Here is a 57671-nt window from a genome sequence, read left to right as displayed (position 1 = left end):
TAGTCCTTTATGGTATCTGCCTGCAGATAAATCACACAAAAGAAAGGTATCAGTAAAATTCGGAAATATCCCATACAGTTTGGTATAGACCACAGTTCTTGTTTTTTGATTTTCATTTTCTCTCCCCTTTCATTCTTTTTCATATTCTAATTATGCAACGTTCCCTAAAAATGTCAATCTGTTTTTCCTGTATTTCTCAGAATTTCCCTTTTTATCAGGAAAAGGCTCTCGTCTGCGGGATTTGCCACCTGGATTTAGTCACATCAACAATAGGACGCATTTTTCTATGGAAATAAAGAAAAAAGACCGCCCATCTGGTGAACTGTTTGACAGAAAGCAGTTCGCCAGATGCAACAGTCCCTTGTATAAAATATTTTTAAGTTCTTATTGCGCATTTATTTTTTTCCAGATACCATACATCTTTTGTCTGTATGTATTTCTGAAATTGTATACTTATCGTTCATATGCTCCTAAAAATCCTCTGCCCGCACATCAATTTCTCTGTCCCGGTAATAATATTTCTCGTCCTTTTCTCCAATCTCTCTCAGCACTCTGCAGGGATTTCCCACAGCCACTACGTTTGCCGGAATATCCTTTGTCACAATGCTGCCTGCTCCGATAACAGAATTATCCCCAATAGTAACCCCTGGCAAAAGAATCGCCCCTGCACCAATCCACACATTGTTTCCAATATGCACCGGAAGGTTGAACTGAATACCCTTTTTCCGCAAATCCGGCTGTACCGGGTGACCGGCCGTGGCAATGGTTACATTTGGCCCAATCATAACATAATCGCCAATATAAACCTCTCCGTCATCAACCACAGTAAAATTAAAGTTGACATATACATTTTTTCCCATGTGAATATGATGTCCGCTCCAGTTTGCATAAAAAGGCGGCTGAATATAACAGTTCTCTCCGCACTCTGCAAACAACTCCTTCATCAGTGCTTCTCTTCCTTTCACATCACTGGAGCTGCAGTTGTTAAACTCTCCCAATCTGTCCAGATATGGAAACTGTTCGTTCATAATCTCATCTGCTCCCGGATTATACAGCATGCCCTTATCCATACGTTCTCTCTGTGTCATAACACTCCTCCTTTTTTATTTCTCCTTTATAGATTTCACGGTTTCCACTGCTTTCTGAAGCTGATTATCCTCTTGACGGGTCAGCTCTGCCTTCTGTTCCAGCCCTTTTGTCAGTTCGACCTCTACGTCCGGGGTAATTCCTGTACCATGAATACATCTTCCTTTTGGCGTATAGTATTTTGCAGTGGTAGTTTTTACTGCACTTCCATCAGAAAGAGGCAGGACGCTCTGTACAATTCCCTTTCCAAAGGTAGTGGTTCCCACAATAGTTCCTTTCTCATAATCCTGGATTGCACCTGCAAAGATTTCTGATGCACTGGCGCTGTTTCCGTTTACCAGAACTGCCAGAGGGATATCCAGTTCATTTTTGCCGTCGCTGTCTATTTCCTCTCTTGTGCCTTCCTTATCTTCTGTATACACAATCAGTCCTTCCGGCAAAATATCATTTAAGATTCCGCATACAGAGGTGAGCAATCCTCCGGGATTGTTACGCACGTCAATAATCAAACGCTCCATACCCTGATTCTTTAAATCCTCAAAAGCCTCCAGATACTGTGGCTCTGTCTGCTCTGTAAACTCGTAAAGAGAAATATATCCAATATTATCTTCCAGCATTTCATGAGCCACCACCGGAATATTTACTTCTTCCAGAGGCACATCAAATTCCAGATAATCCTCTTCACCCTCTCTTACCACAGTCAGATGGGCTACCTCATCTTTAGACCCCTTCACCCGGTCCACCACTTCAGAGAGTTCCAGACCGCTGATATCCTCTCCATTGACCTGCACCAGTATATCCTCCGGCAAAAGACCTGCCTTGGCTCCCGGCGCTCCTTCATAACAGCGAACCACCTTCACCATACCTGTGTCCATCTGCATCTGCATAACTACTCCGATTCCCTTATATGCCCCTGTGGTTTCTGTATTTAATTCTTCATATTCTTCTGCTGTATAGTAGGCAGAATAAGGATCTCCAAGGCTAATCATCATACCCTTGTACATATCTGCTTCCATAAGCTCTTTGTCTACTTCCCCGGTATATCTCTCGTCAATGATTTCCTCAATGAGCTTTGCCTTCTCCATGGAAACATCATTCACTGCATTTTTGCTTTCTTTTTTGTCTTCTGCCACATCATAAACCTTTAATCCAACACCCCCTGCTGCAAGGGTCACTGCCATTCCCAGGATAAATCCTTTTGCAAATTTTTTCTGTCCCATATTTTACTCCTGACTTCCCATTTTCTAAATTCTATGCCTGATTTTCTCTGCAATCCTTTGTATTGTAAAAAGGCTGCCGCATCTTCTGCGACAGCCTTCCCTGAACTTTTATATTCTCTACACTCTCAGATGTTTTCTCAGTGAGAACATACTTCCTAAAAAGCCGATTCCCACACCAAGGCCAATGCCGATTGGCAGAAGATAGCGGAATACGTCCCATACATTCAAAAACTGCAGTAAGTTTCCAAGAACACCGAATCTGCCGATAATATAAGCCACTGCTTTTTCATATACCACATAAAGAATGCCCAGGGGAACTGCTGCACCTATGGTACCCAGCAGTATACCTTCGATTACAAAAGGCACTCTTACAAAAAAGTCTGTAGCACCTATGAGCTTCATAATTCCAATTTCTTCCTGACGTATGGAAATACCCATGGTAATGGTATTGCTGATCAGGAAAAATGCAACAGCCAGAAGAATCAGAATAATGACAATAGACACATAACCAATCAGTTTGTTTATATTTGTCAGCATATCTGCTGCTTCCTTGGATTCATCTACCTTGCGGACACCATCCAGACTCTCTGCAAATGCCACAAAATCGCCTTGGCTCTCCACATCAGTTAAATACACATCATAACGCGCGGAATTGGCAAGAGGATTGTCCTGCTGCTCCTTAAAGCCATCTGCCATTTCCTCGTTTTCTTCCCCCAGATATACCTTACTGAAATCCTCCCAGGCTTCATCTGCGGAAATATATTCTACCTCAGACACCTCCGGACGGTTTCTGATTTCCTCGCCAATCTGGTCAATCTGTTCCTGCTTGGCTCCCTTATCAAAGTACACCAGAACTGCAACACCCTCTTCTGCAGTGTCCACAATGTAATTAAAGTTCATGACAATGGACAAAAACAGTCCGAACAGAAAAATACATGCGGACATGGTTGCCACTGATGCCAGGGAAAAACGCAGATTACGCCAGATATTTTTAAATCCCTGTTTCAATACATATGCGATTGTACTAATTCTCATTCAGATATTCACCTTCTTGTTCGTCGCTTACAATGACGCCTTTCTTCATCGTAACCACACGCTTTTTAAATGCATTTACGATTTCTCTGTTATGAGTAACGACAAGAACTGTTGTGCCGCGCTCATTAATCTCTTCCAAAAGCCTCATAATTTCAAAAGAATTTTTCGGGTCAAGATTACCGGTAGGCTCGTCAGCCAGAAGAATACTTGGTCTGTTGACCAGCGCCCTGGCAAGCGCAACTCTCTGCTGTTCACCACCGGAAAGCTGGTCTGGTTTTGATTTATATTTTTCTGCCAGACCTACCAGGGTCAGCATTTCGGGAACTCTCTTTTTAATAATGCGGGTAGGCCGCTGTATCACACGCTGGGCAAACGCTACATTTTCATATACATTTCTGTCCTTTAACAAACGGAAATCCTGGAACACAACACCTACTCCCCTGCGGTATTTTGCTACCTTTCTCCGTCTCAATTTATTGAGTACCTGTCCGTTTACCGTAATGGTTCCACTGGTTGGATCCAGCTCCTTTAAAAGCAGTTTAATCAGTGTTGACTTTCCTGAACCGCTGTTTCCTACGATAAACACAAATTCACCCTTCTCCACGTGAAGATTCATATGGTCAATAGCCGGCTGGCCCTTGCTGTATGACTTGCTCACGTCCTTCAAATCAATCATAATAACCTCCTGTTTTCCTATCAAATACAGCCTGGCTGTACTCTTTAGTAATCAAGTGTTTCCATGTATTTCATATATTTTACTACCATCAGGGCAATCTTAAAGGTAATGGCGTCCTCAAAGACACGCAGATCCAGCCCTGTACTTTTCTGCAGCTTATCCAGTCTGTAAACCAGTGTATTTCTGTGAATATAAAGCTGTCTGGAGGTTTCAGACACATTCAGGCTGTTTTCAAAGAATTTGTTAATAGTAGTAAGCGTTTCCTCATCAAAATCGTCCGGTGAATGATTGTCAAAAATCTCCCGGATAAACATTTTACAAAGAGGAATGGGAAGCTGATAGATCAGTCGCCCGATACCAAGAGAACTGTATGCAATCACATCTTTTTCTCCAAAGAAAATCTTTCCTACGTCCAGAGCCATTCTTGCCTCCTTGTAGGAACGGGAAACCTCCTTCAGTTCCTTTACAATGGTTCCATATGCGATATGGGTTCTTCCATCTCTTTCTACACCTAAAGCTGATAAAATACCATTTGCAGTTTTTTCAAGCTGTGCATAATCATCAGAAGGACTTAATTCCTTTACAATAATAATGCTCTTTTCATCTACTGCAGTCACAAAATCCCCGGCTTTTCCGCCTACAACATTTTTAATATTTTCCAGCGATCCGTAATCTCTGTCCGCACTGTTTTCCAGTATGTATACCACTCTGCGGACATCCACCTCAATGTGAAGTTTTTTCGCACGGTTGTGAATGTCTACCAGAAGCAGGTTGTCCAGCAAAAGATTCTTAATAAAGTTATCCTTGTTAAATCTTTCCTTATATGCAATCAGGAGTCCCTGTATCTGGAATACCACCAGTTTTCCCAATGTATAGGCATCGTCCCCTGCACTGTCCACAATCAGTATATACTCCAGCTGATGGTCATCATAAATTTTAAAATACTGATTTCCTTTTACTACCTGGCTGTCTGCCTGAGAATTTGCAAATTCACAGACCTCCTCTTCCCCGCATATGTTTCCGGAAAATGTACTTGCCAGAACCTTTCCGTCCATATCTGTTACACAAAAATCTGTCCTGGAGATTCCCTTTAAACCGTCCAGGGTATTTTGTAATATCTGGTTTGATATCATGCTTTCTCCTTCTTTCATCATATAGTCTGTTGATACGTTACCAATCCCATAAAATAAAAACCCTACCATATATACTAATACAAAATGGAAAAAAAATAAAGAGAAAACGTAAAATATTACATACTTTTTTCAAAATGTAACAATTTATTCACATTTTCTCCATTTCTTCCTGGTACCTGGATACCAGCTTTTTAAAATTGTTTTTTTCCATAAGGCGGTTGAGCCAGTTTGACTTTATCCCTGTTTCCTGAAAGACCGGAAGGGAACTTCCCAGGCTGAACCACACCTTTGTATTAATCATCTTCCGGTAGCGCTTTACAAATCGTTCTGCATTGTACTCTCTGGAACAGCTCAAAACCGCCTGGGGATTCTGATTGTTAATCTCATTAATCACCCGGTCCGTCTGGTCTGCTTCCATGCCAGTCAGACTGTCTTTTCCCAGAATCATAATGTCCGGATACTGCTCCTTCAGATAAGTACAGAATTTCTCCGTATCCTCTTCTCTTTCACCCAGAATAAAAATACGATTCTTGTAAAGATTCAGAAGCCAGAAGAGAGTTCCGAAAAATCCATGCTCGGAAATTTCCTTTTCCCATGCCTCGTCCTGCAATCCGGCTGCCTCTACAATTTCAGGTTCATCTGCTACCGCCTTATCCAGAGTTTCAATATACTCCTTCAGTTCTTCATCTTTCTGCGCTGCAATCAGCAGTTTCATTGTAATTACCCCGTAGGTTGCCAGCGTATCTTCATACCAATGCTGGTTAATGCTCTCCATAAATGTCTTCTGCGTAGCACTTCTCTACGGAAATCCCCATAATTTCTATCTTTTCACTCATATACATTCTCCGCTCCACACATATTCTATCAATATAGCAGAAAATCCCCCTAATATCAAGTATCTTTTTCCAATTGTTTCATAAGATACCGTCCTACAACAGGAGAAAACCCTGAAATATCCCGAATATATGCAAAATCCTTGCCGAAAATTTTCTTTTCTGCTGCCAGATCTCTCTCCTCCCCGGCAAAGACCCCCAGCACACAAATCCCCTGACTTCTTAACTTCCGCACCTCAAATCCTGTATCTTTTATGGCATATTCCCCGTAATATGGCTGGGGATTTCTGGCATTTGGACGGTTTAAAATCACATCATAAGGGCGCCCATCGCTTAACACAATCAGGATCTTATGCTCCTCTTCTCTTGCCAAAAGCCCGTATCCCGCTGCCTTAATGGCAAGTCCGTCCCTATTATTCGAGGAGGTCACATACTCAAAAATATTGCTGTTCTCGGTTCTCGGCGCATCATAATCCCGAAACTCATGAAGAATGGTATAATCCCAAAAAGTACAAAAGCTCATCACCCGATGGGCAATTCCCACATTACTCAGCGCCTCGCTTAAAATATAGGCCTGAATTGCCACCTGCCCCTGCCTGCTCCGCTGAGAGCCACTGGCATCAATCAGCACATCAACTACAAAGCTGCCCTTATCCTGCCAGAGCCTTCTCTCAAACACTCTGGCCTCCCCGGAGCGCCCGATTCTCCAGAGCCTTTTGGGCAGGATCCGACCTCTGTCTGACAGAATCTCTTCATCCTCTGCCCGCATCGCCAGGGTCTTTTTCAGCATATCTGTTAAAATGCGGATATTGTTTTTCACAATTCTGTGATTGTCATAATATTCATAAAGGTTCTTATCCTTTTGCTTTCTGGCATATTCGTACTGATAATTCCGCATTACAGAGCTTTTCAGGATACCTTTTGTAAAATACAGGCTGCAGTCCCCGTGGATTCCTCTGCACAACAGACGATTTCTGCGCTTTTCTTCTGTTTCTGATAAAAAGGTCTTTCCATAATTTCGCTCCACATAGGAATACATACGGGCAAGGGCTTTTTCGTCCACCACTAAAACCTGCTTTTTCTCCTGTGTCTGCTCTGGCTTTTCCTCTTTTTTTACTGTTTCCAGCATGTCCAGATTTGTCATGTTCTGCACTACCTGGTTTAAATAGGTTTCCAGAGTTTCCTCCAGTTCTTCCTCGTTTAAATAATCCTTCCAGGAAAACTCGGCAAGTTCTTCCAGCGTGACCGCCAACACCTGCTCCAGGGTTCCATGTTTCTGCTCAAAATACGGATCTGCAATCTCGTTATACAACTCGTCCGTTGCCCGGATAAGCTCCATGGTACTTTCTGCATGTTCCAGTCCCTCCACCCGGTCAATCCAGGCCCTCATCTGTGTTGTTGCCGGCTGTCTGCCCCTTAGCACTTCCTGAAGCAGGGCAAGTTTTAATCTGCCGGGAAGGTTTTCCTGCAAACGGGCAAAATCCAATTCCAGAATATCCTCGCAGGCTCTTCTACGGATATTGGAAACTCCTTCCCTCTCCTTTATAATCTTACCGGAAACAGCAAATTCAATACAAAGCTGCGCAAGAGTCATCAAAGGCGCTTCCATGCCATGCAGGTAAATTTTCTTCACCAGATACAGGGAAAATGCTTCTCTGTCAAAATATTTTGCAAAAGCCCCCTGCTTGATCCCATCATACAGAGCCACAAAACCAGAGCGGTCAAAGGCTGCCAAATCCGGCTTAAAATCCAGGGCATAATCTCCGCTGACGGTCCACATAAGATTTTTTATTCTGTTTTCCCGTTCCAGTTCTAATTCGTCCATAGCGCTCCTCTTCAAAATACATCTTCCGGTGTCCAGGTATCCGGAATCCTTGTCATAACCACGTCCTGTACAATTTCCTTTTCAAATACGTCAAAGCACTTGTTTACCACGCCCATCTTCACCGCGAGCGCCGGAGAAAGTCCCTGACGTATGGTTTTTAATGCCCCCAGCATACCTCTTAAATCCAGAGCTTTAGTGGTAATTTCCCCGTTCTGCGCCTTTAGCTGAAGATCCATAAACAGCCCAATCCACTGCTTCATGGCAGATTCCTTTAACTCTGGAAAACGGGATTTAAAAATAAATTCCAGTGTTTCCTGGTCCTGATTTGGCATATCAATCACCAGAAATCTGGACACCAGCGCTTCATTTAGTTCCTTTGTTCCTGCATAGCCGTAATTCATGGTTCCGATAAATCTGGAGGCAGGGTGGATATCCAGCTTGTCATAACCCGGCACATCAATGCAACGACGATAATCCAACGTCGCATGAAGCACAGAAACCGCATCGTTTTTTGCCATATTCACTTCGTCTAAAATCCCGAACCCCCCGTACTGGGCGCAACGGTAAATACTGCCCTTTCTAAGCTTTACCTCATTGTCTACAAAGGTGTCCGTCCCAATTAAATCTCCACTGTCTGTATTCACATGAAAAGACACATTATACACCGGACGTCCAAAAATCCATGCCAGATTCTCTGCCAGCACATTTTTTCCTGTTGCCTTTGCCCCTGTAAGCAAAAGGTTTTCGCCCTCCAAAAGAGCTGCAATGGACATTTCCAGCACCTCTTTTCCATAAAAAGGCATATCGGGCTTTACAATCCTTCCCTTTTCCTCTTCCGGCACGGTATATTTCCTCCGAAATTCCCGGATTCCCTTTATAAGACTTTTCTCTATGTTCTGTTCTTCCAGAAACTGTAATGTCTGCTCCATATTTTCCCTTTCTCTGCTCTTCCAAAAACCAGAGGGCTGTTGCACAAAACTCCTATTCCTGTGAAACAGCCCTCTCTTCATCTGTGCCTATACCTCAAACAGCAGGTCGCCATAAGATGGCATTGGCCAGATTTCCTTATCTACAATCATTTCCAGTTCATCGACTGGTTTTCTTAAATTTTCCATAGCCGGAATGACCTGACGGCGGTAATAGAACGCCTTGTCCTTTCCGTCCTCCATTGCCCAGGCTTCCTCTGTCACCTTGTGAAGCGCGTCTAAAGCCTCTTTTGTTTCCTTTAAAAGCGCTGAGGTTTCCCGCAGAAGTCCGGTCTGGACGTCCACATCTAAAACTCCGGCAGCTACAATGGCATTAATGGAATCTGCCAGCTGCTTTGCATAGCGGATAACCGCCGGAATAATCTGTTTGCCTGCCACATCCAGCATGGTTCTGGCTTCGATATTAATTGCCTTTGCATAGGCCTCATACTTGATTTCTCTTCTGGATTCCAGTTCTGCTCTTGTAAAAACCCCAAACTCCTCAAACAGTTTTACCGCTTTTTCTGTAGTCAGGGTATCTATGGTTTCCACCATACAGGTCAGGTTCGGAAGACCCCTTCTCTCTGCTTCCTTTACCCATTCCTTAGAATATCCGTTTCCGTTAAACACGATTCTCTGATGCTCTGTAAAATTCTTTTTCATCAGATCATGTACTGCTCTGTCAAAATCCTCTGCCTGCTCCAGAAAATCGCAGGCCTCCTTAAATGCCTGTGCCACAATGGTATTTAACACCACATTGGCAGGGGCAATAGAATCTCTGGATCCTACCATACGAAATTCAAACTTATTTCCTGTAAAGGCAAAAGGTGAGGTGCGGTTTCGATCTGTGGTATCGCGCATAAACTCCGGAATTGCCTTAACACCTGTTTCCAGCTTTTCACTCTCAATGCTGTGGTCTGCCATACCGGTGGTAATAAGCTGATTCATGACATCGGTCAACTGGTCGCCTAAAAATACGGAAATAATAGCTGGCGGCGCTTCATTTGCCCCCAGGCGGTGGTCATTTCCCACATCTGCCGCAGATTCTCTCAGCAGGTCTGCATGAGTATCCACAGCCTTCAAAACACAGCTTAACACCAGAAGAAACTGAATATTCTCATGAGGGGTCACACCAGGCTCTAAAAGATTGTGTCCTGTATCAGTTGTCAGGGACCAGTTGTTGTGCTTACCGGAACCATTTACTCCTGCAAAAGGCTTTTCATGAAGCAGACATTTCATACCGTGCTGAGAAGCCACACGCTTTAAAGTCTGCATCACAATCTGATTGTGGTCTACCTCCACATTTGCCTCTGCATAAATAGGCGCAAGCTCATGCTGTGCTGGCGCTGCTTCATTGTGCTGTGTTTTAGAGGTTACTCCCAGCTTCCAAAGTTCTTCGTTTACCTGCTTCATATAAGCAGAAACCTTCTGACGAATGGTTCCCAGATAATGGTCATCTAACTCCTGTCCCTTTGGAGGCATAGCGCCAAAAAGGGTTCTTCCGGTAAATACCAGGTCTTTTCTCTTTCTAAATTTTTCATTGCTTACCAGGAAATATTCCTGCTCTGCACCTACAGACGGAATGACCTTCTTTGCCGTAGTATCGCCGAACAGACGAAGCAGACGAAGCGCCTGGGTATTAATTGCCTGCATGGAACGCAGAAGCGGCGTTTTCTGATCAAGAGCCTCTCCTGTGTAAGAACAGAATGCAGTAGGAATACATAAGGTTGCGCCTGCTGCATCGTGGCGGACAAAGGCCGGTGATGTGCAGTCCCATGCCGTATAGCCTCTTGCCTCAAAGGTTGCGCGAAGACCTCCGGAAGGGAAGGAAGACGCATCTGGCTCTCCCTTAATCAGTTCTTTTCCGGAAAAGCTCATGAGAACCTTTCCATTGGGAAGAGGTGCCGTAATAAAAGAATCATGCTTTTCTGCCGTCACTCCGGTAAGGGGCTGGAACCAGTGTGTATAATGAGTCGCACCTTTCTCAATTGCCCACTCCTTCATCTCATGAGCAATGACATCCGCCATCTCCAAAGACAGTTCCTTTCCCTCTAATATGGTCTGCTTTAAATCCCTGTAGACTTTTTTCGGAAGACGCTGCTGCATAACCTCGTCATCAAAAACATCTTCACCAAAAATATCAGATACATTGATATATTCACTCATCTTTGTGTTCCTTCCTCTCATACGGTATAGAATCTTCCCAAACATTTTATAGCCTGAAACTGTTTCTAAGATACCGCAAAATTTTCCAGAATGCAAGTATTTTTTCTATGCCCTGCAAAAAATGCCAAGTGCCAGCAGCAAAAGGCACACGCCGCTTATCCAGGAAAAATCCCTTTTTGCTGTTTTTTGAATCCGGCTTCCCAAAAACCAGCCCGCCTTCATCATGGCAATCCCAGCGAAAAATGCCCCCACTGCAAGCAAAAGCTCGCCGGACTGCAAAAGTCCAGTTCCAATTCCTGCTGCAAGACTGTCAGCAGACAGGACAAAAGCAAGAATAAAGCCCTCTCCCGGCGTAAGGAGTTTTATGCTGCCCGTATTTTTCTCCTTTTTCAAAAAAAATCCCAAAATCCGGTACATGCCCAAAAGAGTCAGCAGCAAAATTCCAAGCCACTGGGGCAGGCTTTTGGGCAGAACCGTATACAAAAAGTTCCCTGCCAGAACAGCCATACCCAGAAGCGCACTCATAATCAGATTCATTCCCGCTACAATCCAAAAAGGCATCTTTGTCCTTGTCATGCCATATGCAAAACTGACCACAAACGAATCTGTGGTCAGTGCAAGAAGCAATAAAAGCTCATCAATGATTTTTATTTCACCCATTGCATAACCCAATTTTTCTGTTTCTCTATATCATATGAAGAAACAGGTAAATCCGGTTCCTGCTATTCTTCCTCCGGTGGGTTAATCAGAGGAATTTCCTGGTTGCGCGGCAGCATAATCTGTACCGCATGCTTTATATTTTCAATTTCCACAACACTGTGCTCTCCCCCAAATTCTCCGTCCAAAGTCCATGAAATTTCTTCTTCACAGCTTATGCGAAGTGTTGTGGTCTTAAAAATCTCTATCATCTTGGAATCACCGGGACCTACCAGGGACGCAATAATTTCGTTTAATTCCAGAATATTTTTAGGCTTGCGAATAAGCATAACCTCAAATACCCCATCGTCCAGCATAACGTCCGGTCCTGTCAGACGCTTAAATCCACCGACAGAGGTGGCATTGCTCACCATTCCAAAAATAAACTCTCCGGAAAATTCTCCTTCATCACTTTTTACGTTCAGATTATAGGATTTTATGTTAAACAGCCTCTGTGTTCCTTCCAATATATAGGCTGCATGTCCTAAAATGTTTTTCATGTCCTGATTCGTTTCATAGGATACGTCCGTAAACAGACCAAAGGCTGCAATATATACGAAATAATCATCATTAAAACGTCCCACATCAAAGGCGTGAGGCAGACCCTCCACAATATCTGTGGCTGCCTGGAGCATATTTTTCGATATATGAAAGCTGTTGGCAAAATCATTGGTACTTCCTGACGGAATATATCCAATGGGATTTTTATACCCTTCCATCAGAATCCCTGTTACAATTTCGTCCAAGGTGCCGTCCCCGCCGCTTGCCACCACAATATCATATTCTGCGGCCTTGCGTCTTGTTACCTTTAAGCCATCCATATAAGCTTGTGTAGGATGAACCGTTACCTCGTACCCGCCTTTTACAAAAATATCCAAAATGTCCATAAGACGGTTTTTAATACTGCCTTTCCCGGACCGGGGATTAAATATAAAAAGCATTTTTTTACTCATTTCAGAACCTCCCGAAAAAAAGAAGGTGTTCCAAAAGCAGCACCGCAATGGTTTTACTTTTGGCTCACCTTCTCTCCTCTATCTCTGCATTCTCAAATTATACTAATTCAAGAACTACTTCCATAGCTGCATCACCTTTACGAGGTCCGATTTTGATGATTCTTGTATAACCACCATTACGGTCAGCGTATTTTGGTGCGATTTCTGTGAATAATTTATCTACTAAATCAACTTCTTTAGTGCTTTTCTTCTTTCCAGCAGCAGCTGTCGGAACTTCTTTCACTGGGTAAAGAACTTTTAACATCTGTCTTCTGGCATGTAATCTGGAAGGAGCGTCCTTCTTGATTTCTTTCTGTACTTCATCGTATACAGTAACTTTCTTTCCGTCAACAACTTCTTTTACTCTCTTGCCATTTTCGTCTTTGCGAGCAACTTTAGCTGTAACAGTTACTGTTTCGAAGTTGTCTTTTTCACGAACAGCCATAGCGATCAGACCGTCAGCAATTTTACGAACTTCTTTTGCTTTTGTTTCAGTTGTAACAATTTTTCCGTGGTATAACAGATTTGTTACCTGGTTTCTAAGTAAAGCTTTTCTCTGGTCAGCAGTTCTGCCCAATTTTCTATATTTTGCCATTTTAGATTTCCTCCATTTGTGGAACAATGCGCCATGCTCTCTTCGGTCTTACTGACGCATTGCTTTTTTCCATAAATTTGTCCTAAAGGCTTACTCCTCGCTAGGATTCAACTGTAAGCCTAATTCTTTTAATTTTGCCAAAACTTCTTCTAATGACTTACGGCCCAGATTACGAACCTTCATCATGTCTTCGGAAGTACGGTTGCAAAGCTCTTCCACGGTATTAATACCAGCACGTTTTAAGCAGTTGTAGGAACGAACAGACAATTCCAGTTCATCAATGTTCATTTCCAGAACTTTTTCTTTCTCATTGTCTTCCTTCTCAATCATGACTTCTGCAGTCTTTGCACTTTCAGAAAGGTCAATGAAGAGGCTTAAATGCTCGCTTAATACCTTAGCAGCAAGGCTGACAGCCTCATCTGCGTCCAGTGTTCCGTTTGTGTAAATATCCAGTGTCAGTTTGTCAAAGTCTGTAACCTGACCCACACGGGTATTCTCAACGGACATATTTACACGCTCAACCGGAGTATAAATTGCATCAACTGCAATCATGCCGATTGGCATGTCATCTGATTTTCCTTTATCTGCGCTTACATATCCGCGGCCTTTGGTAATGGTCAGTTCTGCATTGAATTTGCATCCTGTACCGCCATTTAAGGTAGCAATTACCTGCTCCGGATTTAAGATTTCCAAATCCTGGTCAACCTGGATATCTGCACCTGTCACAACGCCTTCGCCTTCAAACTCGATATATGCGGTTTTCGGCTCATTGCTGTCGCTTACGTTCTTGATTGCCAGATTTTTAAGGTTCATGATGATTTCTGTCACATCTTCCTTAACTCCCGGCATAGAACTGAATTCATGGAGAACACCGTCAATTTTCACCTGGCTTACAGCGGCACCCGGTAAAGAAGAAAGCATAATTCTTCTAAGAGAGTTACCCAGTGTAATACCATATCCTCTTTCCAGTGGTTCTACCACGAATTTCCCATATCTCTTATCATCAGACATTTCTGTGATTTGAATTTTGGGTTTGTTAAAATCGAACATGCAAAGCCCTCCTTGCTACGCGCACAATTCACTTCTTTAATTATTTAGAATACAACTCGACAATTAACACTTCGTTAACCGGTACGTCGATTTCTTCTCTTGTAGGAAGTGCTTTTACTTCGCCCTTTAATGCTTCCTGGTCTACATCTAACCAAGCCGGAACCAGACGTCCGCCAGTTACTTCAAGGATATCTTTATATCTCTGAGAACCTTTGCATTTTTCTTTAATTTCAATAATATCGCCAGCTTTTACTAAGTAAGATGGGATATTAACCTGTTTTCCATTTACAAGTACATGCTTGTGGTCAACAATCTGTCTTGCTTCTTTTCTTGTTCTAGCAAGTCCAAGACGGAATACTACGTTGTCAAGGCGAGTTTCCAGCATAACCATCAGGTTTTCACCTGTCTGTCCCGGTCTCTGGTCTGCCTTCTTGTAGTAGTTACGGAAAGGTTTTTCCAGAACGCCGTAGATGAATTTTGCTTTCTGTTTTTCTCTTAACTGAAGTCCGTATTCGGACATTTTTCTGTTTGCTCTCTTTAACTGTCTGGTAGATTTTTTGTCAATTCCCAGATATACCGGGTCAAGACCTAATGCTCTACATCTTTTCAGAACTGGTACTCTATTTACTGCCATGATTCATTGACCTCCTAATTAGACTCTTCTGCGTTTTGGTGGACGACAACCGTTGTGTGGAACCGGAGTTACATCTTTGATGCTTGTAACTTCAATACCGCAAGCTGCCAATGCACGGATTGCTGCTTCTCTTCCTGAACCAGGTCCTTTTACAAAAACGTCAACAGTCTTCAGACCATGGATAACTGCAGCCTTTGCAGCAGTTTCTGCAGCCATCTGAGCTGCATATGGAGTAGATTTCCTTGAACCTTTAAATCCCAGACCACCGGCACTTGCCCATGATAAAGCATTTCCTTCAGCATCTGTCAATGTAACGATTGTGTTATTGAAAGAAGACTGGATATGTGCCTGTCCGCGTTCAACGTTTTTCTTAACACGCTTTTTTGTCACTTTTTTGGTAACTTTAGCCATTTTTAAACTAACCTACTTTCTCTAATATTTAAACTCAACTGTAATTTTCAAAATTCAGGCTGCTGCCTGTATGTCCGAAAAGAAATTATTTCTTCTTATTAGCAACAGTTCTCTTAGGACCTTTTCTTGTTCTTGCATTTGTTTTTGTTTTCTGTCCACGAACAGGAAGTCCTTTACGATGACGGATTCCTCTGTAGCAGCCGATTTCCTGAAGTCTTTTGATGTTCAGAGCGATTTCTCTTCTCAAATCACCTTCTACAGGAATCTGAAGCTCTTCAATTGCGTCACGGATTTTTCCTACTTCTTCGTCAGTAACATCTCTGACACGAGTGTCAGGATTTACGCCTGCCTTTTCTAAGATACGGTTTGAGCTTGCTCTACCAATTCCGTAGATATATGTCAAGCCGATTTCAATACGTTTTTCTCTTGGTAAGTCTACACCAGCTATACGAGCCATGTATTTGTTCCTCCATTTTTCTGTTAATATTGTTCCTAATTGAGATACAAAAAACTGACGGGGTCTTCTGTATCCAGCCGCAAAAATAATTTTACGCAGCCTTTCCGGCATTTGGCGGATACCGGTATTAAGCAATATTCTATGGTTGCCGAAGGATTTTCAGCAACAGGAACCGTCCTCGGTAAACGATTCTGACAGAGTATTTTTTACTCTGTATTCAATATCACTATATTTAATCAGTATGGACAACGCGTCCTTGCGTTTCATACTGCAGCCGCACTAAAATTTACACAAACCAACGTCCTAACTCTGATATAAATTTCAGATATTAGCCCTGACGCTGTTTGTGTTTTGGGTTTTCACAGATAATTCTGATGCTTCCCTTTCTTTTAATAACCTTGCACTTTTCGCAAATTGGTTTTACAGATGATCTTACTTTCACTGTTCTTCCTCCTTTCTGAGCATAAAAGTACGCTTTATATATTAGCACCTCTCTGCAAAGAATGCAAGGACTTTTTTACAAAATTTGCTTTTTTATGCTTTTTAGTTTTCTATGCAAAACAAAGAGTTTCTCCGGAGTCCGCACATACCAGCACACTTCCGATTCCCATACAGGAACCTGCCTGCAGTAAATCCTGAGGACCTGCCAAATCCCCGTGCCGGAATATCAGCTCATATTCATGAGCATCTGTGCAGATGCGAACTGCCTGTGCTGCCTCATCTGCCAGTAAACAGCCGCGGACCGGATTATAGACCGGATTCATACAAACCTTCACAGGCTTTTTCTGATTTCCAGCCAGCACAGCCAGCATAAAGGTCTTTCCTTCTCCTTTTGTATCTGCAGCCACCATTTCATTTTTCTCACACAGATTATAATGCCGTGACAACTTGCTTTCTTCTATATAAAAGCAGGTTTCTTCCTGAGGAAAGATAAGTTCCATGTCTGCCCGCTTTCCATGATAGAGAATCCTGCCTTCTTTGGCGCTTACCATTCCCTGATTATTAAAATGGAAGAGACGGCTGTAGGTATGGCTTTCTTCGCTATAGGCAGTATCTGCCAGCACATACACCCCTGGCTCCAGCACCAGGATTTTCCTTCTTAAAAGCACCTGCGTTTCGTTTTGCAGATACCCGGTATGGGCGCCTTCCAAAAGCACACAGTCCTCTTTTTCTCTTACTCTCATAGGAAGTTCCGGCATTGTGTTTTTGGTTCCCCATGCATCAGGATATTCCAGATAATCCTTTTTTATCTACCAGTATGGTATTATGTGCGTGAGCGCTTTTCAGCCATATGCGGTTTTCCTGCTCAAAGTTATAACTATATCTTCCGGAATCCACCAGCACATCTTCCCCCTGACACACCACATCAATATGAAGTTTGTCGTTATGTCCATGACCTCCGCCCTGACAGCCGTTTCGGAAATGGAGATATTCCCCGTCTTTTTTCCCAACTGCTGCGAAGATAATAATTTCCGCTCTCCTCCAGGAAAAAATTCCTTTCTTCTGGAACATGGGACGAAATTCCTTCATATAACGAAACACCTTCCTGTCCCCAGTCCCAAATGCTCTCATAGTCTGGATATGATTCTGCACACCCCTTTAAAATCTCTGCTTTCTCTCTTCCTTCCCCTGCCAGAAGAATGGCAGAAGCTGACAGCATATCTGCCAGAGGTGTTTCATCGCTATCCCCTGTTATGGGCTGACAACCATCAGGTTTTTTCCAGGCAACATTTGCCATTGCCATACGTACTGTTGTTTCCAGCAATTTTTTCGGCAAGCTCTTTCCCCAGATTTTTAAAAGACGCAGAGATTCCAGGAAGCAGTGGAGAACCTCGTTGTGATACATACAGGACTGCTCCCAATGCACCCCGTCAGAAAACACCTGAATCCCGGCTTCCTGCTCCAGACGTTTCAGAGCTGTTTCCACATACAATGAATTGTCCAGTGCAAGGCCGATAAACAGCAAACCATGATTTTCAATTACGCCCCAGTTACTGGAGATCTGAAAGCCCCTGTGTGCATGCAAAAGATACTCCCCATGCTCCTCCAGACTCTTGGTAAACAATTCCATAAAGGCATCGTCAATCAGAGGACTGTTCTCAAAATACAAAATACTTTTGACCCAGTTTTCACCTCTGATGCCTGCCTCAATCTCTCTCCAGGTTATCTTTTTGCTCTCCTCATTTAACGGAACATGCCCTATCCAGTCCTTTGTTATCTGAACAAACGCTTCTGCGTATTTTTCATCTCCTGTCATGGCATAGGCCTGTCCCAGACAGATAAAATATCTGTGCCGGTTCATCTGGTAAACAAATTCCTCGTCCTCTGCCGGCATATAAGTCCAGCAAATGGGATAGGCAAAAGTTTCTTTTTTATAAGTACGTTCCATATCCCAGGATAAATCAAACAGAAATTCCAGACGCACTGCTTCGTCTGCAATCCGCAGAATGTGACTGCACTCCTCTTCATGCCATTTCCGCGCCATTTTTGCACACCAGGCAAGTTCTCCCTTTTTATAGCGGTTCCTCTGTTTTTCAAAATATGTCTTCTTATCCATTTCCTTCTCCTTTTCCCCATTGCAGTTTACTGCGTCTTTTCTTCTATTTCTTTTCTTCTGCCAAGTCTGACCTCTTCCAGAACCTCCGCCAGATCTTCAGACGCATGCTCAAACAGATAGCTCCCGCTTTTCTTCTGATTTTCGATATAATACTCCCGGATTTCCTGCTTTATCAGCTCCACCTCTTCCCGAAGATTCTGGGCAGACATTCTGGTCGCTCCCTGCCCCAGAATAATCACCTGCTCCATGGCGTCAGAAGTAGCCACTGTCACATGATGTTTTTTTCCGATTTCATGTACTGTTTTTTCGATATACTGGTCCGCTGTTTCCGCTTCCTTTGTATAAACTACATGAATATTGTGATATTTCTGCACAGCACCCTGTCCACCCTCAACCTTATAAGCGTCAAAAACCAGAATCAGAGTGCATTTTTTGTATCCCTGATAATTGCATAAAATATCCATAAGCTTGCTTCTGGCTCCTTCTAAATTCACCTTTGCAAGCTCGTTTAAATCCTCCCAGGCAAAAATAATGTTATACCCGTCTACAAGAAGATATTCTTTTTCCTTCTCCTGCTTCTTTTTGCCTGTTTTGGCTTGTGCAGAATCAAAAGAGGCACGGCGCACGGTTTTCTGAAAGGCATTTCTCTCTCTTTTGACAGGTCCATAGGTTCTGGCAAAGATTTCCTCTAATTCCTTTTCATCCAGGCGAAGCTTGGAAAAGCTCTGTCCCGGCATTCTCACTGCCGCCTCCTGTGCCTCCTGCTTTTGCTTTGCAGATTCCAGGTGTGCATATTCCTCTACCTTATCCCAGCTTACGTTGAACCCTGCACCATGGGCGCAAAATACAGATCCTGTGGGATTCTCCACATCTGCCTCAGAATCATAGGCCAGCTCTGCCAGAACCTCCTCCTGATTGTGACAGGGTTCATAGCCTTTTAAAGTGCAAAACAGTCTTCCCTGTCCGCCCGTATAGGAAATGACCTCTCTCTGATAACCACTCATGGTAACCACTGGCGCTGTTCCGGTAAGCACTGCCATATCTTCTTCCAACTCCGGTCCCTGAAAGGTTCCGCACAGCTTCTGAATATCCGTCATAGCCCTTCCAACAGCTTCCTGAGGGATTTCCAGTCTGTATTCATAAACCGGCTCTAAAAGAATACTTTTTGCTTTCTTCAGGCCCTGACGCACAGCCCGGTAGGTAGCCTGTCTGAAATCCCCTCCCTCTGTATGCTTGATATGGGCCTTTCCTGTAATAAGAGTAATTTTCATATCCGTAATATCAGCACCTGCCAGAACACCCCTGTGGTTTTTCTCTGCCAGATGGGTCAGAACCAGCCTCTGCCAGTTTCGATCCAGCATATCCTCGCTGCAGTCTGATGCAAACTGCAGCCCCTTTCCTCTTTCCAGAGGCTCCAAAAGAAGATGTACCTCCGCATAATGACGTAAAGGTTCAAAATGTCCGATTCCCTCCACAGGCTCTGTAATGGTTTCTTTATATACAATACTCCCTGAACCAAACTCTACGTTTACACCAAAACGCTCCTGTATCAGGCTTTTTAAAATTTCAATCTGCACTTCTCCCATAACCTGTGCATGAATTTCTCCCAAAGCCTCGTTCCACACAATATGAAGCTGCGGCTCTTCCTCTTCCAGCTGTCTGAGCTGCAAAAGCATTCTATGTACGTCACAGCCCTTTGGAAGCTGAATCTCATAGGTCAGAACCGGCGCCAAAAGAGGACTGACCGCTTCCTTTTCCATGCCGAGCCCTTCTCCTGCAAAGGTTTTTGTAAGACCGGTGACTGCACAGACCGTCCCTGCAGGTGCTTCGCTTACTGTGCGGAAACCGGCTCCTGCATATACTCGTATCTGGTCTGCCTTTTCTTCCCAGTCCTTTCCCTGGAGCACCTGTTTGACCTTCAGCGTTCCCCCTGTGATTTTCATGTGGGTCAACCGGTTTCCTTTATCATCTCTGGAAATTTTAAAAATCCTTGCCCCAAAATCTGCACTGTATTTCGGACATTGTATATAGGTTTCCATGCCTTCCAGAAATTCCTTTATTCCAAAAGATTTCAGTGCAGAACCAAAATAACACGGAAAAAGCCTGCGCTCGGCAATCAGACTTTGGATAACCGGCGTGGAAATCTCTCCTTCTTCCAGATAATGTTCCAAAACGCTTTCCTCGCACATGGCGATTTCCTCCAGAACTTCCTCCCGCTTTCTGTCCCCTCCGAAATCCACGCACCGCTCGTCCAGTTTTTTCTGCAGTTCCAAAAGCAACACGCGCCTGTCTGTACCTTCCTGATCCATTTTATTAATAAAAAGGAAAACCGGAATCTTGTATTGCTTTAAAAGCCGCCATAAAGTCTGTACATGCCCCTGAATCCCATCTGCACCGCTGATGAGAAGCACTGCGTAATCCAGAACCTGCAGTGTTCTTTCCATTTCCGCAGAAAAATCCACATGTCCCGGCGTATCCAGAAGAGTAAAGTTCTTTTCTCCCAGGGAAAAACCTGCCTGCTTGGAAAAAATCGTAATACCTCTTGCCCGTTCCATGGAATCTGTGTCCAAAAAAGCGTCTCTGTGGTCCACCCTTCCCATTTTGCGGATACTGCCTGTATGATAAAGAATACTCTCCGCCAGCGTAGTTTTCCCTGCGTCTACATGAGCAAGGAGAGCAAGACTGACGTTTTTGGTTTCTATTGTGTCTGTTCCTTCTGTTTTCTGTTCAGACGTATTCTCCATATGAAAATACCCCTTTCTATGCTGTGTTTTCCTTAATCATAGCATAGAAAAGGGATTCGGTCGATAAAAACATGGATTCTCTCATCTGCACGGAGATTTCTTCCGCATTTTCCTATAATACCAAAAGCCTGCAATATCTGCCAGAGCCCAGCCAATGGGTACAGACCACCAGATACCTAACACACCGATGCTCTCAAAAGAAGACAAAAGATATGCCAGAGCCACTCTGGTTCCCAGGGAAATCACAGTCAGCACAACAGACATACCAGGCAGCTTCACTGCCCGATAATATCCGTACAGCAGAAACAGAAAACCGATTCCGCAGTAAAAAACCCCTTCGATGTGTAAGTACTGCACTCCTGCTGCCAGAATTTCCGTTTCCTGCGGCTGGACAAAAATCAGCATCAGGGGCTTTGCAAACAGGAAGACGCCAAAGGAAATCACCAGACAAAAAACAAATGCCGTAAGCACGGCTTTTCGGATTCCCTCCCGAATACGTTCCTCCTTCTTCGCTCCAAAATTCTGTGCCACAAAAGTAGAAAACGCATTCCCGAAATCTTGCACAGGCATGTATGCAAAGGAATCAATCTTCACTGCAGCGGCAAAGGCTGCCATAATCACGGTTCCAAAACTGTTTACCAGTCCCTGCACCATTAAAATTCCCAGATTCATAACTGACTGCTGCACAGAAGTGAGAAAGGAAAACTGCGCCAGCTCTTTTAAAATGCCCTTTCCCGGCCGCAGATATTTCTTTCTAAACCGGAAGTCTTTCCACTTTATCCAGGTGTAAAGAGCAATCCCCACGCCGGAAACATACTGGGAAAGCACAGTTGCCGCTGCAGCGCCCTCCACGCCCCAGGACAATCCCAAGACAAACCACAAGTCCAGCACAATATTCAAAACCGCGCAGGCTGCCAGAAATACCAGCGGTACTACTGAGTTTCCCACTGCCCGCAAAAGAGAGGCATAAAAATTATAGAGAAATACTGCAGGAATCCCCCAGAAAATCACCCATAGATATTCTCTCATCATTTGGTAAATTTCCCCGGGTACCTGTAAAAGTACCAAAATCGGGTCTATGAATAAAAAGACCAGTATATTCAGCACTGCCGTCACTGTAAAAATCAATAGAAAAGCCGCTGTAATACTTTCCTGAAGCTTCTCCTTTTCCCCTTCCCCGAACCGTATGGAAAATACTGCACCGCTTCCCATACAAAGCCCCAGAAACACAGAGGTGAGAAACGTCATCAAGGTATACGAAGACCCCACTGCCGCCAATGCGCCTGAGCCTAAAAACTTTCCTACAATTAAAGTATCTGCAATATTATAAAGCTGCTGCAGCAGATTTCCCGCTATCATGGGCAGAGAGAATAAAATCAATGTTTTCCCTACAGCTCCCTGAGTCAGACTTTTCTGCATGTGAAAATGCCCCCTTATATTATTCTATCTGCTGATTATAACGAACTTTCTTTTAAAAGACAACTGCTCTCTTTCTGACAAAACTAAAATCCCCTTGACGTTTCATATCATGTAATGTTATAATTCATGTAATATAGACAGAGGTAAAAGATATGAGCGAAATCAAATTACAGACAAAAGAAGAACTGGAAATTTTTATGAATCCCACACGGCAGGAAATTTTGCGTACCCTGGCCGTTGCAGGAAAACCTGTTACACCCAAATTTCTGGCAGACAAAATCGGCATTTCTCCTTCCTCCATACAGTTCCATATCAAGAAACTGGAAGGGTTGGGTCTGGTTCTTCTAGACCATACGGAAATAATCCGTGGAATCCATGCCCGTTTTTACATAGCTGCAGACACAGAAGTAACTCTCCTTGGAAGTAACAACAATACCCAGGATAGACAGCTCCTTTTAATGGAAAGTTATTTTGGAAAACTACTGGATTCGCTAGGAAAAAAAAGACAGAGGACAGCTTTGGAAGACAAAGAAGTTTTCTCCAAAGAAACCAATGTCTTTACCGGCGTTGCCTTTCTCACTGATGATGAAGTTCAGGAGTTGTCTGCCATCATACGCAGCTATTTAAAAAATCACAACCAGAAAAAAGACGGCACCAAACCCTGGGAATACGGCATTCTTGCCTGCCGGGCAGAGGACTAATATACGCACAAGGAGGAATTTTCTTGAATTTTTCATTTGGACTGATTCTTTTTCTTCAAAACCTTTCCAGAGGAATTTTTATGCCTGTTGCCAGTTTGCTGCTGCTCTCCCGGGGAGCGCAGCTTTCTGACATAGCCTGGCTTATGGGACTTTATTCTTTTACCGCCATCTGCATGGAATTTCCCAGCGGTGCTTTTTGCGACCTCTTTGGCAGAAAAAGGACTTTTCTTCTCTCCTGCCTGTTTTCCGTGTTGTCTTTACTTCTCTTTCTTCTGTTTCCCACTGTTTTGGGCTGTGCTGCTGCTCTGATATTGCATGGACTGGAGAAAGCCTTTGCTTCCGGCAGTCTGGAAGCTCTGTGCATGGAACAGGCTCTTTCCTCCAAAGGGGAATCTGCCCTTGCCAAAGTCAGCAATCAAATCAATCTTTTTCAGTGCCTTGGAATTGGTCTTGGTTCCCTTCTGGGTGGATTTCTCTCACAAACTGATATAAAATACAACCATAATCTTCTGAGCATGCTCGCCTTATCTCTCCTGCTCATGCTTCTTACTTTCCTGTGGGTAAACGAAACACCGGTATCCGCAAAAGAGGGTTCAATCCTCCGGGAATTAAAAAATCAGGTGCAGAAAAGTCTTCTCTACACCCGAAATTCTCCCGGTCTTCGTAAATTATTATTCTTATCTCTGTGTACCGGCATGGTACTCTTTACCGTAGAAACTTATTGGCAGCCAGCTCTTACTACGACCTTTCCTCAGATAAAGGGCTGGATTTTGGGACTTCTTCCCTTTTCCGGATTTTTCTGTACTGCCCTTGGAAGCCAACTAGGGGCTGTTCTTTTAAACCGCCCTTCCTGTCGCACACAGTCCCGCTGGTGGTCTGTTTTCTTTGCAGGAAAATTTCTTCTGGCTGCTTCCGTTGTCCTCTTTTCCTTCCAGCAGGGTCTGTTTCTCTATGCTGCAAAATACAGTCTGATTTATTTTGTACTTGGATATGGCAGCGTATCGGAAAATGCACTTTTGAACCGCATTCTCCCCAACAACATGCGAGCCAGTATTCTCTCCCTGTCCTCCCTGACGGTTCAGCTTGGCGCTCTGTTGTTCAGTATTTTTGCCGGATTCCTCATAAATTATCTGCATTTTTCCGGTTTATGGTGTCTTGGGGCAGGAATTCTATTTGCGGCAGTTCTTTACTCCCGTACTTCTTTTGTTCTGTAGATTCTGTAGATAGCAGGCAAAAGTCCTACAGACAGGGCACTGTAAAAAATCAGCAATATTGGCAGCGCTTCTACAATTGTTCCACCTATGGAATATAGACTGAATCCGGAAATCACACCTTCCATCTGCAGCATCTGGTCTGGTAAAAGTCCCAGAATTTTATCCAGAAAGTGTATCTGTGTTCCTACCAGAAAAGAAGGCGCCAGGATCAGTATAAAAGGAACTACCGCTGCCGCTGTACCGGAATTGCTCCATGCAGAAATCAGCATAGTTAAGCTTCCAAAAAACAGACAGCCTATATATCCACCCAACAAAATACACAAAAATTCCTGTCCTATGGTCATCTCATAAAAGCTTTTCCAGTTTCCGAATTGGGTCTGTATCAAACACTGGCTTCCCTGTACCCCCAGACCCCCCAGAACAATTCCGCTATAAAGTAACATGGTCCCCCAGTAAAGCAACGTGACAGTAAAAATACCTGCCTCTATTTTTGCCAGTACCGCTTTCTTTCTGCCATGATAAGACGCAAAATAAACAGAAGCTGCATGATAACGCTTTTCACCGGAAAAAATACCGGAAACCAGAAATCCTATCATAAGCACCACCAGCATACACACCGTAGGGGACCAGGTAAACCAGGCCTCAAAACCATCTGAACTCTCATAATACCAAGGTGTTGCCATACGCTCATACTGACGGATAAGAAAGTCCTTTTCTGCTGTTGTAAACTGCTCTGCACCTCCGCCTTCCTCCTCTAACCATACTTTTAAACTTTTCGTTCTTTTCTCATAAAACTGTGCCACCTCTTCCTCAGTTAGAGAATCTGCACGAAAATAATCATATTCCTGAAATCCTGCAAAGGCTTTATTAAGCAGTTCTCGAATATCCGAAAATCCCTGTTTCCAGCCAAAGGCCTGATTATTCTCCCTGACATTTTCAGACTGCGCCTGAGGAGTCTGATTCACTCTATGATTTTCCCGAATCACCTGCTGCAGATGCTCAACATTCAACTCTCCTTTCCACTTTTCCTTCTCCTTTTCCAAACTACGGGCTGCTACAATTCCCTTTGTTCCTTCTCCTTCTGTGTCAACATATGACACTTCTCCTATAGCAAAATAAATGGTAAGACATAGCATGAAGCCCCCAAAAACAAGAGCTGCCTTACTGCTGCTTTTGGAAAATATTTTCTTTATCTCATAAAAGACCATGCATTTCACCTGCTTCCTCTCCAAAATAATATAAAAAGGCATCTTCTAAGGAAGGGGTCACCTCTCTTGCACCTTCTGCCGGTTTTTCCCCTGCCAGAAGACGCACCTGCACTCTCTGATTTTCTGTTTTTATATTGGAAATTTTATATTTTGCAGCCAGCCGGGAAATCTCTTTCCTGTCTGCACAAAATTCCCAAACCCTCTGTTTCATGGATTCTGTTATCTGCTTCGGTGTTCCCTGCCGTACAATCTTTCCCTCATTCATCAGCCAGATATCATGGGCAATATACTCCACATCTGATACAATATGGGTGGACAAAAGCACCAATCTGTCTTCTGAAAACTCACTGATAAGATTTCGAAAGCGAATGCGCTCATTGGGGTCAAGCCCAGCTGTCGGTTCATCTAAAATCAAAATCTCAGGCTGATTCATCATGGCCTGGGCAATGCCCGTTCTGCGTTTCATACCTCCGGAAAGTTTTTTCATCTTTCTGCCTGCATATTTTTCAAGTCCCACAGCAGCCAACAGCTCCTTTGTCCTTTTTTTTTGCTACAGACGGCGGAAGTCCTTTTATAGCTCCTATATACAGAAGATAATCCTCCACGGTAAATTCCGGATAGAACCCAAAATCCTGAGGTAAATATCCTAAAAATCTCCGATACTCTCCCGCCATTTTAAAAATATCTCTCCCATTACATAGAATTTCTCCCTCTGTAGGTCTAAGAAGCGTACAAAGCATACGCATAAGGGTGGTCTTCCCCGCTCCGTTTTTTCCCAGTAATCCGTAAACGCCTCCTGTCATAGACAGATTTAATTGTTTTACGGCTGTAACATCTCCGAATTTTTTTGTAAGTTTATTCATTTCCAATTCCATTCCAGTTTTCCTCCCAAATTTCCTGGTTGTCCTCCAGCAAATGTTTTACAGCAAAGCAAAGTCCTGCAAATGCAGCCCCAAACAGAACGCACCATACAGGCACGGTAATCGCACTGTAAATTTTTTCATTTAATACGATACACCACCATAAAATCCCCCAGGCACAACAGCCTCCCATGGCAGCAGCCTCACTCCAGCCTTTTTTTCCGGATAAAATTTCAAAACAAATACCTGCTGTTACGACTGCCGGAAATAAAAACTGCGTTGCCAATTCTATCAAAGTAATTTGTAGCCCAAAGGAAGATACCAGGCAAAAAACAGTCAGCAAAAATACATCTGCAAAGCCAAACAACAGCATTCTCGCCGCATAAATCTGATGCAAAGAATAATAAGCAGCTGCTTCTATCTCCATCGCATTGCAATTCCTGTTTTTCCAAAGTTCCGGAATCCAAAGAATTACAAATAAAGCCCCGGCCACTCCCATACCGCGCTGTACATACAAAGGTTCTTTGGTACAGGAAAGAAATTCCCACAATGCTACAAGTAACAGCCCCCTGTAAAATCCACCAGCGTTTTCGAATATATCCAAGTTGTATATACAGAAATTCTTTTCCTGATAAAAGGCGGTCCTGTTCCTGCTCATAAAAAACCTGCTTACACTGCTCTACGGTTTTTTTTACACTGCTTTCTTTTGCCTGCACCCGGAACGTTTCTTTATATCGGTTTAATTTTTCCTCTACCTCCACAAATGCTTCCTCCCTTCTAACATAACAGTTCCTGTAGCTCCTTTTTTGCCTTTTTTATCCTGTATTTTACCAAAGGAAGTCCGATTTGAAGCACCTCCGCTATCTCTCTTAATTTCAGCCCCTGAAAATAATATAAAATCAGGACCTCCCGAAATTCTTCCGGTAATTGTGCCAAAGCATGCTCCATATCCACTCGTTCGGCTGCCTGTTCCAGCGCTTCCCCTTCTCCGCTTTTCTGCTCAAAGAGTTGTCGCTCTACAGGCATCTCTCGTCTTCTGCGATGAAAATCACACACAAGATTTCCGGCAATGGTATAAAGATAGTTTTTCGTTTTTCCTCTGTATTCATAGGACGAAAGACCTGTAAAAAAACGAATAAAAACCTCCTGTGTCAAATCCTCTCCATACTGCGTATCGTGACAGTGGCAGGTACAGTATCTAAAAATTTCATCATAATATTTTCGTATAAAAAGTTCCATGGCATCTTCCCTGCCCTGCTTCATTTTCCATATCAGTCTAAAATCAGAATCCACAGTTTCCTCCTTTCTCACTTTTGAAAGTCCAAACGCTTGTCCTTCTATTATATCTAACGCAGAAGACAGGCTAAAAGATAGTTTCTTAATAAAAATTCTGTAATAATAAAAATTTTCCTATGAAACAAAAAACGGAAATATTTCTGTCTTTTTTAAATCACAGAAACATTCCCGCATGATTTGATTTTTCTTTTTCCTTATTTTACCAAATTCCCATCATATGCTGCATACCAAGTGTCACTCCCGTAATGCCAATCCAGCATGCCAGTCCCATAAGCAAAGGACGTCCTCCTGTTTTTATCAGCTTCACCACATCTGTGTTCAGCCCAATCGCCCCCATGGCCATAACAATAAAAAACTTGGACAGTGTTTTTAAAGGCCGAAATACTTCCATTGGTGCGCCTGCTGAAGCTGCCAATGTTGTGATCACACTGGCTCCAATGAAAAACAGAATAAAGAACGGAAACACTTGTTTCAGCGATACCTTGTCCCCATTTTCTCCCTCTGCTTTTCTGGCTCTTAAAAAGGCCAGTACCAGAGTAATTGGAATAATCGCCAGCGTTCTGGTAAGCTTTACTGTCACTGCCTTGTCCAATGTCTGATTGCCAAGTTGATACATACTGTCCCAGGTAGAGGCTGCAGCCGTAACAGAGGACGTGTCGTTTACCGCTGTCCCGGCAAAGATTCCAAAGGTTTCCCCAGACGCAGTAGAAAATCCCAACACACCACCCAGCGCCGGAAAAATCAGCGCTGCCAGAATATTGAAGAGAAAGATAACTGAAATTGCCTGGGCAACCTCCTCCTCATCTGCATCAATCACCGGCGCTGTAGCTGCAATGGCAGAACCCCCGCAAATTGAGGAGCCCACACCCACTAAAGTGGAAATCTTGCCCGGAATGTGCATGATTCTGTGCAGTACATAGGCAATGACCAATGAAGTTGTAATCGTACAGACAATAATAGGAAGAGATTGTTTACCGGTTTCCATAACCACCTCCAGATTCATGCCAAACCCCAGAAGCACTACTGCATACTGTAAAATTTTCTTAGATGTAAATTTAATTCCCGCATCAAAAGCACTCCGCTCTTTTAAGAAAAGAGCTAGCACAATACCTCCCAAAATAGCAAACACAGGACCGCCGATAACCGGAAAAACTTTTCCCAGAAAAAAGGCCGGAAGCGCCAGACCCAAACAGAGCAAAAGCCCTTTTCCATTTTCTTTCAAAAATTCCACTCTTTCCTCCTATCTTGCCGCATGCACAGCCGCAATGGTTCCGTCGGCAACTGCTGTTGACACCTGGCGCACCTGTTTTACCCGAATATCTCCTGCTGCATACACTCCCGGAAGCTCTGTTTCCATATTTTCATCTACTGGTATAAAACCGTTTTCCAGTCTTAGCTCTGTATACAATTCTGTATTTGGCACAGTCCCTGCATAGACAAAAATGCCACATCCGGAATCTTCTATGGTTTCAATCGCCCCTGTCCTTTCATTGGAAATTTCAAGAGAGTTCACCTTCTCTGTCCCGTACACTCCATGCAGTCTGGAATTTAACCGTAATTTTATATTGGGTGTTTTTACCACCTTTTCCTTAAATTCTGCAATACAACCCAGCGTTTCTTCAAAATGAATAATGGTTACCTGCGCCGCATACTGCGCCAAATATAAAGCCTCCTTGACCGCCCCGTCTGCACCACCTACTACATATACATTTTTTCCTCTGTAAAGCATTCCATGCTGTGCTGCATTCATACTCATACCTTTTCCGCAAAGTTCTGCCTCTCCTACAATCCCCAGTTTTCTCGGAGAAGTTCCATTTGCCAGAATCACCTTTGCTGCTTCGTAAGTATGCTGCTTGGTCTGAATTTCCTTTTTTTCTCCTGACAACTTTACAGAAACAACTGTTTCATATACAAGCTCTATATTAGCACGTTCTGCCTGGGCTTTTAGTTTCTCAGAAAAAGTAACGCCTGTTTCTCCTTCTGTAATTCCGGCATAATGTGTGACTGCAGAAACTCTTCCAATCAGCCCGCCCACCTGAGTTCTTTCAATAACTAAGGTCTTTTTTCCACGACTTACTGCATAAATTGCTGCGCTGATTCCTGCTGGTCCTGCTCCGATAATAACTACATCATACATTTGAATTTCCTCCTTCTTTTCCACTTATTTTTCTTATGTTTCCTGTTCTTCTTTACATTTATACTATATCTTCCCAGAATCATTTTGTAAAATTATAAATATTGATATAATCATAAATATTTGTTATGATATTTTCAGGAGGTATCTATTATGCTTGATTTTCGTATGGAAACTTTTCTGACAGTATGTGAATATATGAATTTTACTCATGCTGCAGAGGCTCTGGGTCTGACACAACCAGCCGTTTCTCAGCATGTCAAACACCTGGAACAGGAGTATGACACCCCACTTTTTCAGAGGGATAAAAAAAAGCTACATCTGACACCTGCCGGGGAAATTCTGCGTACAGCTCTGGAAACTATGAGAAATGATGAAAACACCTTAAAGAAGCGTCTGAAGGAAAGTCAGACACAAAAAAAGATTCTAACCTTTGGTGTAACCATGACCATTGGAGAATATGCTATTATCCCCTCTTTAACCCGTTTTATTAAGGCTCACCCAAACACAGACTTTTATATCCGCTATGCCAACACCCAGACACTTTTAACCTGTCTTCAGGAAGGGAACATTGATTTTGCCCTGGTGGAAGGGTATTTTAAGTCAGACCATTACAGCACCCGCATTTTCAAGGAAGAGGAATACATTGCTGTCTGCAGTACAGACCATATTTTTTCAAAACCTGTCCGCTGCCTAAAGGATTTAACCTGCGAGCATCTTCTGCTTCGGGAGCATGGCTCCGGCACTCGAGCCATTCTGACCAAAACACTGGCACTGAAAAACATGTCTGTAGAAGACTTTAAGAATGTAGTAGAGGTAGAAAATATTCATACCATTGTATCCCTACTGCTTCAGGACTGTGGAATTGCATTCTTATATAAAGCTGCTGTGGAGGATGAAATTGCCCGCGGCACACTGCGCCAGATTCCACTGGAAGATTTCCAGATTACTCATGATTTTACCTTTCTCTGGAACAAAGACAGCGTATTCTCCGGTGAATATGAAGAAATCTTTCGGGAATTTACGGAAATACCGGTTATTTAAACCACAAATAAATCCTTCCTATTTTGCCACAGGTCATATCCGCGACATGATACATTTTCTTACAAAACAGAAAGGCAGCGATACAAATGTCACCCCGGAATCCTTCCCGACTTTTTGTATCGCTGCTCTTTTATAATTACATAATCCTCTTATTTAGCAGGTTGCGCCACCTGTTAAATGCTTCTGGGCTTTTATATTTTCTTCTTTCCGTCCCAGTAAATCATCTGTCAGAAGCTGTTCCTGCACATTTTCAAAGCCCAGCCTTGCAACCGTATCTGCAAAACGTTCTCCTGTAATTCCCTGCTCCCTGAACAGCAGAATGGCTTTTTCCACAATAGCGAGAACTTCTTCTTTGTCTGTGAAGACCTTATCCAGGTAACGTCCCTGTGCCACCTTTTTACCCCAGCGTCCGCCAATGTAAATACGGTATCCATTGGTATACTCTTCAAAGGCTTTAAATGGACATTTGCCAATGCAGCGTCCGCAGTGGTTACATTCATTTTCCGGAATCACAATCTTTCCGTCTACCACCTTCGCCACTTTAATCGGACAGTTATTTTCCACACGGCACACCTTACAACCGCGGCATTTCTCCATATCCACCAAAGGAATTCTCTGTCCGATAATACCCAGGTCATTCAAATCCGGTTTTACACAGTTATTTGGACAGCCGCCTACTGCGATTTTAAACTTATGGGGCAGCTTCACATTCGCATATCCATGGAAAAATCTCTCATGAATTTCTTCGGACAATGCAAAGGTATCAATCAAACCATACTGACAGGTAGTCCCTTTACAGGACACAACCGGACGTACCTTGGAGCCGGTTCCTCCTGTTTCCAGTCCTGCCTGCATTAAATACTCACGGAGAGGCTCGATATTGGCAAAAGGCACTCCCTGGATTTCCATGGTAAGACGGGAGGTCATGGTTACTTCCCCGCTTCCGAAAAGCTCTGCTGCCTCTGCAATGGTTCTGGCTTCCTCTGCCGTAATTTTTCCGTTCCTTGTAATCACTCGTCCATTAAATCTATCCAAAGTATTTTTGTCTTTTAAGAATCCCAGAGCCTTTACTCTCTTTTCTTCTTCAGGTGATACCGCGCCTTCCGGATTTTCCACCTTCACATCATTGAAAAATGTAGAGCCCTCTAATACCACCGTATTTTTGTATCCGTAAAAACGCATACGGTTCTGCAGGAAGTACGCACGTTTTCCCTTTGCACATACCAACAGTAATTTTTCTTCCTTATCCAGACCTTCTATTTCTCCATTTACAGCAAATGGATCTACATACTGTGCACCGTGAATGGAAGGAGTCAGACCTGCATCGATTACCTTATAACCTTTTGCTTTTCCTTCTGCATACTCTGCCGGAGTCATGCTCACCAAATCTCCGCTTAATTTATTAAGTAGCACATAAACAGCCTGTACAAAGGGGTGGATTGCTGTGGAAAACGGCGGTGCATAGGCAAAATCCGCATTTTCAAAATCTTCCAGAGCTGCCCCCATATTTAATCCCATGACCGCGATATCTATCATTTTGTCTACTGCGCCTGGTCCCATAACCTGCACACCCAGCAATTTATGGGTATTCTTTTCTGCAATCAGCTTTGTAATAAAGAAGCCAGCACCTGGATAATAGTGAGCCTTGTCGTCTGTAGGCGCCAGAACGCTCACAACCTCATATCCTGCTGCTTTCGCCTGTTCTTCTGTAAGACCTGTACGTCCTACATTCAGACCTGGCAGCTTTACAATGCCGGTTCCCAAGACACCTGGATACGTCTTGTTTTTCCCTGAAAGTAACTGTGCCAGAGTTCTTCCCTCCATGTTTGCAGAAGAACCCATTGGTGACCACTGAGGCTTTCCGGTGATACGGTTTGTCACCATTACACAGTCACCTGCTGCATAGACTCCTTCCAGATTTGTCTTCATGGTATTGTCCACCAAAATGGTTCCTTTAAACATTTCCAGGCCGCTGTCCTGCAAAAATTCTGTATTCGGACGAATTCCTGCTGCTGTAATCAAAAGGTCACAGCCCAAAAATCCAGCAGAAGTCTTTACACCTGTTACCTTTCCATTGCCAACCACTTCCTCTGCTTTGGTTCCGGTAATCACGCGAATTCCTTCCTTCAGCAGATGTTTCTTTACATAGCCTGCCATTTCTTTATCTAAAATATTCGGAAGTACCTGGGCGGCAAAGTCAATCACCGTCACCTGTATTCCTCTGGTCTTCAGATTTTCAGCTGCCTCCAGCCCAATAAATCCGGCGCCGATTACTACCGCCTTCTTTACCTGATTTTCTTCTGCATATGCCCGAATGGCTGTAGCATCATCAGGAGTGCGCATTTTAAAGACACCCTGCTGTTTCATTCCCGGAACGGGCAATTCTACCGGAGATGCCCCTACCGCCAGAACCAACTTATCATAGGAACAGACCTCTTCTTCTCCTGTAAACAAATCTTTTACAAGAACCTGCTTTTTATCTGCCCAAAGCGCAGTAGCTTCTTTTCCGGTCTTTACCTCTACCCCTGTCATTTTGGCATATTTCTGAGGCGTATTTACAATAAGCTCTTCTCTGCTTTCAATCAGTCCGCCTACATAATACGGGAGTCCGCAGCCTGCATAGGAAATATCTTTATCTCTGGTAATAACTGTAATTTTTGCACTTCTGTCTTCACGTTTCAGTTTAGCTGCTGTTTTTGTTCCCGCAGCAACGCCTCCAATGATTAATACTTTCATTCTACCTCTCCTGTTCTTCTTTTACTGGTACTTTGGTTTACCTGTTCTGTGTTGCTTATTCCTGCTGTCTGTGGCAACAGTACAACATACCTGCACACTCCGGCTTCATCTTTTCGCATACAACCACATCTCCCCCACTTATGGTCAGACTGCGGCCATGAACCATAGCGTCTGCTATTTTCTGTCTGGCTGAGTCATAGATGCGAGTCACTGTCGGTCTGGAAATATCCATCTTTGCTGCACACTCCTCCTGTGTCATTTTCAGAAAATCCAGAATACGAATCACCTCATATTCATCATAGGTAAGATTGACGCTTCCGTCAGCAACACAGCCCTGCGGTGCAAAGCTGGTGATTTTCGGTTTGGAACAGATACATCTGCTTTTCTGTGGCCTGGCCATATGTCCCCCTTTCCTCATATAGATTTAAGATAGTGATTTTTTCTTTTGCGCTTTCAGAATACTACCATTATGAACATATGTCAATATCTTTTTTCAAATAGAATTAAATCTACGCACCCGCGAAGGGTGCGACCATTTATCCGTTCCAACATATTTAGCGACTTTAATTGACTTTTCCAGTCCACTGAAAATTAAGTTTTTTCTTAAACCTTTGTCCCACCAACAGCATTTTTATGCTTTTTTATTTTAACTTCATTTCTTAGGGAAGCTATCGGAAAGACACAACGCCCCATATCCAATACGATTATTAGGATATTCCCCGCCTAAAAGCGGTCTTGCTCCTCTTCTTAAATAGGCCTTTACCTTCTCTCCGTACAAAAAAGGATCATTTTCCCTCACAATTCCCCACTCCATCAAGAGTGCAGCCGCACCGGTGACAAAAGGTGTGGCAAAGGAGGTTCCTGTGCGGCTTTCATATCCTCCTCCCAGCGCTGCTGTGACAATCCCCACCCCCGGTGCCACCAAATCCGGCTTAATCTCATTAGTCACCCTGGTATAACCCCTCCCTGAAAAATCCGCATATGCCAGATAACGGGAATCATACGCACCCACAGAAATCACTCTTTGCGCTGTGGAGGGAATGGTTTGTGTTGTCTGAGGTGTGGGAAAAAGGAAATGCGTATCTTCATTTAAAATACCCCCTCCCGGGAGCCACAAATCATAATCCCCGTCCACAATCTTTACAGGAATCAATCGGATTTTCCACGTTCCGCTGTCTACATATCCCCTTTTAGGCAAAAGCTCTATATAAATTTCCTGGGATAAACTATAGGGAGCAGGCTCTCCATAATACAACAAAAGCTCCATATTTCCCACAGAAAACCTCTGAGCGCCTAAAATCTCCTGAAAAGGCCCAATTCGCTGTCCCCCGGGAAGTAAAAGCTCTATCTCCATTTCATCTACATAATGCTTCCAGAACTGGATATTAAAACCAGGCTCATACTCCCCTACATTTAAAAGGATTTCTGTTGCCTCCGCTATCGAAACTCTCCCTGAAGTATGCAGTGCCTGATTCCCCTCATTTCCCATACCCACGCAGATAACACTCCGACCGTTCAGAGCCGCATTATCCAGATAGGTTTCCAAAAGAGATTCCCCGCTGTGAGAACCATAATTATTCCCAAAACTAAGATTCAGAGCCACAGGCTGCCCTCTGTCTGCTGCCAGACGAATAGCATAGTCAATCCCCTGCAAAAGCTCAGTGGTTCTGGGAAAGCCCCCTTCCCTTGCTGTTCCCAGCTTTACTACCAAAAGCTCACTTTCATAGGCAACTCCTCTATAGACCCCGTCTGACGCTCTGCCGTTTCCTGCAGCAATTCCAAGTACGCCTGTGCCATGTCCGCTTAAATCTCTGCTGGGCACTATTTTTTCTCTGTCTGCCCGGTTCTCTGCCAAAAGTGCCTGATTGATTTCTTCCTGTGTATACTCTGTTCCAATAGAATAGCCCCTGGGAGGTCTTCCCGGTATACTCTGATCCCAGAGCCGCAAAATCCGTGTGCTGCCGTCCGGATCTCTAAAATCCGGGTGAGCATAGTCTACACCTGAATCAATACATGCCACCAAAATCCCTTTTCCGGTAAGCGGCTCTCCCAAAGGGGAGAAAGCGCTTTGCACAGAAGTCATACAAGAGGCGCTTCTTCCCTGCTGCACAGCAAAAAACAAACGCTTGGGTTTCTCTATATATTCGATGCCCGGAATCCGGGACAATGCCTCAATCCGACTCTCCTCCAGTGTAATCACTGCAAAACCGTTTAAGAGCTCTGCCCTTGGCACATCTTCTCCCCAGAATGTCTGAAAGATTTCCCGTATACTTAATAATCAAGTCCCAGGTGTTTTCTGACTGATTATATCCTATATTCAGTTCCGGTGACTGCTCCCGTTCCGCTGCTGTTGCATCTAAAGCAAGATTTAGAAGATTTTCCAGCTTCTGATTTTCCATTTTTTGTTCCTGCGTTTTTCTTTCAGTCTACTCTTCTCTTTTTCAAAATATTCCGAAGCATCACATGCTTCATAAAGCTTCTTGATTTCTTCATAAGACATATTTTCCCATAAAGCCAAAAAGGCTGCCGCACCATATTGGTGCGACAGCCTATCTCCCCTCAAATTCTCTTTATCTTTCTATTTTTCTTTTGAAATCAGATGATATGGAAGCGCTACGCCTAAAACACCACCAACCATATTTCCCAAGGTTACTATAATTACATTATAGAAATATGCACCGATTCCAACCTTTCCTGTAATAAGTGAAACACCGATACTGCTCATGTTTGCAATACTATGTTCAAATCCACACACCATGAATACGAAAATACACCAGAAAATCATGATCAACTTCCCTGATTCAGATTTCATTTTTATTCCGCACCATACTGCAAGACATACCAAAATGTTACACAAGATTGCTTTGATAAACAATGGCACCGGAGCTGTAGTAGTTTTGGTAATTGCAAGATTTTCAAAGTAATCACCGATTCCGCCTGTAGGAACTTTTGCAGCCACGAAAAGAGCAGATGATAAAAGAGAACCAACCAGGTTTCCGATCCAGCATACACACCACAGTTTGCAGGCATCACCCACGGTAGCTGTTTTTCTGAATATAGCCGCTGACATGACAAAATTATTTCCTGTAAATAAGTCTGCCCCTGCCATAATAACTAAGCTAAGAGCTGCTGCAAAAGCCGCGCTTTGTGCCGGTTTTGCCCAGATCGCCGCTGCTTCTGAGCCTGACAGATGACCTGCCAATGTAAACGCTACAAAGCTACCCATTGCAACAAACATACCAGCTAAGATAGAGGCTACAAAATATCCCAGCGGATTGTTTTTCAGTAAATTCAATTTTGCTGCCGCAGAATTGCACACAGCCTTATATTCGTCTTTATACATACTTCATTGCTCCCTTCAAGCCCAAACTTTTTTAGAACAGCCCTGTAATCTTTCCTGTTTCGTCTACGTCAATCTTCTCAGCAGCCGGAACCTTCGGAAGTCCTGGCATGGTCATGATTTCTCCTGTCAGCGCTACGATAAAGCCTGCACCTGCAGAAATCTTTAAGTTTCTTACCGTTACTTCAAAATCTGTAGGCGCTCCCAGTTTGGTCTGGTCATCGGTTAAGCTGTACTGTGTCTTCGCTACACAGATTGGGCAGTTTCCATAGCCCAGGGCCTCTAACTGTGCTGCCTGTTTCTGTGCATTTGCAGTCAGAACCACTCTCTTTCCTCCGTATACCTTCTGTACAATCTGGTTCAGTTTATCTTCAATGCTTCCTTCCAGTTCATAGGAGAATGTAAAGTCATTTGGCTCTTCTACCAGACGGATAACCTCTTTTGCAAGGGCAATACCGCCTTCACCGCCTTTTGCCCATACTTCGGACAGGGCTACGTTTACGCCCAGCTCTTTACATTTCTGCTCTACCAGGTCAAGCTCTGCCTTTGTATCTGTTGGGAATGCGTTAATAGCAACCACACATGGCAGTTTGTATACGTTTTTGATGTTGCTTACATGTTTTAACAGGTTTGGAAGTCCCTTTTCCAGTGCTTCCAGGTTTTCATTGTTTAAGTCAGCCTTCGCTACGCCGCCATTGTATTTTAATGCACGAACCGTTGCTACGATAACGACTGCGCTTGGGTGCAGGTCTGCCATACGGCATTTGATATCCAGGAATTTCTCTGCTCCCAGGTCAGCTCCGAAACCTGCCTCTGTGATTGCATAATCCCCTAATTTCAATGCCATCTTTGTTGCAATGACAGAGTTACAGCCATGAGCGATATTTGCGAATGGTCCGCCGTGTACGATTGCAGGTACATGCTCCAGAGTCTGTACCAGATTTGGTTTCAGGGCGTCTTTTAACAGTGCGCACATCGCGCCTTCTGCATGTAAGTCATGGGCAGTTACCGGTTTCTGTTCGGAAACCTTTCCGTATGTATAACCAACAATAATACGTCCCAGTCTTTCCTTTAAGTCTGTGATATCTCTTGCCAGACACAGAACAGCCATGATCTCAGATGCTACGGTAATGTCATAGCCGTCTTCTCTTGGCATTCCGTTTGTCTTTCCGCCCATACCGTCTACAACAAAACGGAGCTGGCGGTCATTCATATCCACACATCTTCTCCAGGTAATCTTTCTTGGGTCAATGTTTAATTCATTTCCCTGATAAATATGGTTATCCAGCATTGCTGCTAAGAGGTTGTTTGCTGCGCCGATTGCATGGAAGTCACCGGTGAAGTGCAGGTTGATGTCCTCCATTGGAACGACCTGTGCATATCCGCCGCCTGCTGCTCCGCCCTTTACACCGAATACCGGTCCAAGAGAAGGCTCACGAAGAGCAACCATAACCTTTTTGCCAAGTCTTTGCATACCGTCTGCCAGACCAACGGTTGTTGTTGTCTTTCCTTCTCCTGCCGGTGTTGGGTTAATTGCTGTTACCAGGATTAATTTTCCGTTTGGCGCGTCGGATTCTTTTAATAAGTTGTAGTCGATTTTTGCTTTGTACTTTCCGTACTGTTCCAGATATTTGTCATCAATACCTGCTTTCTCTGCAATGTTTGTAATCGGCTCCATGGTACATTCCTGTGCAATTTCGATGTCTGATTTGAATCCCATAATCATATCCTCCTTAAAAGAAATAATAATTTTCCTCGCCCTTTTCCCAACCTTTTTTTCTCTCTCATTTCTATGCTTTTGTCCTGCATGTGTATGAGTCAAAAAGCTTCCTGGCTGAAAAAAGGGCAACACTTGTACGCTACAAATGTTGCCCAGACGGTCGGCTTATTATCTTATTCTGATTCCCCTGTGGTACTCCACATTTATCCGTCAGTAATCAGAACCTGTTGTTTTGCAGCAGATATTTAAATATTTATCTGTCACAGAACTATGGTTATAATCTAACACAAAATTATCTTGATGTCAATCTACTTCAATAAAGTTTGTGAAATTTTTACCAATTTTATTTTCTTTTCTATACAAACCTCACAAGTACTTATGCGCCAATAAAGGAAAGTACTTCTTCCTTCTCTGGCATCACTCTTAAAGCGCCTTTTTTTGTTGTAATAAGGGATGAAGCACCGTTGGCAAAACGCAGCATTTCCTGCAGATTTTCTTCTGTCAGACCCGTAATGCCATGTTCCAGTACATAATTCAGCGCACATGCTCCAAAGGTATCACCCGCACCTGTGGTTTCAATGGTATTTTCCTGCAAAAACGGTACCTGGAAAACTTCCTTTCCCTCATGGAAAGCAATACTTCCCTCTTTTCCCATGGTCACATTCATGAGCTTTAAGTTTGGATATTCCTTTAACAGTCTGTGTGCGCCTTCTTTTACGTCCTTTGTCCCTGTCATAAATTCCAGTTCTTCTTCGGAAATTTTCAGAAGGTCGCATTTGGACAAGCCATATGCAATCTGTTCTTTTGCCTCTTCCATAGATTTCCAGAGAGGAGGTCTTAAGTTCGGGTCAAAGGAAATCAGAAGTCCGGCTTCTTTTGCCACATCAATGGCTTTATACGTTGCCTTTCTTACTCCTTCATGTGTCATGGACAACGTTCCATAATGAAAGGCTTTTGCAGAACGGATATATTCTTCGTCAATCTGCTCCTCCTGAAGCATTCATATCCGCCCCCGGATTTCTGTAAAATGCAAAATCTCTGTCCCCATCCTCAAATGTATGAACAAATGCAAGTGTTGTATGCACTTCTTCATCTTCATATAAGTGGCTGGTATCAATACCAATGGAGTCCAGGGTACTGCGGAGAGCTGTTCCAAACTGGTCTTTTCCTACAACTCCCAGAAAAGAGGTCTTTTTCCCCAGCTTGTTTAACATTGCCAGTACATTACACGGCGCTCCGCCCGGATTCGCCTCAAACATAGAATTTCCCTGTCCGCTTACTCCGTTTTCTGTAAAATCAATCAAAAGCTCGCCTAATGCGATTACATCAAATTTTTTACACATGTTTCCTACTCTCTTTCTCATCACTTTACTTCTTGTTGCTTTAATGTGCATTATAGCTTTTTTTCCTTTTTCATGCAACATTTCCACATATCTTTCCCGAATTTTTCTATTGAAACCAGAATTATTTCATTTTCGCAACCGTACGCACGTCCTGAAAATGTCCCATAACAATCAAGGTTTCTGTGCTCTTAAACACATATTCCGCACCGGGAAGCGGAAACATTTTTCCGTCTTCCTTTGTTGCCAGAATACTGATGTGATGCTTTCTTCTGACCTCTTTCTCCAGGATAGAACTTCCTACCCAGGACTGAGGAACCGGAATCTCATAAATTGCATATTCATCGGTCAACTTAATGTAGTCAAAAATATTGTCATTACCGTATTTAACGGCCAGACGCTGTGCCATTTCCTTTTCCGGATACACTACATCGTCTGCACCATTTCTCAAAAGAAATTTTGCATGCACATCCCGGTTGGCTCTTGCCAGCACCATGGAAGCCCCGCAGTCCTTTAAAAGCGCTGTGGCTTCCAGAGAACTCTGGAAATTATCGCCAATGGCAACCACACATAAATCAAAATTTCTCACTCCCAGAGATTCTACAAAATGTTCATTGGTAGCATCGCCTATCTGGGCGTCTGTCACCATATCTATGGCATCATTGACTCTCTCCTCATTAATGTCCACTGCAAGGACCTCATTTCCTTCTGCGATTAATCGCTCTGCCATATGCCTTCCAAAACGGCCAAGCCCTATCAGAAGCACTGATTTCATTTCTGTTTTCCTCCTTAAATCATTTTATCCTACAGAAATCTTTTCTACCGGAAGCTTTGACGGAATTGTGGATATATGGTTTGTAAATGCAATCAGTATGGTAATACCGCCCACTCTTCCGATAAACATCAGCAGAATCAAAATCACCTGTGACACCATTCCCAGACTGGAAGTAATTCCAAGAGAAAGTCCCACCGTACAAAGTGCAGACACGGTTTCAAAAAGTGTCTGCTTTATTCCCAGATTTTCTATAGTGGCAATCGCCATAGAAGAACCTATACTCAATAAACCATAAAACATCATCAGACAGCAGGCATGGCGGATTGCTTCTCCCTCCACTCTGCGCCGGAATAATTCCAAATCCTTTCGTTTCCGAAGTTCTGTCCAGATTGTCAGCATCAGAACCAGTATGGTCGTAGTCTTAATTCCCCCTGCAGTAGACCCCGGGGAACCGCCGATAAACATCAGACATACCATCAGCATCTGGCTGCTGTCCGTCAACGCGTTCAAATCCACGGTATTAAAACCTGCCGTTCTGGGGGTAACTGCCTGAAAAAAAGCACTGAGTATCTGCTGTCCCAGGGTTTTTCCTTCCATAGAAGGCTGTCCCCACTCAAAAAGAAACATCAGCAGCGTACCGCCGATAATGAGAACTCCTGTAGCAAAAATCACCATTTTTGTATGCAGTCTGTAGTACCGAAATTTCCATTTACATTTTTTTAGATCTTCCCAGACCAGAAAACCAATACCGCCGATAATAATCAGTCCGGCTATAGTAAGGCTCACCAGATAACTGTCCCCTGCTGTAATCAGGGAAGAACTCGGACTGTAGTATCCCATAAGGTCAATTCCGGCATTACAAAATGCGGAGATAGAATGAAAAACAGCATAGTAAATACCCTTTCCCAGTCCTAATCTGGGCACAAAGTAAAATGCCAGAAGCACGGCTCCGATTCCTTCAAAAAAGAGCGTTCCTGACAACACAAATTTGGACATTCTTACAATTCCCCCTATCTGGGGCGCTGCTACACTTTCCTGCATCAACATACGCTCTGACAGACCTATCTTTTTTCTGGTCAGTGTCAGAGCAGATATGGCAATGGTCATAAATCCGATACCGCCTATCTGAATCAGAATCAGGATAACCACCTGCCCGAATTCTGACCAGAAGGTATAGGTATCATTCGTTACCAGTCCTGTCACACAGGTTGCTGAAGTAGCTGTAAACCATGCGTCCATAAAGGTCGTTGCCGTACCCTCCCGGTTGGAAAACGGCAGCATCAGAAGCAGGGTTCCCAGAGCAATCACCACCAGATAACCTGCTGCAATAATCTTAGTTGTCGTCCATTTTATTTTTCTTATCTTACTCAAAACATATTCCGCCTTCTTATTTTGCTTTTAAATCCGTATCCTCCGAAGTTTCTTCGTCCCGATACAGCCATTTCAGCACATCGTCTGTCACCTCTTTCAGTCCGTTCAGTACCCCGTCAAAAACGCCCATACGGTAAAAATTAATGACAATAGCGCCAATAGGTACTGCCAGAATCATTCCTATCACACCGCTGATGCGGTATCCGATATACATAAAAACCAGAGTCAGAAGCGGATTTACCCCTATGGAATCCCCTACCATTTTCGGCTCAATCACTCTTCGCACAAGCTGTGTCACCAGATATAGAATAATCAATTCCACTGCATATTTCAAGTCCCCTGAAATAAGTTTAAACAAGGCCCATGGAATCAGCGCTGTACCCGTTCCAAAAAACGGCAGCATATCCAGAAAAGCAATGAGAATTGCCACCAGGGCAGCAAATTTTACCCGCATGATTAAAAATCCTACAAATAAAATAACACCGATAACGCCCATAATTTTAAACTGTGCTTTGAAATAGCCGCCGAAAACCTGTTTAAAGCTGTCGGAAAGAATTCTCCACTTTTCCTGGATAATTCCCGGGGTATTGGCTCTTCCGAATTCCAGAATCCGATCTCTGTCTGCAATGAAAAAATACGCGGACAGAATAGTAAAAATTATAGAAATCAAAATACTGGGCAGATTTTTGGCAAGACTGCTTGCCTGGTCTACTGTAATCTGACTGATTTTTCCCACTGCTTTTCCGGTAATGGCACCAATTCTGTCCTGCAGATCCGCAATGGCTTTCTGTACACTGTCCGGCATCTCGTCTATCAGCTTGGACAGATTTTCTCCTGCATTTTCAAATTCCCCTTTGACTTCCATATAGATCTCAGGCGCCTGATCTACCAAAGATCTGGTTTCTTCTACAGTCTTTACACCAATAAAATAAATACCTACGATAATCCCTGCAAGCACTCCGATAATCAACAGCATGGAGGTGTGCTTGCGCGCTACCTTCAGTCTTCGCTCCAGCATACGCACCAGAGGATTCGCAATCAGCGCAATCAGCCAGCCAATGACAAAAGGCATAAAAAATCCCAGAAACTGAATTCCCAGAAAAACTCCTACTCCAATGCCAAGGACAGTTATCAAAAACACCAAGATACTTTTTGCATATTTTTTCCACTTCATTTTCAAAACTCCTGCCATAGAAAATTTCACATTTCCAAACAAATGAAAACCTGCTTTTCCCTGTATAAAGCAAATTTGTCCATACATGCCACTTCCGCACATATGGACAAATTTATGAGTTCCCAGTTCGGAGCGCATGTAATGCAATTATTATACCACGTGCGCAGAAAAGAAAGCCCCCAAAGGGTATTTACTTTTCCAGCCGTGGCTTGCCGGGTATAATCTGCCACCAAAGTGGCAGCAAGCCGATTCTATCGGCTTGAATTGCACTTCGTGCAATTATTATACCACATGTTCTCCCCCTGAAAACCAATTATATGAAATTTTTACAATTCTTTCAGAAATGCAAAGGGCTCTTCATCATGAATAAAGTGCATCAGCATATAGGCACACATAATGGCTGTATTCTCCTCCTTCAAAATCCTCTTTGCCTCTTCTCTATCCGCAAGAACCACTTCGATTTCTTCTGTATCCTCCTGAAATTCCGCAGAAACCTCTCCTGATGATACGCCAAACACGGTAGCGCAACACTCATCCGTCAGGCCTACGGTAGTAAATGCCGGCTTTTCATACGCTTTATGAACCGGAAGGGGAGAAAAAGTCAGCCCTGTTTCCTCTCTCATTTCCCGGACTGCACACTCCCGGTAATCCTCTCCCTTTTCTACCAGTCCTGCCGGAAATTCATACACATAATTGTCAATGCTGTACCGATACTGACGAATCAGCACGATTTTATCCTGAGCTTCTCCGTACAAGCTGTATATCACCACGCCGTCCGGGTGCATATTCCGGGTTTTCAGTTTCAGCTCTCCCTCTTCCTTTGCCCTGGAAGCCACATAATAGATTCCTTTTTTTCCTGTCTTACTTTCTCTGCCCAACTCATAGAGATTCACAAAGGGATTTTCTGTTTTACGGGTAATTCCTGTTATCTTTGCCACATTATTCTCCTTTCAGCAAAACCTTCAGACGTTTATAAGAAAGCATGGTAATACCTGAAATCAAAGCGCCCTTTATCAGATTAAAAGGCACCATGCACAGCAAAACAAAGGTCAGCATATTATCTACTGCCGGAATAATCTCCTTTCCCATGGCAATAAAGCTGTCCATTGGAATTCCCATGGCTTTGCTGTACAGAGGAAACATGACAAATGCATTTGTCAGACAGCCCGCTGCTGCCATACACATGGTTCCCACAGACATACCAAGCAGCGCATTTTTTGCTGTTTTTTTCTTTCTGTAAAGCAGTCCTGCCGGAACTGCAAAAGCACAGCCAATGAGGAAATTGGAAAATTCCCCCACCCCTGCTGTCATAGTACCGTGAAGCACAATATGCAGCAGGTTTTTCAAAAATTCAATGATAACTCCTGCCAGAGGTCCCATGGCAAAGGTTCCTACAATGACCGGAATCTCTGAAAAATCCATCTGCACAAAAGGCGGTGCAAGAAAAGGCAGCGGAAATTCAAACATCATCAACACAGCGGAAATTGCGCTCAGCATGGCAATTTGTATGGTAGTCCTCAATCTGGATCTGCTCTGTGTTCCCTGGATTTTTCTGTTTACAACTGCTTCCTGACTCATAGTTTCATTCTCCTTTTCATGAATAATTTTTCATAAAAGGAAATTCTTCTTGTATGATTTTTCTTTCCCTTTCGCCGCAATGCGCTCCCCCCAAGGGTTTTGCTTTATAGGAAATCCCGTTTCCTGAAAAGCAAAAAGGAGAGGACGCCACCGTATAAATTCGGGGAGTCCTCTCCTGGAAAGCCACAAAAATCATAACCTTCTTCTCTCGTCCAGACTATACTGTCGGTACCGGAATTGCACCGGTTCAGCCGTAAATTACGGGTCGCGGACTGTCACCGCCGGTAGGGAATCACACCCTGCCCCGAAGAATTTCTTTTTATTGCTTTTATTATATACGCTGAAAGCTCTTCCTGCAACTGTTTTCTCATTCCCTTGCGCCCAGATTATCTGACATCTTTTTCAAAACCCGCATGAAGGTTTCATAGTCCTCCTCTGAAACGCCCTGTCTGAGCTTTGCCTCTGTAACACGGATATTTTCCATAACGTTCTGGCGCATAGCAAGAGCCTTTTTTGTGGGAATGATTTCTTTTAGCCTGGCGTCCTTTGGGGAACATTCCCGGCAGATAAAACCATTTTTCTCCATGAGCTTTAAAATTTCTGTAGCCGTAGACTTGCGAATATTAAATTCCTTTTCAATATCCTTTTGGTACAGCGGTTTTTCCAGGGTATGCAGCAGAATAAAATTCAGAATCCTGTTTTGCATACTAGTCAGACCGCTGTCCTGATGCGAAGACAGAAAAATGGTTCTCTTTAACTGATGAGACACAATATGAATCAGTCTTCCTGTGTCTTCCCGCTTTGAGCTTCCCTCCAAAAAAGCCTCTTCCCTTTCCATTTCGTCACCTCATTTATCTGTGCCGGACTTAAATTTCTGCTGTTGCCTCAAGAAGCCATGCACGTTCTTTTTCATCTAACATGGGTCCCACAATTTCATAAACCCGTTTGTGATACTCATTTAACCACTGACGCTCTGCCTTTGTAAGCATTTCCGGTAAAATTGCCTCCCTTTCATACGGCACCCAGGTTACGTTTTCAAATTCCATAAATTGTCCGTATCCATTTTTCTCAGCTTTTCTGCATAAAAGCAGATTTTCTGTACGAATACCATATTTTCCTTCCAGATACAATCCTGGCTCATTGGAAGTCAGCATACCCTCTTCAAAAGGTGTCATATTGCCTCTTCTGCCATTTGCTCTCATTCTCCAGTTAATGTTCTGGGGTCCTTCGTGTACATTCAGAAGATATCCTACTCCATGTCCTGTTCCGTGATTAAAATCCAATCCTCTTTCCCACAAAGGTCCTCTTACCAGAGGATCCAGATTTGCACCGCTGCAGCCATACTGGAATTTTGCCATAGCAAGACGGATATGTCCCTGCAATACCAGAGTGAAATGCTCCTTCTGTTCCTGTGTCAACACTCCTACTGCAATGGTTCTGGTAATATCTGTAGTCCCCTGCCAGTACTGTCCACCAGAGTCAATAAGGAAAAAGCCTTTTGGCTCAACTTTTGCGTATTCGGTTTCTGTGGGTGCATAATGGCACATCGCTGCATTCGGTCCGTAAGCACAGATAGTTTCAAAGCTTAAATCCAGACAGTCCGGATCTTCCTTACGAAGTTCCAGGCTCTTCTCGGCAGCGCTGTACTCTGTCACCTCGCCGCTTCCCACATTTTGTTTCAGCCAGTAAATGAAACGACACATGGCTTTTGCATCTTTGATATGGGCAATACGAATATTTTCCATTTCCGTCTGATTTTTATTTCCCTTCATAATCGCTGCCGGATTTGCTTCAAATACAACCTCTGTATGTTCCGGAATAGCTTTATACAAGGTATAATTCGTGCAGATATCCTCCAGAAGCACCTTATCGGAAGCTTTCAAGCCTTTTACATCTTCATAAACTGCAAAGTACGGGCAAATCTCTATACCTGCCTTTTCCAGTTCTCCTCTCACTTCTTCGGAAACTGCTTCTTCCTGTACATAGAAATACACCTTGTCCATGGTTATCATGACATAGGAAAGCACCACCGGATTGTACATAATATCATTTCCGCGGATATTCAGAAGCCATACAATATCGTCCAGGCTGCTGATAATATGAGTATTTGCCCCTGCTTTTTTCATCTCTTCCCGTACAGCCTCTATCTTTTCTTCTCTGCTCTTTCCTGTATATTTAATATCCAGCAAATACACCGGTTCCCTGGACATCTCCGGACGGTCTGTCCAGATTTTTCCGCCCAGATCCTTGTCACATTTTAAGATTCCGTTTTTCTTTGCCAGCATTTCTTCAAAGGCTTTCCCCTCTGCTACATGAATGGTTCTTCCATCACAGCCCAGACAGCCATTTTCAGGAAGCTGTTCTTCCAGAAATTCTTCCACTGTGGGAACGCCTTCTTCTCCCATTTTCATCAGGACAACACCTGTGTCCTCCAGCTGCTTTGCAGCCTGAATAAAGTACCGACCATCTGTCCAGAGATATGCTTTATCTGCTGTTACCAGCAAAGTTCCTGCAGAACCGGAAAATCCAGACAGCCAGGCACGAACCTTAAAATATGTTCCCACATATTCTGACTGATGAAAATCTGCTGTAGGGACCAGATACATGTCCATACCTGCTGCTTTCATCTCCTGCTGCAGTTGTTTGATTCTTTCCTGATTTACATTCATGATAAACCCGCCTTTCTTTACTGAATCCCTTTCATGGTAAGAGAGATTCTCTTTTTCTTCATATCTACACCCAGAACCATGACATCAACCACATCTCCTACACTCACTGCCTCCAGTGGGTGCTTGATATAGCGCTCTGTCATCTGGGAAATATGTACCAGTCCGTCCTGATGAACACCAATATCCACAAACGCGCCGAAATCAATTACATTGCGCACAGTTCCTTTTAAAACCATGCCTTCTTTTAAATCCTTCATATCCAGTACATCTGTGCGAAGAATCGGTTTTGGCATCTCCTCACGAGGATCGCGCCCCGGCTTTGTCAACTCTTTTACCATATCTCTGAGAGTCATTTCACCGATTCCCAGCTTCTCTGCTGTTTTGGCATAATCCTTTACAAAATACACCCCGTGTCCGCCGAAAATATCTTCTGGCTTCATACCCATACTTTCCAGGAATTTTTCTGCTGCTGCATAGCTTTCCGGGTGTACGCTGGTTGCGTCCAGAGGATTTTTGCCACCCCGGATACGCAGGAAGCCAGCGCACTGTTCAAATGCCTTCGGCCCCAGCTTTGCCACCTTTAAAAGCTCTTTTCTGTCTGTAAATTCTCCGTTTTCCTCTCTGTAAAGCACGATGTTTTTGGCGATAGCCTTACTGATACCGGACACATATTCCAAAAGAGAAACAGATGCTGTATTTAAGTCCACGCCTACTTTATTCACACAGTCCTCTACCACGCCGGACAGTGCCTCACCCAGTTTTTTCTGGTTCATATCATGCTGATACTGTCCTACCCCAATGGATTTCGGATCAATTTTTACCAGCTCTGCCAAAGGGTCCTGCAATCTTCTGGCAATAGAAGCCGCACTTCTCTGTCCCACGTCAAAATTCGGAAATTCTTCTGTGGCAAGCTTACTTGCAGAATATACAGACGCTCCTGCCTCATTAGTAATGACATACTGCACCTTCTGGGGGATTTCCTTTAATAATTCTACAATAATCTGCTCAGACTCTCTGCTGGCTGTTCCGTTTCCCACAGAAAACAGGGTAATGCCGTATTTCTCGATCATAGCTTTTAAGGTTTCCTTGGCTGCCGCAATCTTAGCAGGAGTGGTAGGCGCAGTAGGATAAATCACAGCTGTATCCAGAACTTTCCCTGTAGCGTCCACAACTGCCAGTTTACAACCTGTACGGAATGCCGGGTCCCAGCCAAGTACCACCTGCCCTACAATAGGAGGCTGCATAAGAAGCTGTTCCAGATTCTTTTTAAAGACCTTAATTGCCCCGTCTTCTGCCTTTTCTGTCAAATCATTGCGAATTTCTCTTTCAATAGCAGGTGCAATCAGTCGACGGTAACCATCTTCAATCACTTCCTTTAAAGCAGGCGTCGTGTTCGCATTGTCCTTTGTAATGACCTGCTTTTCCAGATAGCGCAGAATGTCCTCTTCCGGTGCAGAAACTTTTACTGTAAGAATTTTTTCTTTTTCACCTCTGTTAATTGCCAGGACTCTGTGTCCCGCCACCTTGGAAACTGGCTCCTCGTATTCATAATACATCTCATAAACCGTGGATTCCTCCGGCTTTTTGGCAGCAGACACCAGAGTTCCCTTTTTCATGGTCATCTCACGAATGTGCATACGGTAATCCGCTTCATCAGAAATACTTTCTGCCACAATATCCTTTGCGCCAGCCAGGGCTTCTTTTACATTCTTTACTTCTTTTTCTTCAGATACAAAAGCCTCTGCCTCTTCCTCCAGGCTCTTATCCGTCATCTGCAAAAGAATGATATTTGCCAAAGGCTCCAATCCTTTTTCCTTTGCAATAATGGCTCTGGTTCTTCTTTTTGGTCTGTAGGGACGGTATAAATCCTCTACCACTACCAGAGTCTGTGCCTCTATAATCTGTTTTTTCAGCTCTTCTGTGAGTTTTCCCTGCTCCTCAATACTGGAAAGTACCTGTTTTTTCTTGTCTTCCAGGTTACGCAGGTATGTCAGTCTTTCAAAAAGATTTCTGAGCTGCTCGTCGTTTAATGCGCCGGTTGCTTCTTTACGGTAACGGGAAATAAAGGGTATGGTATTTCCCTCATCTATTAAGGAAACAGCAGCTTCTACCTGCCATTTTTCCACATTCAATTCCTGAGTTATGATCTGTATAATATCCATAAATCTGTCCTTTCTGCCTCAGCTTTCTTTTACTACCTTACAACCTTATCAATGTGCAAGGAATTTGTCAAGAAATTCATTTTCTCCCCGGTGTTTTCTATTGCCTCTGTCTGTGATACATGATAGAATATTTATTAATGTTTCATTATTTTGAAAGAAATGAGGTCTTACACTTATGGAAAACCCTTACGAAGGACAAAACTACCGGCCATACACTCCCCCTGTGTATCAGCCTGAGCCGGAACCGGAATCGGATTCCCGGCTTTATCAGGGAAACCCTACGTTTGCAACTATTTCCCTTGTTATGGGAATTTTATCTATTTTATCCATATGCTGCTTTTTCCCTGCTGTTTTTCTGTTTTCCGGCCTGGGGATTCTGTTTTCCTGTTTATCAAAGGGAGAACGCAGCCGTCCGGGGAACGGAAAAGCAGGTGTGGCAATCTGCAGCAGTTGCCTGGTAATCTCTGCTGCGCTGCTTATTTTTCTCTTTTCCTTTTTCCTTTTTTCCGCAAAAGGACAGCGCTTTCTCAGTGATTACTATCACCTGATTACTTCTGAAGACCTTACAGAAGAAGAGCTGTACAATTTCATTTACAAATACATGTATGGCGAGGACGGCTTTGGCGGCGAAATGCCTGACAGTGCCTATCCGGGAACGGAAGGATATGAAGATTACTATGAATATTTTAATGACGGAAACGGATATGACGGTTACTTCCCAGATGAAGGGGAATATGACTTTTATGGAGATGATTTGCCGGATTTTTATAGAGAGCAGCCGGATAATGGAAGCAATGTGATTTAAGTTTAAATTCAAAACAGCTGGCACACAGGATAATAAAATTTCTGTGCGCCAGCATTTTTTCTCAAATTCCCACGCCCCAAATTGCCTTCACCGCATTTTTCACCACCCACTGCGCCAGAATAATCCCCACGGCTCCGTACAAATACTTATCCGTATATTGCATACCAATACGCCAGCGCCCTCTTGTAAGATACTCTATGGTATGAGAAACCATAAACCAGACATACAAAACAGCCCCATACACAACCACCGGGTGATACACAAAGGACTGCAGAAAATCCCCCCTGTAAAAGTGCGCGCACAGCCCTTGTACCACCACACCCGGGACAATAATATCCTGTCCATTTATGCACCATACAGGGAAAAAGTGACAGTGAAACATTCCCGAATTTCTCCACTGCTGCCAAAGCCCCTGCTGTCAGAAGCAAAATCCAGCCTCCTGTATAAAGGCCCTTCTCTATCTGTAAATTCCTTTCCTTCTTCGCCATTTTCTCTTGTAACCTCCCACTAATGTGATATAATTACTATCATATCACACTATAGAAAAGATTGGAGATTATTTATGAAACGCTCATCTGCGACTTTAAAGACCCTTGCACGGAAATCTCTCAATGGCAATTACGGAATTCCCATTCTGGCATATCTGATCATCACTGCTCTGACTGTGGTTGTTTCCATGCTTGTCACAGGTTTCTTAGATGTAACCAGTATGACCAGTATTATCACAAATCAGATTCTGCTTTATATGCTATCCCTGCTGATTTCTCTGTGCAATGCAGGATATAGCAAACTAATCCTGAGCATGAACCGCAAACAGCCCTATACGGTAGGAAATCTTTTTTATGTATTTTCTCATAATCCTGACCGTTTTCTGGTTGTTAATCTGCTGCTTTTAGTGGGACAGCTTATTTTATCCCTTCCTCTGGAGATTTTAAGCTATACTTCCACAGGAACGGCTTCCCTGTATCTGTCCCTGTTTGCGCTGATTCTTCAGGCATTGATGTCCCTCCTTCTTGGAGCGTTTTTCGGACTTGCCAATTACCTGCTTTTGGACAATCCGGAAATAGGTGCTATAGATTCTTTAAAGGAAAGTCTGCGGCTGATGAAGGGAAATAAAGGAAGATATTTTTATATCCAGTTCAGCTTTATTCCTCTGAATCTGGCCTGCCTCTTTACCTGTTATATCGGACTTTTATGGCTGATGCCCTATATCCAGACAACCATGGTTTATTTTTATATGGACATTACCGGGGAGCTGGACGCTCCGGAGATAATCACAGAACCCCCTGTTGATAATCCTTCAGACTCCTTTACACAGCCTCCATTTTCCTAAATGTTCAAAACAGCAGAACATAAAAAGGACGGTTTCAGAGAAACCGTCCTTTTCATTTTATTTTTCAGTCTGCAAACAGCTTTTCAATCAGCTGATATCCTTTTTTTATAAAAATTCCGCTCTTCTCTGCCTCTGCTTCGTTGTAAACACCTGCCTGTTCTTCCTGCCTTCGGCTGTCATACAGCATGTACGGAACCGGATCCGAGGTGTGGGTCTGAATACAGATAGGAGTTGGGTGATCCGGAAGCACCAGCATTTTATACGGTTCTTTGGAAACATCCATACGCTCCTTCACCCTCTGAATCACCCGGGTATCCAGATATTCGATTGCCTGCAGTTTTTTCTCCAGACTTCCCTGATGTCCCATTTCATCCGGTGCCTCCACATGAATATAGGCAAAGTCATAGCCGTCCTCTAAAAGTGCGGAAACAGCAGCATCTGCCTTGCCTTCATAATTGGTATGCAGACCACCGTTTGCTCCCTCTACTGTAAGATTCTTCATACCTGTTCCCACTGCAATTCCTTTTAGCAAATCAACTGCAGAAATCATAACCCCTTTTTTATGAAATCTTTCTTCAAAGGAAGACAGCACAGGCTTTGTCCCGGCTCCCCAGAACCACAAGCTGTTTGCCGGTTTCAGACCTCTTTTTTTACGCTCTTGATTCACTCTATGATTTTTCAGAATTTCATAACTTTTCTTCTGTATATCTAAAAGCAGTGGTTCATCTGGGAGATAGGCCTCAATCTGTTTTCCCCGGATATCATGAGGCGGTGTCAGCGGCACGGTCATACCCTGCTTCCAGATAAGACAATGACGATAGCTGGTGCCTGCATAAAACTGAAAGATCTCATTTTCCAGCTCCTTTTTCACAGCCTCCAAAAGCAGCTCCGCCTCTTCTGTAGAAATTTCATCTGCACTGTGGTCTAAAATATGCCGTTTCTCATAATCTGTTTCTCTCTCAGAAAGCGTCACCAGATTTGCCCGGACAGCAACATCTCCCTCCTGCATCTGCACACCGATATTCAACGCTTCCAAAGGCGAACGCCCGGAATAATAGATTTGGGGATTATATCCCAGCACAGACAGATTCGCCGTATCGCTTCCCGGACTCATGCCCTCCGGCACAGTCTGTACCATACCGATTTCACTTTTCCCGGCCAGACTGTCCATAGCCGGTGTTTTTGCTGCCTCAAGAGGCGTTTTTCCTTGCAGGGCCTCTATAGCTCTGTCTGCCATTCCGTCGCCTAAAACCACAATGTACTTCATATTTCCACTCCCTTATGCTCTGATGCGAATTCTTCCGAGAACACCCTCCAGCTTTGCTGCCTTCTCCTCAAATTCGGCTTCGCTGATACATTCTGTTACAAAACCAAATTCCCCGGTAAGCTCTGGCACAGTGACAACCTTAGAATTTGCAAAAGTTTCCAAAACCTCCGGCAGCCTCTCTTCTCTGTTTCCCTGTATCCGGACAAAGAAGGGGTGTGTTACCTCTTTTCTGTCCACCTGCTCAAGTTCCCTGTTGCTCCAGTTCATCATAACCGTTTTACCCAGATGCTTAGCACAGTCTACCATATCTCCTGCCACAGCGCTGGCTGTAGGCAGTTTGCCTGCACCGCTACCGTAAAACATAGCGTCCCCCAGCACATTTCCATGAACAAACACAGCGTTAAACACACCGTTTACACTGTAAAGAGGACTGTCCTTTCCCAACATCACCGGGCATACCATAGCGGAAAAACGTTCCCCGTCCCTCTTGCTGTCTGCCAGGAGCTTGATGGTCATGCCCAGTTCCTTTGCATATTTCATATCCTCTGCTGTAATCTTTGTAATGCCCTCTGTATAAATATCCCGATACTTTACATGGGCTCCAAATGCCAGGGAGGATAAAATTGCAATTTTCCTGCATGCATCATAACCTTCCACATCGGCCTCAGGATTGCGCTCCGCATATCCAAGCTCCTGAGCCTGTTTTAAAACTGCGTCAAAATCAGCGCCGCTTTCTGCCATTTCCGTAAGAATGAAATTGGTTGTCCCGTTTAAAATACCGGAAATCCGATCAATCTCATCTGCTGTCAGAGAAGAGTTCAGCGCGCGGATAATGGGAATCCCTCCGCCGCAGCTCGCCTCAAACATATAGTTGACCTTCTTTTTCTTTGCCAGTTCCATAAGCTCAAGTCCATGCTCTGCCACCAGCTCTTTATTGGAAGTGCAGACACTTTTTCCAGCCTCTAAAGCACGTTTCGTAAAGGTATAAGCAGGCTCCACTCCACCCATAACCTCTGCAATAATCTGAACCTCCGGATCCTTTAAAATAATTTCATAGTCATGCACCAGAATATCCTCCACAGGATTTCCCGGAAAATCCCGTAAGTCCAGCACATATTTAATTCCAATGGCTTCTCCTGCCCGTTTTTCTATGCTTTCTTTGTTTGTTTCTAAAACTTCTACAACTCCAGAACCCACGGTTCCGTAGCCTAACACTGCTGTCTGAATCATTTTCCCTCTCCTTTGGCCTATTCTCTGCCCAGTATTTTCAAATAATGAACGCCTTCAATATGCTCAATATGATCTACCATTGCAGCCGCATCTCCCTGTGCCGGAGAAATTGCCACACTGATCGTCAGGCTGGCAATACCATTCATAGGGATACTCTGATGAATGGTTAAAATGTTCCCGTGAAAACGCGCAATCATTTTCAGCACTGCAGAAAGAAGCCCTGGCTCATCGTCCATCTGTATGATAAAAGTAATATTCTGTCCCTTTGTCTTTTCCTTAAAAGGAAAAATATCATCTTTATATTTGTAAAAGGAACTTCTGCTGATTCCAACTGCTTCCACTGCTTCCTGCACAGTTGCAAATTTCTGCACCTCCAGAAGCCGCTTTGCTTCCACTACTTTCAGAAGAACATCTGGCACTGCTTTTTCTGTCACCACAAAATATCTTCGATTATCTTCCATTATTTCCCCTTTGTTCTTTCACAAAACACATTTGTACGCCTCCAACAGATATTACCATATTTTTTTCCATACCGCAACTATTTTTCCATTTTCCCTAATGCCACCCATTTCAGATAAGCATTGATAAAGTTGTCAATATTTCCGTTCATCACAGCATCTACATTTCCAGATTCCTCATTGGTACGGTGATCCTTAACCATGGTATAAGGTTGCATAACATAAGAACGAATCTGATTGCCCCAGCCGATTTCTGTCAATTCTCCCTGAATACCGGATAGCTTTTTCTCATTTTCCTGCTGTTTTAAAAGATACAGCTTTGCCTTTAACATCTGCATGGCCTTATCCTTGTTCTGGAACTGGGAACGCTCATTCTGGCACTGTACCACAATTCCGGTAGGAAGGTGGGTAATCCGCACAGCAGAAGAGGTTTTATTAATATGCTGTCCTCCGGCGCCGCTGGAACGGTAGGTATCAATTTTCAAATCGTCCTGATTAATTTCAATATCCACATCTTCTTCAATATCCGGCATAACATCGCAGGATACAAAGGAGGTCTGACGCTTTCCTGCTGCATTAAAAGGAGAAATACGCACCAGACGATGCACCCCCTTTTCAGATTTCAGATATCCATACGCATTCTCTCCGTTTACCTGGAAGGTGACGGATTTAATTCCTGCCTCATCGCCGTCCAGATAATCCAGTACCTCTGTGGTAAATCCCTGACGGTCTGCCCATCTTAAATACATACGGTAGAGCATGCTTGCCCAGTCACAGGACTCCGTTCCGCCTGCTCCTGCATGCAGGGTCACAATGGCATTATCCTTGTCATATTCTCCTGACAGAAGGGTTTTAATACGGATATGCTCAAAATCAGCCTTAAATTCCTCCATCATTTCCTCAATATCCGGAATCACAGACTCATCATTTTCCTCATATCCCATTTCAATCATAAGCTCAATCTCTTCCTTTTGATTCTGCAGCTTATGATAAATTTCCATATCCCCTTTTAAGGCGCTTAATTCCTTCATCATCTGCTGGGAACGCTCTGCATTGTCCCAAAAGCCCGGCGCTTCCATTTCCCTCTCCAGCTCTTCTACTCTTTTTTCTTTATTTTCCAAATCCAGAGAATCCCTTACCTCTTTCAAAGGCTCTGTATAAGTATTCAGTTCTGACTTAAACGCATCTAATTCAACCACAGTTTTTCCTCCTGACTATTCTTCCTCATCTATTTCCACAGTTACCATATAAATACTCACTTGCTGCTCTATGTTCGTCACTGTTCCTGTCAGCTTTGGAAGTCTTTTCTTCAAATTGCTGGACATGGCAACTGCAGGCTTAATGGTATAATAATACATCAAGCCTGCCATAGTAGATGCCTGGTCCTCCTTTAGCTCTACCCGGTCTCCCACCTTTACCAGACCTTCTCTTTCCATTGTAAAATCCACAGTCTGCCCCACAAAAATTCCTCCTTTGCATTGACTTCCTATTACACAAGAAACTGCTGCAGTTACAGTTTCCCATACCTACAGCAGTCTTATCTGCCTGAGCTCTATCAGATTGGTTTTCTGCCGCAGCACTGTTTGTATTTCTTACCGCTGCCGCAAGGACATGGGTCATTTGGATACACCTTTTGTTCCGCTCTGTGTACCGGCTTCTTTGGTCCTGACTCATCTTTGTTGGTTCCTGTAACCTGTGCCACCTGTTCTCTCTCTACCTTCTGCTCCAGACGGACATGGTACAGAAGTCTTAATGTAGTTTCCTGAATTGCCGCAATCATGCTGTCAAACATTTCATATGCCTGCATCTTGTACTCAACCTTAGGGTCTCTCTGTCCATATGCCTGCAGACCGATTCCCTGGCGAAGCTGATCCATATCATCAATGTGATCCATCCATTTCTGATCAATGACCTTCAGAAGAATGACACGCTCCAGCTCACGAAGCTGCTCTGCTTCCGGAAACTCTGCCTCTTTTTCTTCATACAGCTTCACAGCCTCTTCCTTTAAGGACTGTTTCACCTGGTTTTTCTTCATACCCTTTACGCGCTCCAAAGATAAAGGCTTTAAAGGAATGGTTGGAAGGAGAACGGTATTGATTTCATTGAAATCCCACTCTTCCTGATCCACATCATCAGACAGGCACATATCCACTGCATGCTCTACGGTTTCGGTAATCATCTTGTAGATAGAATCTCTCATATTCATACCGTCTAAAACCATGCGTCTTTCCTTGTAAATAATCTCTCTCTGTTCATTATTTACCTGGTCATAATCCAACAGATTCTTACGGATACCGTAGTTATTTCCCTCAATCTTTCTCTGTGCCTTTTCAATGGCGCTGGTGAGCATCTTATGTTCAATCTGTTCATTCTCCGCAACACCTAAGGACTTAAACATATTCATCAGCTTTTCAGAGCCGAACAGACGCATCAAATCATCTTCCAGAGAAAGGTAGAAGCGGGATTCACCCGGGTCACCCTGACGTCCGGAACGTCCACGGAGCTGGTTGTCAATACGTCTGGATTCGTGACGCTCTGTACCGATAATTTTCAGACCGCCTGCTTCCTTTGACACCTCGTCCAGCTTGATATCTGTACCACGACCTGCCATGTTAGTAGCAATGGTAACATTTCCTGCCTCACCGGCATGTGCAACGATTTCCGCCTCTTTTTCATGGAATTTGGCATTCAATACCTGATGCTTGATACCCTCGCGGGTAAGCATGCGGCTTAAAAGCTCTGAAGTTTCAATGGTAATGGTA

52 protein-coding genes, 3 pseudogenes and 2 riboswitches (2 of these 57 running past the window's edge) are annotated in these 57671 nt (G+C 43.6%); of the genes and pseudogenes, 5 read left to right on the top strand and 50 right to left on the bottom strand.

Annotation, left to right across the window (positions count from 1 at the left end):
- From DQQ01_RS04005 to DQQ01_RS03905, 23 genes are all read right to left on the bottom strand, one after another.
- Nucleotides 1-116 carry the 5' portion of a CDP-alcohol phosphatidyltransferase family protein gene (locus DQQ01_RS04005; protein ID WP_111920821.1) on the bottom strand. The gene continues 460 nt to the left of window position 1, outside the view, so the window shows 116 of its 576 coding nt (coding positions 1-116); it begins with the start codon at nt 114-116; the stop codon falls past the left edge of the window.
- Nucleotides 117-470: 354 nt separating this feature from the next.
- Nucleotides 471-1088 carry a sugar O-acetyltransferase gene (locus DQQ01_RS18030; protein ID WP_111918597.1) on the bottom strand — a complete coding sequence of 206 codons (618 nt, stop codon included), beginning with the start codon at nt 1086-1088 and terminating at the stop codon, nt 471-473.
- A gap of 15 nt (nt 1089-1103) precedes the next feature.
- Nucleotides 1104-2306 carry a S41 family peptidase gene (locus tag DQQ01_RS03995; protein WP_111918595.1) on the bottom strand — a complete coding sequence of 401 codons (1203 nt, stop codon included), beginning with the start codon at nt 2304-2306 and terminating at the stop codon, nt 1104-1106.
- A gap of 117 nt (nt 2307-2423) precedes the next feature.
- The gene (gene ftsX / locus DQQ01_RS03990) at nt 2424-3341 is read right to left on the bottom strand and encodes a permease-like cell division protein FtsX (RefSeq protein WP_111918593.1); all 918 of its coding nucleotides are present in this window, start codon (nt 3339-3341) and stop codon (nt 2424-2426) included.
- Nucleotides 3331-4017, bottom strand: a complete 687-nt coding sequence (ftsE, locus tag DQQ01_RS03985; protein ID WP_111918591.1) for a cell division ATP-binding protein FtsE — start codon at nt 4015-4017, stop codon at nt 3331-3333. Before ftsE ends, ftsX begins: the two co-directional genes overlap by 11 nt.
- A 44-nt stretch (nt 4018-4061) precedes the next feature.
- On the bottom strand, nt 4062-5150 hold the full coding sequence (locus tag DQQ01_RS03980; RefSeq protein ID WP_111920820.1) for a PucR family transcriptional regulator: 1089 nt from the start codon (nt 5148-5150) through the stop codon (nt 4062-4064).
- Nucleotides 5151-5298: 148 nt separating this feature from the next.
- Complete coding sequence (locus tag DQQ01_RS03975; RefSeq protein WP_242980557.1) at nt 5299-5925, bottom strand: WecB/TagA/CpsF family glycosyltransferase; 627 nt, start codon at nt 5923-5925, stop codon at nt 5299-5301.
- A gap of 116 nt (nt 5926-6041) precedes the next feature.
- Nucleotides 6042-7808, bottom strand: coding sequence for a cobaltochelatase CobT-related protein (locus tag DQQ01_RS03970; RefSeq protein WP_111918589.1), 1767 nt, complete (start codon nt 7806-7808; stop codon nt 6042-6044).
- Nucleotides 7809-7819: 11 nt separating this feature from the next.
- Nucleotides 7820-8737, bottom strand: a complete 918-nt coding sequence (locus DQQ01_RS03965; RefSeq protein ID WP_111920819.1) for an AAA family ATPase — start codon at nt 8735-8737, stop codon at nt 7820-7822.
- A gap of 87 nt (nt 8738-8824) precedes the next feature.
- Nucleotides 8825-10939: a glutamine synthetase III family protein gene (locus tag DQQ01_RS03960; protein ID WP_111918587.1), complete on the bottom strand. Its 2115-nt coding sequence runs from the start codon at nt 10937-10939 to the stop codon at nt 8825-8827.
- Between the two features lie 105 nt (nt 10940-11044).
- On the bottom strand, nt 11045-11611 hold the full coding sequence (locus DQQ01_RS03955) for a manganese efflux pump (RefSeq protein WP_242980556.1): 567 nt from the start codon (nt 11609-11611) through the stop codon (nt 11045-11047).
- 50 nt (nt 11612-11661) lie between these two features.
- Nucleotides 11662-12588 (bottom strand): diacylglycerol/lipid kinase family protein, encoded by a 927-nt coding sequence (locus DQQ01_RS03950; RefSeq protein WP_111918585.1) that lies wholly within the window; start codon nt 12586-12588, stop codon nt 11662-11664.
- 97 nt (nt 12589-12685) lie between these two features.
- A complete protein-coding gene (locus DQQ01_RS03945) occupies nt 12686-13222 on the bottom strand; it encodes a bL17 family ribosomal protein (protein ID WP_111918583.1) in 537 nt (178 codons plus the stop codon).
- A gap of 90 nt (nt 13223-13312) precedes the next feature.
- Nucleotides 13313-14272, bottom strand: coding sequence for a DNA-directed RNA polymerase subunit alpha (locus DQQ01_RS03940; protein WP_111918581.1), 960 nt, complete (start codon nt 14270-14272; stop codon nt 13313-13315).
- A 40-nt stretch (nt 14273-14312) separates the two neighbouring features.
- Nucleotides 14313-14906 carry a 30S ribosomal protein S4 gene (rpsD, locus tag DQQ01_RS03935; protein ID WP_111918579.1) on the bottom strand — a complete coding sequence of 198 codons (594 nt, stop codon included), beginning with the start codon at nt 14904-14906 and terminating at the stop codon, nt 14313-14315.
- Nucleotides 14907-14924: 18 nt separating this feature from the next.
- The gene (gene rpsK, locus DQQ01_RS03930) at nt 14925-15317 is read right to left on the bottom strand and encodes a 30S ribosomal protein S11 (RefSeq protein WP_003022734.1); all 393 of its coding nucleotides are present in this window, start codon (nt 15315-15317) and stop codon (nt 14925-14927) included.
- Nucleotides 15318-15402: 85 nt separating this feature from the next.
- On the bottom strand, nt 15403-15774 hold the full coding sequence (rpsM, locus tag DQQ01_RS03925; RefSeq protein WP_022269708.1) for a 30S ribosomal protein S13: 372 nt from the start codon (nt 15772-15774) through the stop codon (nt 15403-15405).
- 328 nt (nt 15775-16102) lie between these two features.
- Nucleotides 16103-16216 carry a 50S ribosomal protein L36 gene (gene rpmJ / locus DQQ01_RS03920; protein WP_003022746.1) on the bottom strand — a complete coding sequence of 38 codons (114 nt, stop codon included), beginning with the start codon at nt 16214-16216 and terminating at the stop codon, nt 16103-16105.
- 109 nt (nt 16217-16325) lie between these two features.
- Nucleotides 16326-16958 (bottom strand): heparinase II/III domain-containing protein, encoded by a 633-nt coding sequence (locus DQQ01_RS16330; protein WP_278278169.1) that lies wholly within the window; start codon nt 16956-16958, stop codon nt 16326-16328.
- A 37-nt stretch (nt 16959-16995) separates the two neighbouring features.
- Nucleotides 16996-17238, bottom strand: coding sequence for a heparinase II/III domain-containing protein (locus DQQ01_RS18025; protein ID WP_278278185.1), 243 nt, complete (start codon nt 17236-17238; stop codon nt 16996-16998).
- A complete protein-coding gene (locus DQQ01_RS16325; protein ID WP_242980551.1) occupies nt 17159-18331 on the bottom strand; it encodes a heparinase II/III family protein in 1173 nt (390 codons plus the stop codon). Before DQQ01_RS16325 ends, DQQ01_RS18025 begins: the two co-directional genes overlap by 80 nt.
- 26 nt (nt 18332-18357) lie before the next feature.
- The gene (locus tag DQQ01_RS03910) at nt 18358-21075 is read right to left on the bottom strand and encodes a translation factor GTPase family protein (protein WP_111918577.1); all 2718 of its coding nucleotides are present in this window, start codon (nt 21073-21075) and stop codon (nt 18358-18360) included.
- An 81-nt stretch (nt 21076-21156) separates the two neighbouring features.
- Nucleotides 21157-22494 (bottom strand): MATE family efflux transporter, encoded by a 1338-nt coding sequence (locus tag DQQ01_RS03905; RefSeq protein WP_111918575.1) that lies wholly within the window; start codon nt 22492-22494, stop codon nt 21157-21159.
- Nucleotides 22495-22646: 152 nt separating this feature from the next.
- On the opposite strand from DQQ01_RS03905, the gene DQQ01_RS03900 reads away from it, so the two are divergent.
- The gene (locus DQQ01_RS03900) at nt 22647-23195 is read left to right on the top strand and encodes an ArsR/SmtB family transcription factor (protein ID WP_111918573.1); all 549 of its coding nucleotides are present in this window, start codon (nt 22647-22649) and stop codon (nt 23193-23195) included.
- Nucleotides 23196-23218: 23 nt separating this feature from the next.
- Nucleotides 23219-24409 carry an MFS transporter gene (locus DQQ01_RS03895; RefSeq protein ID WP_111918571.1) on the top strand — a complete coding sequence of 397 codons (1191 nt, stop codon included), beginning with the start codon at nt 23219-23221 and terminating at the stop codon, nt 24407-24409.
- Here the strand turns inward: DQQ01_RS03895 and DQQ01_RS03890 are convergent.
- The 6 genes and pseudogenes from DQQ01_RS03890 to DQQ01_RS03865 form a co-directional block, all read right to left on the bottom strand.
- Nucleotides 24382-25509: an ABC transporter permease gene (locus DQQ01_RS03890; protein ID WP_162624236.1), complete on the bottom strand. Its 1128-nt coding sequence runs from the start codon at nt 25507-25509 to the stop codon at nt 24382-24384. The two genes, DQQ01_RS03895 and DQQ01_RS03890, sit on opposite strands and share 28 nt — an antisense overlap.
- 94 nt (nt 25510-25603) lie before the next feature.
- Nucleotides 25604-26492: pseudogene (locus tag DQQ01_RS18020) on the bottom strand (ABC transporter ATP-binding protein).
- On the bottom strand, nt 26473-27135 hold the full coding sequence (locus DQQ01_RS15830; RefSeq protein ID WP_207657638.1) for a hypothetical protein: 663 nt from the start codon (nt 27133-27135) through the stop codon (nt 26473-26475). The pseudogene DQQ01_RS18020 and the gene DQQ01_RS15830 overlap by 20 nt, the downstream one beginning before the upstream one ends.
- 119 nt (nt 27136-27254) lie before the next feature.
- A complete protein-coding gene (locus DQQ01_RS03875; protein WP_111918565.1) occupies nt 27255-27770 on the bottom strand; it encodes an RNA polymerase sigma factor in 516 nt (171 codons plus the stop codon).
- A gap of 202 nt (nt 27771-27972) precedes the next feature.
- On the bottom strand, nt 27973-29004 hold the full coding sequence (locus tag DQQ01_RS03870; RefSeq protein WP_111918563.1) for a YeiH family protein: 1032 nt from the start codon (nt 29002-29004) through the stop codon (nt 27973-27975).
- A 9-nt stretch (nt 29005-29013) separates the two neighbouring features.
- Nucleotides 29014-29910 carry an NAD(P)/FAD-dependent oxidoreductase gene (locus DQQ01_RS03865; protein ID WP_111918561.1) on the bottom strand — a complete coding sequence of 299 codons (897 nt, stop codon included), beginning with the start codon at nt 29908-29910 and terminating at the stop codon, nt 29014-29016.
- Between the two features lie 150 nt (nt 29911-30060).
- Between DQQ01_RS03865 and DQQ01_RS03860 the strand changes: the two genes are divergently transcribed.
- Nucleotides 30061-30951, top strand: coding sequence for a LysR family transcriptional regulator (locus tag DQQ01_RS03860; RefSeq protein WP_111918559.1), 891 nt, complete (start codon nt 30061-30063; stop codon nt 30949-30951).
- A 153-nt stretch (nt 30952-31104) separates the two neighbouring features.
- Here the strand turns inward: DQQ01_RS03860 and DQQ01_RS03855 are convergent, their stop codons facing one another.
- From DQQ01_RS03855 to DQQ01_RS03785, 14 genes and pseudogenes are all read right to left on the bottom strand, one after another.
- Nucleotides 31105-33687 (bottom strand): FAD-dependent oxidoreductase, encoded by a 2583-nt coding sequence (locus DQQ01_RS03855; protein WP_111918557.1) that lies wholly within the window; start codon nt 33685-33687, stop codon nt 31105-31107.
- A gap of 55 nt (nt 33688-33742) precedes the next feature.
- On the bottom strand, nt 33743-34087 hold the full coding sequence (locus DQQ01_RS03850; protein ID WP_111918555.1) for a DUF134 domain-containing protein: 345 nt from the start codon (nt 34085-34087) through the stop codon (nt 33743-33745).
- Nucleotides 34088-34339: 252 nt separating this feature from the next.
- Nucleotides 34340-36086 (bottom strand): annotated as a pseudogene (locus DQQ01_RS03845) (S8 family peptidase).
- 179 nt (nt 36087-36265) lie between these two features.
- Nucleotides 36266-37030 (bottom strand): formate/nitrite transporter family protein, encoded by a 765-nt coding sequence (locus DQQ01_RS03840; protein ID WP_111918553.1) that lies wholly within the window; start codon nt 37028-37030, stop codon nt 36266-36268.
- Between the two features lie 31 nt (nt 37031-37061).
- Nucleotides 37062-38747, bottom strand: coding sequence for a formate--tetrahydrofolate ligase (locus DQQ01_RS03835; protein ID WP_111920817.1), 1686 nt, complete (start codon nt 38745-38747; stop codon nt 37062-37064).
- A 143-nt stretch (nt 38748-38890) separates the two neighbouring features.
- A riboswitch (ZMP/ZTP riboswitch) is annotated at nt 38891-38975 on the bottom strand.
- A 148-nt stretch (nt 38976-39123) separates the two neighbouring features.
- Nucleotides 39124-40090: pseudogene (locus DQQ01_RS18015) on the bottom strand (carbohydrate kinase family protein).
- A 121-nt stretch (nt 40091-40211) separates the two neighbouring features.
- The gene (locus DQQ01_RS03825) at nt 40212-40862 is read right to left on the bottom strand and encodes a potassium channel family protein (protein ID WP_111918551.1); all 651 of its coding nucleotides are present in this window, start codon (nt 40860-40862) and stop codon (nt 40212-40214) included.
- 24 nt (nt 40863-40886) lie between these two features.
- Nucleotides 40887-42233: a TrkH family potassium uptake protein gene (locus DQQ01_RS03820; RefSeq protein ID WP_111918549.1), complete on the bottom strand. Its 1347-nt coding sequence runs from the start codon at nt 42231-42233 to the stop codon at nt 40887-40889.
- A 16-nt stretch (nt 42234-42249) separates the two neighbouring features.
- Entirely contained in the window at nt 42250-43407 is a 1158-nt protein-coding gene (ytvI, locus tag DQQ01_RS03815; protein ID WP_111920816.1) for a sporulation integral membrane protein YtvI, read from the bottom strand.
- Nucleotides 43408-43733: 326 nt separating this feature from the next.
- Nucleotides 43734-44345: an NUDIX hydrolase gene (locus DQQ01_RS03810; protein ID WP_111918547.1), complete on the bottom strand. Its 612-nt coding sequence runs from the start codon at nt 44343-44345 to the stop codon at nt 43734-43736.
- A gap of 1 nt (nt 44346) precedes the next feature.
- Nucleotides 44347-44985 (bottom strand): ECF transporter S component, encoded by a 639-nt coding sequence (locus DQQ01_RS03805; RefSeq protein WP_111918545.1) that lies wholly within the window; start codon nt 44983-44985, stop codon nt 44347-44349.
- 196 nt (nt 44986-45181) lie between these two features.
- A riboswitch (FMN riboswitch) is annotated at nt 45182-45301 on the bottom strand.
- 51 nt (nt 45302-45352) lie between these two features.
- Nucleotides 45353-45823, bottom strand: coding sequence for a MarR family winged helix-turn-helix transcriptional regulator (locus DQQ01_RS03795; RefSeq protein WP_111918541.1), 471 nt, complete (start codon nt 45821-45823; stop codon nt 45353-45355).
- A gap of 28 nt (nt 45824-45851) precedes the next feature.
- A complete protein-coding gene (locus tag DQQ01_RS03790; protein WP_111918539.1) occupies nt 45852-47654 on the bottom strand; it encodes an aminopeptidase P family protein in 1803 nt (600 codons plus the stop codon).
- Nucleotides 47655-47671: 17 nt separating this feature from the next.
- Complete coding sequence (locus tag DQQ01_RS03785) at nt 47672-49816, bottom strand: Tex family protein (protein ID WP_111918537.1); 2145 nt, start codon at nt 49814-49816, stop codon at nt 47672-47674.
- 175 nt (nt 49817-49991) lie between these two features.
- On the opposite strand from DQQ01_RS03785, the gene DQQ01_RS03780 reads away from it, so the two are divergent.
- Nucleotides 49992-50621, top strand: coding sequence for an SUR7/PalI family protein (locus DQQ01_RS03780; RefSeq protein WP_111918535.1), 630 nt, complete (start codon nt 49992-49994; stop codon nt 50619-50621).
- Between the two features lie 146 nt (nt 50622-50767).
- On the opposite strand, the gene DQQ01_RS17125 is transcribed toward DQQ01_RS03780, so the two are convergent.
- Complete coding sequence (locus tag DQQ01_RS17125) at nt 50768-50977, bottom strand: DUF2752 domain-containing protein (RefSeq protein WP_408607856.1); 210 nt, start codon at nt 50975-50977, stop codon at nt 50768-50770.
- A 206-nt stretch (nt 50978-51183) separates the two neighbouring features.
- Here DQQ01_RS17125 and DQQ01_RS03770 point away from each other — a divergent pair, with 206 nt between their 5' ends.
- A complete protein-coding gene (locus tag DQQ01_RS03770) occupies nt 51184-51954 on the top strand; it encodes a DUF975 family protein (protein WP_111918533.1) in 771 nt (256 codons plus the stop codon).
- 64 nt (nt 51955-52018) lie between these two features.
- Here DQQ01_RS03770 and DQQ01_RS03765 read toward each other — a convergent pair whose 3' ends face one another.
- The 6 genes from DQQ01_RS03765 to secA form a co-directional block, all read right to left on the bottom strand.
- A complete protein-coding gene (locus tag DQQ01_RS03765) occupies nt 52019-53221 on the bottom strand; it encodes a cofactor-independent phosphoglycerate mutase (protein WP_111918531.1) in 1203 nt (400 codons plus the stop codon).
- 12 nt (nt 53222-53233) lie between these two features.
- Nucleotides 53234-54451 carry a homoserine dehydrogenase gene (locus tag DQQ01_RS03760; RefSeq protein WP_111918529.1) on the bottom strand — a complete coding sequence of 406 codons (1218 nt, stop codon included), beginning with the start codon at nt 54449-54451 and terminating at the stop codon, nt 53234-53236.
- 17 nt (nt 54452-54468) lie between these two features.
- On the bottom strand, nt 54469-54912 hold the full coding sequence (locus DQQ01_RS03755) for an ACT domain-containing protein (RefSeq protein ID WP_111918527.1): 444 nt from the start codon (nt 54910-54912) through the stop codon (nt 54469-54471).
- Nucleotides 54913-54989: 77 nt separating this feature from the next.
- A complete protein-coding gene (gene prfB, locus DQQ01_RS03750; RefSeq protein ID WP_111918525.1) occupies nt 54990-56108 on the bottom strand; it encodes a peptide chain release factor 2 in 1119 nt (372 codons plus the stop codon).
- A 15-nt stretch (nt 56109-56123) separates the two neighbouring features.
- Nucleotides 56124-56369, bottom strand: a complete 246-nt coding sequence (locus DQQ01_RS03745; protein ID WP_111918523.1) for a hypothetical protein — start codon at nt 56367-56369, stop codon at nt 56124-56126.
- A 95-nt stretch (nt 56370-56464) separates the two neighbouring features.
- Nucleotides 56465-57671 carry the 3' end of a preprotein translocase subunit SecA gene (gene secA / locus DQQ01_RS03740; RefSeq protein ID WP_111918521.1) on the bottom strand. The gene runs 1364 nt beyond the window's last position, so only the last 1207 of its 2571 coding nucleotides appear in the window; its start codon lies beyond the right edge, outside the window; its stop codon occupies nt 56465-56467.

Origin of the sequence: Blautia argi (assembly GCF_003287895.1) — a bacterium.
In the GTDB taxonomy this organism is placed as follows: Bacteria; Bacillota; Clostridia; order Lachnospirales; family Lachnospiraceae; genus Blautia; species Blautia argi.
Note: the sequence above shows the minus strand (reverse complement) of the source record. Positions and strands in the feature narration are given on the sequence as shown.

Excerpts from the sequence above, each read along its gene's own strand:
- DQQ01_RS03765 (WP_111918531.1), bottom strand. The coding sequence starts at position 53,221 with ATGAAGTACATTGTGGTTTTAGGCGACGGAATGGCAGACAGAGCTATA.
- DQQ01_RS03905 (WP_111918575.1), bottom strand. The coding sequence starts at position 22,494 with ATGCAGAAAAGTCTGACTCAGGGAGCTGTAGGGAAAACATTGATTTTA.
- rpsD (WP_111918579.1), bottom strand. The coding sequence starts at position 14,906 with ATGGCAGTAAATAGAGTACCAGTTCTGAAAAGATGTAGAGCATTAGGT.
- DQQ01_RS03785 (WP_111918537.1), bottom strand. The coding sequence starts at position 49,816 with ATGGATATTATACAGATCATAACTCAGGAATTGAATGTGGAAAAATGG.
- DQQ01_RS03950 (WP_111918585.1), bottom strand. The coding sequence starts at position 12,588 with ATGAGTAAAAAAATGCTTTTTATATTTAATCCCCGGTCCGGGAAAGGC.
- DQQ01_RS03995 (WP_111918595.1), bottom strand. The coding sequence starts at position 2,306 with ATGGGACAGAAAAAATTTGCAAAAGGATTTATCCTGGGAATGGCAGTG.
- DQQ01_RS15830 (WP_207657638.1), bottom strand. The coding sequence starts at position 27,135 with ATGAGCAGGAACAGGACCGCCTTTTATCAGGAAAAGAATTTCTGTATA.
- rpsK (WP_003022734.1), bottom strand. The coding sequence starts at position 15,317 with ATGGCTAAAGTTACCAAAAAAGTGACAAAAAAGCGTGTTAAGAAAAAC.
- DQQ01_RS03760 (WP_111918529.1), bottom strand. The coding sequence starts at position 54,451 with ATGATTCAGACAGCAGTGTTAGGCTACGGAACCGTGGGTTCTGGAGTT.
- DQQ01_RS03910 (WP_111918577.1), bottom strand. The coding sequence starts at position 21,075 with ATGGAGAATACGTCTGAACAGAAAACAGAAGGAACAGACACAATAGAA.
- DQQ01_RS03795 (WP_111918541.1), bottom strand. The coding sequence starts at position 45,823 with ATGGAAAGGGAAGAGGCTTTTTTGGAGGGAAGCTCAAAGCGGGAAGAC.
- DQQ01_RS03770 (WP_111918533.1), top strand. The coding sequence starts at position 51,184 with ATGAAACGCTCATCTGCGACTTTAAAGACCCTTGCACGGAAATCTCTC.
- DQQ01_RS18030 (WP_111918597.1), bottom strand. The coding sequence starts at position 1,088 with ATGACACAGAGAGAACGTATGGATAAGGGCATGCTGTATAATCCGGGA.
- DQQ01_RS03980 (WP_111920820.1), bottom strand. The coding sequence starts at position 5,150 with ATGATATCAAACCAGATATTACAAAATACCCTGGACGGTTTAAAGGGA.
- DQQ01_RS03940 (WP_111918581.1), bottom strand. The coding sequence starts at position 14,272 with ATGTTCGATTTTAACAAACCCAAAATTCAAATCACAGAAATGTCTGAT.
- DQQ01_RS03805 (WP_111918545.1), bottom strand. The coding sequence starts at position 44,985 with ATGAGTCAGGAAGCAGTTGTAAACAGAAAAATCCAGGGAACACAGAGC.
- ftsX (WP_111918593.1), bottom strand. The coding sequence starts at position 3,341 with ATGAGAATTAGTACAATCGCATATGTATTGAAACAGGGATTTAAAAAT.
- DQQ01_RS03840 (WP_111918553.1), bottom strand. The coding sequence starts at position 37,030 with ATGTATAAAGACGAATATAAGGCTGTGTGCAATTCTGCGGCAGCAAAA.
- DQQ01_RS16325 (WP_242980551.1), bottom strand. The coding sequence starts at position 18,331 with ATGGATAAGAAGACATATTTTGAAAAACAGAGGAACCGCTATAAAAAG.
- rpsM (WP_022269708.1), bottom strand. The coding sequence starts at position 15,774 with ATGGCTCGTATAGCTGGTGTAGACTTACCAAGAGAAAAACGTATTGAA.
- DQQ01_RS03965 (WP_111920819.1), bottom strand. The coding sequence starts at position 8,737 with ATGGAGCAGACATTACAGTTTCTGGAAGAACAGAACATAGAGAAAAGT.
- DQQ01_RS03900 (WP_111918573.1), top strand. The coding sequence starts at position 22,647 with ATGAGCGAAATCAAATTACAGACAAAAGAAGAACTGGAAATTTTTATG.
- DQQ01_RS03975 (WP_242980557.1), bottom strand. The coding sequence starts at position 5,925 with ATGGAGAGCATTAACCAGCATTGGTATGAAGATACGCTGGCAACCTAC.
- DQQ01_RS03790 (WP_111918539.1), bottom strand. The coding sequence starts at position 47,654 with ATGAATGTAAATCAGGAAAGAATCAAACAACTGCAGCAGGAGATGAAA.
- DQQ01_RS03835 (WP_111920817.1), bottom strand. The coding sequence starts at position 38,747 with ATGGGATTCAAATCAGACATCGAAATTGCACAGGAATGTACCATGGAG.
- DQQ01_RS03855 (WP_111918557.1), bottom strand. The coding sequence starts at position 33,687 with ATGAAAGTATTAATCATTGGAGGCGTTGCTGCGGGAACAAAAACAGCA.
- DQQ01_RS03860 (WP_111918559.1), top strand. The coding sequence starts at position 30,061 with ATGCTTGATTTTCGTATGGAAACTTTTCTGACAGTATGTGAATATATG.
- DQQ01_RS03945 (WP_111918583.1), bottom strand. The coding sequence starts at position 13,222 with ATGGCAAAATATAGAAAATTGGGCAGAACTGCTGACCAGAGAAAAGCT.
- DQQ01_RS03865 (WP_111918561.1), bottom strand. The coding sequence starts at position 29,910 with ATGTATGATGTAGTTATTATCGGAGCAGGACCAGCAGGAATCAGCGCA.
- ftsE (WP_111918591.1), bottom strand. The coding sequence starts at position 4,017 with ATGATTGATTTGAAGGACGTGAGCAAGTCATACAGCAAGGGCCAGCCG.
- DQQ01_RS16330 (WP_278278169.1), bottom strand. The coding sequence starts at position 16,958 with ATGAGAGTAAGAGAAAAAGAGGACTGTGTGCTTTTGGAAGGCGCCCAT.
- DQQ01_RS03780 (WP_111918535.1), top strand. The coding sequence starts at position 49,992 with ATGGAAAACCCTTACGAAGGACAAAACTACCGGCCATACACTCCCCCT.
- ytvI (WP_111920816.1), bottom strand. The coding sequence starts at position 43,407 with ATGAAGTGGAAAAAATATGCAAAAAGTATCTTGGTGTTTTTGATAACT.
- DQQ01_RS03970 (WP_111918589.1), bottom strand. The coding sequence starts at position 7,808 with ATGGACGAATTAGAACTGGAACGGGAAAACAGAATAAAAAATCTTATG.
- DQQ01_RS17125 (WP_408607856.1), bottom strand. The coding sequence starts at position 50,977 with ATGGTGCATAAATGGACAGGATATTATTGTCCCGGGTGTGGTGGTACA.
- DQQ01_RS03755 (WP_111918527.1), bottom strand. The coding sequence starts at position 54,912 with ATGGAAGATAATCGAAGATATTTTGTGGTGACAGAAAAAGCAGTGCCA.
- DQQ01_RS03850 (WP_111918555.1), bottom strand. The coding sequence starts at position 34,087 with ATGGCCAGGCCACAGAAAAGCAGATGTATCTGTTCCAAACCGAAAATC.
- DQQ01_RS03960 (WP_111918587.1), bottom strand. The coding sequence starts at position 10,939 with ATGAGTGAATATATCAATGTATCTGATATTTTTGGTGAAGATGTTTTT.
- DQQ01_RS03825 (WP_111918551.1), bottom strand. The coding sequence starts at position 40,862 with ATGAAATCAGTGCTTCTGATAGGGCTTGGCCGTTTTGGAAGGCATATG.